Genomic DNA, 57,387 nt, shown 5'->3' on the forward strand with positions numbered 1-57,387 from the left:
CGCCCGCCTCACCCCGCGCACGCTCTACGTCGACCCGCACGGCCGCGGCGACACCACCTCCGTCCAGGAGGCGGTGGACGCGGCCACCGGCAGCGGACGGACCCTGGTCCTGGCGCCCGGCGTCTACCGGGAGACGGTCGCCGTGGACGCCTCCCGCACGGACATGACCTGGCTCGGCGCCACCGGCGACCCCCGGGACGTGGTGATCGTCTACGACAACGCGGCCGGCACGCCCAAGCCCGGCGGCGGCACCTACGGCACCGGCGGCTCGGCCACCGTCACCGTCCAGGCCGCCGGCTTCAGCGCGGACGCGGTCACCTTCGCCAACGACTGGCTGCGCGCCGACCACCCGCAGATCACCGACACCCAGGCCGTGGCGCTGCGGGTCACCGGCGACCGCTCCGCCTTCTGGCGGTGCCGCTTCCTCGGCCACCAGGACACCCTGTACGCCGACACCACGGACCTGTCCGCCTTCGACCGCCAGTACTTCGCGCAGTGCTACGCCGAGGGCGACGTGGACTTCGTCTTCGGCCGGGCCACGGCGGTGTTCGAGGACTGCCGCTTCCACACCCTGACCCGCACCGACCTGACGTCCGCCCCCTACGGCTTCGTCTTCGCGCCCTCCACGGCCCGCGCGAACCCGCGCGGCTACCTGGTCACCCGGGGCCGCGTCACCAGCGAGGCCCCCGACGGGTACTACAAGCTGGCCCGCCCCTGGGTGCCCACCTCCGACCCCACCGCCCACCCGATGCTCACCGTCCGGGACACCTGGCTCGGCCCCGGCATCGACGCCACGGCGCCCTACGCGAACATGCGGGACGCCTACCCCTGGCAGGAGATGCGGTTCGCCGAGTACCGCAACACCGGCCCGGGCGCGGCGGTCGTCGTCCCGGACAACCGCCCCCAGCTGACCGCCGCCCAGGCCGCCTCGGTGACCCGTGAGGCCTACCTGGGCGACTGGACGCCGTGGCGGTCGACGCCGTGGCGGTCCCGGTAGCCGTGTGTGCCGTGCGTGACACCCCATCAGGTATCGATCGGGCAACGGGCCTCGCGCAGGCGGGACGACGCGCGTAGAAACCCTCTCATGAACAAGCCACTTCGGGTCGCCGCGATCGGCGCCGCCTGCGCCGTGGCCTCCGCCACCCTGTACGGCGCCGGTGTCGCCGGCGCCGTACAGTCCACCGCGAACTCCACCCACGAGCCCTACAACATCGGGCTGCTCACCCGGGACATCGACACCTACTACGGCACCACCCAGGACGCCGACGGCGTCTACCAGGCGTCCCCGGACAGCCCCTACGCCAAGGACCTGGCGCGCATCGACGCCGACGCCAAGCGGTACATCGACCAGGTGGCCCGCAAGGCGCGGCACGGCAAGCACGGCAAGAAGCCCGCGGTCGTCTTCGACATCGACGACACCCTGCTGCTCAGCCTGGACTACGAGAAGAAGAACAACTACGGCTACGACAGCGCCACCTGGGCCGCCTACGTCGACAAGGCCGATCGCCCGGAGGTCTTCGGCAGCCCCGAGCTGGTCCGGTACGCGGCGAAGAAGGGCGTGACCGTCTTCTACAACTCCGGTCTGAGCGAGGCCCAGCGCGCGGCCGCCGTGGCCAACCTGAAGAAGGTCGGCGCCGACGTGAACCTGGACGCCGAGCACATGTTCCTCAAGGACACGGCGAATCCGCCGTCCTACCTGAGCCACTGCGCGACCCCGGGTGCCTGGAAGTGCACCACGGTGCAGTTCAAGTCCGCGACCCGCAAGCACATCGAGGACCTCGGGTACGACATCGTCGCCAACGTCGGCGACCAGTACTCCGACCTCGACGGCGGGTACGCCGACCGCACCTACAAGCTGCCGAACCCGACGTACTTCGTCGACTGACCAGCGGCTGAGCGGCGACCGAGCGGCGGCTGAGCGGCGACCGAGCTGCCGCCGCCGTGACGCCCGGCCGCCCACGACGATGTTCCCCAGCGGCTGCGCATAGGTGGCGATCGCCGGCCGCCGGTTGTCCTTGTCGTCCGCGAGCGCCTTGGCGTCGTAGAACTGCACCCAGGTCGCCCGCACCAGCAGGGCGATCACGAGCAGCAGCGTGAAGACGGACGCCCGCCCGATCGTCTTGTCCATGACGGTTCCGATGACGGGCGGCACGGGTGGATCGTTCCCGTCCGTCCGGTTTCTCGTCGGATGTTCATGAGGCGGGCGGTGCGGGGTGTCCGCCGTGCTGCCCGCCCTGCCCCGCTGACCTCACAGCCGACGGGTGGCGAGGGTGAGGCGGTCGCGGGCGTCGAAGAGGGCGTCCTTGACCAGCTGCTCGTGGGCCGGTGTGAGCCGGGCCACCGGGATGGAGCAGCTGATCGCGTCCCGGGCCGGGGTGCGGTAGGGGATGGCCACGCCGAAGCAGCGCAGGCCGAGGGTGTTCTCCTCGCGGTCCACGGCGTAGCCCTGCTCGCGGATCTGGTGCAGCTCGGCGATGAGCTTCTCGCGGTCGGTGATGGTGTTCTCGGTCAGCGCGGGCAGGGTCTCCGGGAGCATCTTGCGCACCTGCTCGTCGCTGTAGGTGGCGAGGATGGCCTTGCCCAGGGACGTGGAGTGGGCGGGCAGCCGGCGGCCGACGCGGGTGAAGGGGCGCAGGTAGTGCTGGGACTGCCGGGTGGCCAGGTAGACGACGTTGGTGCCGTCCAGGCGCGCGAGGTGGATGGTCTCGGTGGTGTCGTCGGAGAGCCGGTCCAGGGTGGGCCGGGCCGCGGCGACGACCTCGTCGCCGTCGATGTAGGAGGTGCCGACGAGCAGGGCCCGCACGCCGATGCCGTAGCGGGTGCCGGTCGCGTCGGTCTCCACCCAGCCCAGGTCCACCAGCGTGCGCAGCAGCATGTACAGGCTGGACTTGGGGTAGCCGAGGGCCTCCTGCACCGCGGCGAGGGAGTGCATGCCGGGCCGGCCGGCGAAGTACTCCAGCAACTCCACGGTCCTGACCGCGGACTTGACCTGCGTTCCGCCGCTGCCTGTCTCACCTGCCGGCATCGCCCTGGCCCCCTTCGTTCGACGAGAAGCTGACGTTATAGTCTCCAGGACACATTCATCATCCGAGACAGCGTTCAGTATATCGAACGCCGTCGAGGGTGACGCACCGACCGGCCGACGTAACCCACGCACGCGCGGCGCGCGTACGGGCCGCACCCGTACGGCGCGGCTGAAGCGGCACGACTTCTGGAGGGACCCGCGGTGGCAGCAGCACCAGTCTGGAGTGTCGACCCCCGCACCGGGAAGCAGCGGGAGCAGGTTGCGGCCGAGGCCACAGCACAGGACGTGGACGCCGCCGTCCGCGCCGCGCACGATGCCCGCGGCGCGCTGGCCGACCGCACCGTCCGGGCGGCGTTCCTGCGCACCGCCGCCGACCGTCTGCAGGAGGCCGCGGACCGGCTCGTGGCGACCGCCGACGCCGAGAGCGCGCTCGGGCAGCCCCGGCTCACCGGCGAACTGGCCCGCACCTGCTACCAGCTGCGGGCCTTCGCGGACATCGTCGACGAGGGCGCCTTCCTCGGCGTGATCATCAACCACCCCGACGACACCGCCACCCCGCCGATCCCGGACCTGCGCCGCTACAAGGTGCCGCTCGGCGTGGTCGCCGTCTACTCCGCCTCCAACTTCCCCTTCGCCTTCTCCGTCGCCGGCGGCGACACCGCCAGCGCGCTGGCCGCCGGGTGCCCGGTCGTGGTCAAGGCCCACCCCGACCACCCGGCGCTGTCCGAGCAGGTCGCCGCGGTGCTGCGCGAGGCCGCCGCCGAGCACGGCATCCCCGCCGGCGTCCTCGGACTGGTCCACGGCTTCGACGCGGGCATCGAGCTGATCAAGCACCCGCTGATCGCCGCCGCCGGGTTCACCGGCTCGGTGCGGGGCGGCCGGGCCCTGTTCGACGCCGCCGCCGCCCGCCCGGTGCCCATCCCCTTCCACGGCGAGCTGGGCTCCCTGAACCCGGTGCTCGTCACCGAGGCCGCGGCCGCCGAGCGGGCGGAGGAGATCGGCACCGGGCTCGCCGGCTCGATGACGCTCGGTGTGGGCCAGTTCTGCGTCAAGCCCGGACTGGTCCTCGTCCCGGCCGGCGCGGCCGGCGACGGCCTGGTCAAGGCCCTGGCCGACGCCGTCGGCGGCACCGCACCGGGCGTCCTGCTCGACCACCGCATCCGCGACACCTTCCTCGCCGGCGTCGCCGAGCGCACCGCACTGCCGGACGTCGACGCACCCGTCGCCCCCGGCGCGGGCGACGAGCACACCGTCACCGCGGGCTTCCTCACCGTCCCCGCCGCCCGGCTGACCCGCGAGGGCGGCGACCACGACCTGCTGCTTGAGGAATGCTTCGGGCCGGTCACGGTCGTGGCCCGCTACACCGACGAGAACGAGGCCCTGGCGGTCCTCTCCCGCCTGCCCGGCAACCTCACCGCCACCGTCCACCTGTCCTCCGAGGAGGCGGCCGGACAGGGCCGCGGCCCCGGCCTCCTCGCCGAGCTGACCCCGCTCGCCGGGCGCGTCGTGGTCGACGCCTGGCCGACCGGCGTGGCGGTCGCCCCCGCTCAGCACCACGGCGGCCCCTACCCGGCGACCACCTCCACCTCCACCTCGGTGGGCGGCACCGCCGTCGAACGCTGGCTGCGGCCCGTCGCCTACCAGAACGCCCCCGAGGCCCTGCTCCCGCCCGAGCTGCGCGACGACAACCCCCTCGGCCTGCCCCGCCGCTTCAACGGCCGCCTGGAGGTGTGAGGGGACGGCCCTCGGTTCCGGCGGCCGCATCCGCGCATGCGGTGCGGCCGCCGAGATGGCGCCGCTCCCACGGCCCACCTGTGACTGTGACGGCGACCGGTGGCTGCCACTGCACGGGGGAATGAGCTGCCTCGCCCGGATGTTCCCCGTCCTCGGGGAGCATCCGCTCCCCGCAGCCCTGCGAGCGGAAGAGAAGCACGAGCATGCGCGTCGAGATCTGGTCGGACATCGCCTGCCCTTGGTGCTACGTCGGAAAGGCGCGTTTCGACAAGGCGCTCGCAGGCTTCGCGCACCGTGATCAGGTCGAGGTGGTGCACCGTTCCTTCGAACTCGACCCGCACCGGCCCAAGGACGACGTCGAGCCCGTGCTCGCCCTGCTCACCCGCAAGTACGGGATGAGCCAGGCACAGGCCGAGGCCGGTGAGGACCATCTCGGCGCGCAGGCCGCCGCAGAGGGGCTGGAGTACCGCACCCGGGGCCGCGACCACGGCAACACCTTCGACATGCACCGGCTGCTGCACTTCGCCAAGACCCGTGGCCTGCAGGCCGCACTGCTGGACGTGCTGTACCGGGCGAACTTCGCCGAAGAGCGCTCCGTCTTCACCGAAGGTCCCGAGCGGCTGGTGGAGCTGGCTGCAAAGGCCGGCCTGGACGCGGAGGACGCTCGCGCGGTGCTCGCCGACCCGGCGGCGTACGCCGACGAGGTCCGCGCCGACGAGGAGGAGGCCGCGCGGCTCGGCGCCACTGGCGTGCCGTTCTTCGTCCTCGACCGGAAATACGGTGTTTCCGGTGCCCAGCCCGTCGAGGTCTTCACCCAGGCCCTCACTCAGGCATGGGCCGAGCACACGCCCCTGCGCCTGATCGACCAGGGACAGCAGGCGCAGGCGTGCGGCCCGGACGGCTGCGCCGTGCCCCGCGGCTGAGGGCGCCGGCGCGGTCGCTACCGCATTGCGGTCACGCGCCTGCCCCGTGCGGGTGACGTCTGATCGTCCGCGCCGCCTCGAACCGGTCCCACGCCCTGCCGGCGCGCTTGGCCGCCCGCAGCGCCTCCGCGGCTGTCTCGCACGTGGCGCAGCCGGCCACCGGCCGCGCCTCGTAGAGCCAGTCGTCCAGCGGGAGGACGACGGTGGGTCCGGGATACCGCACAGGCTCGGTCACTGGACACCCCGCACCGGGAGAGAACCGGCGGCCCTGTGCGGATGCTCGGCGATCTGCCGGTCGCAGTGGGCCACGGCATCCAGAGCGTCGACTTCTCTGGCGAGCTGTCGGGATGTCATGAGCAATACGCATGTCGGGCACCCTTGTACTCCGGCAGGTTCCGGCATCGCGTCGTTCGGTGCAGCCCTCATGTCCTCCCTCGCCTTCGGCATTCCGGAGTCCACTCTCCGGGCGGAATGGATCCGTGGCGAGCGGCCACGTGTCGGCCGGCTGTCGGCCAGACTGGCCGTACGGCGAGTGCGATCGGGGCCGACATCAGACGGGAGCGGGAACGGCGCGGGTGGAGCCAGTCACGGCTGGCACGGGAGGTCTGCCGGGCGGCCGGCGTGGTCGGTGAGCCGGTCGGACGTCAGGAAGTCAGCCGATGGGAGAACGGGAAGCGCACCCCGCGTGACTGGCTGCCCTTTCTGGCTGCCGCACTGTCCGTCCCCGTGGACGTGCTCGCGACGCCACGAGCGGAGGAACCGCCGCTGCCGCCCCTGGCCGATTTCCTGCCCGCCGACGACCCACTGGAGCCTGTGGGCGTGCGCAGCGGCGGCCGTATCGGCATGACCCAGGTCGCCGACCTGGCACAACGGGTGCACGGTCTGCGGCTCGCGGACGACTGCCTCGCCGGCGGGGATCTCCTGCGGCCCGCACTGCGGGAACTCCGAAAAGCCGTTCGCCTGTACCGGGATCACGCATACGCCGAGTCGACGGGGTGCCAGTTGCTCGTCCAGATCGGGGAACTCGCCCAGCTCGCGGGGTGGATCGCCAGTGACGCCGGCCGGTACCAGGACGCCGAGCGGATCTACCGGCTCGGTCTCAGCGCGGCCGCACAGGCCGAGGACCACACCCTGGCCGGCCATCTCGCCGGATCGCTCGCCTACCAGTTCAGCAACACCGGCCGGGAACCGGAAGGCCTCGACCTCGCCCGCGCCGCTCTGGAGGAGGCCGGGCCGGACGCCCCGCCGAAGGCCCGTGCCCTGTACCTCGACCGTGTGGCGTGGGCGGCCACGAAAGCGGGCGGCCCGGACAACGCGCAGGCGGCCTTGCGCGCCCTCGGACAAGCAGCGGAAGCACTCGACGACGACCGTGCCGGTATCGAGTCACCTGCGTATCTGTACTGGGTGGACGCGGGCGAACTCCGTGTCATGGAATCCCGCGTCTACACCGAACTGCGTCGGCCGCTCAGAGCTGTGCCGCTGCTACGGGACGTTCTCGCGCACTACGACGCGACCCACACCCGTGAACTGGCGCTGTACCTCTCGTGGCTGGCCGTCGCCTATGCCGACGCCAACGAACCCGAAGAGGCGGCGGCCACGGCGGAACGGATGCTCGCGTTGTCGGCGGGCATCGCCAGTGAGCGCACTGCGGAACGGGGCCGGGTGGTGCTGGCCCGGCTTGTCGACTACGCCGACGTTCCTCAGGTGAGGGCAGTACTGGAGGCGCAGGCCAGCTGAGCGGCGGGGCGGTGGGCGTCCCCGGCGCCCTGGGACGAGCGCGCCGCACCCCGCGCCTGAGGACCCCGGCGCTCGCGGACGCCGGGGCGGCGTGAGACCCCGTGGCACGCCGCCGGCGTCGCGGTCTCCGCCCGCGCGGGCCATCTGCGCGCGGCCTTCCACCTGTACACCACGGAGGCGGACGTGGACCGGCTGCTGGACCTGCTGGCCGGGCAGCGGGAAGGGCCGGGGCGACGGCGGGTCCGCGCGTTCCGCACGGCTCCCCGTCGCCCGGAGGCCGGCGGCATCGCCCGGAGGTGCGCGGTTGCGGTGCCTCCGGGCTTTTTCCATGATGCGTGTAAGACTTCTGACCTCTTACAGGCGTCATGCCTGTACGACCCTGACCCCTTACGCGATCTCCTCGCGCCGACGGGAGCGACCATGCCTCAGCCTCTGACCGAGCCGGATTCCCTCACCGCACCCGCACACCCGGCCCGGCGGTTCTCCGCCCACCACCGCTGGGTGATCCTCGGTATCGGCATCGCCGCGCAGGCGGCGTTCTCCGCGGCCTTCCAGGGCATCCCCACCACCTCCACCGTGCTGCGCGGCGCCTACCACCTCACCGACCGCACGCTGGGGCTCGTGCTCTCCGCGGTCTCTCTCGGCATCGCCGTCTCCGAGGTGGCCTGGGGCATCTGGACGGACCGGTTCGGCGAGCGGCGCGTGCTGCTCACCGGGCTGCTGTCCACCGGTGCCGTGCTCGCGTTGATGGCCGCCGCGGTGGTGCCCCACGACGGCCGGGTCCCCGCCGTCGGGGTGCTCGCCGCCGGGCTGTTACTGGTCGGCGTCCTGGGCGGCTCCGTCAACGGGTCGTCGGGACGCGCCGTGATGGCCTGGTTCCGCGACGGCCGGCGCGGACTGGCCATGAGCCTCAGGCAGACCGCCGTCCCGGCCGGCGGCGCCGTCGGGTCCGCGCTGCTGCCCTGGCTGGCCGTCGGTTTCGGGTTCCGCGCGGTCTACGGCGTGCTGGCGCTGTTCTGCTTCGCCGCCGCGGCCGCCGCCCACCGCTGGATGCACGCGCCCGACACCACCGGCCCTGCCGCCGGCACGTCCTCCCGCGGTGACGGTCCCGGCCGCCGGTCGCCGCTGCGGGACGGCACCGTGTGGCGGCTGGCCCTGGCCTCGGGCCTGCTGACGTTGCCCCAGTTCGCCGTCCTCGCCTTCGTCGGCGTGTTCCTGCACGACGTGCACCACGCCGCCCTCGCGGTGGGCGCCACCGCCGTGGTCGTGGTGCAGGTCGGCGGCGCCGTCGCCCGCGTGCTGTCCGGTCACTGGACCGACCGGCACCCCGGCAGCCGCCGGCCGTACGTCCGCTTCACCGGGCTCGCCGCCACCGCCGCCCTGGCCGCCGCCGCCCTGCTCACCCACGCCCCGACGGCCGCGGTGGTGCCCGCCCTGGTGATCGCCGGCATCCTGGCCAACGCCTGGCACGGCGTGGCCTACACGGAGATCGCGCAGATGGCGGGCGCCGAGCGGGCCGGTACGGCACTGGGCCTGGAGAACACCACCGTGTTCGCGGCCGCCTTCCTGGCCCCGGTGCTGGTGCCGCTGCTGGCCGGGATCTCCTGGCCGCTGGTGTGGGCCGCCTGCGCTGCCGCCACACTGGTAGCGGTACCGCTCGCCCCCGCGAAGGAGTGACCCGCCGTGCCCGCCAGCACCGACCTGCGGTTCGACACCGGCCGGATCTGCCTGGATCTGCTCGCCACCGAGGGCGCGCGGCTCTCGGCCGCCCCCGTGGAGCGGCTGGACGGCACCGCCCGGCTCGACCAGTGGCTGCACCGCACCGGAGTGCTGCCCGAGCGGGAACCGCTGACGGGTGACACGGACACACTGCTCGCCGAGTTCCACGCGCTGCGCGCGCTGCTGCACCGGATCGTGCACACGGAGCTGGACGGCGGCCGGGCCTCGGCGGCGGACCTGGAGCGGCTCAACCGGTTCGCCGAGCCCGGGCCGCCGGCGCTGCGGCTGGAGCGGGCCGACGACGGACGGCTGCACCGCCGCCTGGCCGGTCCCGTGCGACCGGAGCAGCTGCTGGCGGCCGTCGCGGACGACGCGGTGCGGCTGCTCGGCTCGGCGGAGCGGGAGCTGATGCGGGAATGCGAGGGGCCGACCTGCGACATGGTCTACCTCGACACCTCCCGCGGCCGGCGGCGGCGCTGGTGCTCGGCCGCGGTGTGCGGCAACCGCCACCACGTCGCCGCCCACCGGGCACGCAAGGCCGGGCAGACCTGACCGGGCGCCGGCCGGTCCGCGCCCGGCCCGCCGTCCCGCAGGACGCCGGGGCCGGCGCGGCGCCGGGTCCGGGCTCCGGCGGCTCGCTCGCAGGACCGCCGGGACGTTCCGGACCCGGCCGGGATCACCGCACGGGGGTGAAGTCCCGCGCCCCGATGAACTCCGGCCGGCGCACCGGTGCCGCGAACGGCTCCACCGCCGCGTTCTCCACGCTGTTGAACACGATGAAGACGTTGCTGCGCGGATACGGCGTGATGTTGTCGCCGCTGCCGTGCATGCAGTTGCAGTCGAACCAGGTCGCCGACCCCGGCTTGCCGGTGAACAGCCGGATGCCGTACTCGCTCGCCAGCCGCGTCAGCGCCTCGTCCGACGGCGTGCCCGCGTCCTGCATCTGCAGCGACTTCCTGTAGTTGTCCTCCGGGGTGGCGCCCGCGCAGCCCAGGAAGGTCTTGTGCGACCCCGGCATGATCATCAGGCCGCCGTTGGTGTCGTGGTTCTCGGTCAGCGCGATCGAGACGGACACCGTGCGCATGCGCGGCAGACCGTCCTCGGCGTGCCAGGTCTCGAAGTCCGAGTGCCAGTAGAACCCGCTGGCGCCGAAGCCGGGCTTGACGTTGATCCGCGACTGGTGGACGTACACGTCCGAGCCGAGGATCTGCCGGGCCCGGCCCACGACGCGCTCGTCGCGCACCAGGTTCGCGAACACCTCGCTGATCCGGTGCACCTCGAAGACCGAGCGGATCTCGTCGGACTTGGGCTCGACGATGGAACGCTCGTCGGCGCGCACCGCCGGGTCGCTGACCAGACGGTCCAGCTCCTGCTTGCAGACGGCGACCTCGTCCGGGGTGATGAGATGGTCGATGGCGAGGAAGCCGTCGCGCTCGTAGGCCTTCAGGTCTGCCGGGCCGATCGGGCCGGGGGTGTCCGGTGTTCCCCAGACCACCGGGTCCTGCCGGGGCACCGTCACTTCGGTGGTGCCGCGGGTGGGGTACAGGTCGGTGACGGTCGTGGTCGTCATGGGGTCACACCTCCTCGGGCTCGGTGAGCAGGGGGTAGACGCCGTTCTCGTCGTGGTCCTCGCGCCCGGTCACCGGCGGGTTGAACACGCAGATGCAGTGGAAGTCCTCGTTGACCTTGACCGTGTGGCGCTCGTGGCCGTCGAGGAGGTACATCGTGCCGGGCGTGATGTGGTACGTCGTGCCGGTCTCCCGGTCGGTCAGCTCCGCGTCGCCCTTCGTGCAGACGACGGCCTCGATGTGGTTGGCGTACCACATGTCGGTCTCCGTGCCCGCGTGCATGATCGTCTCGTGCAGGGAGAAGCCGACCTTCTCCTTGGCGAGGACGATGCGCTTGCTCTCCCAGGTGCCGCCCGCTGCTTTCACATGCCGGTCGGTGCCCTCGATCTCCTTGAACGAACGGACGATCACGGTGGAACGTGCCTCCTTGTGCGGGTGTGCGTACGGGTGGTGCGGTGGCCGCCCGCGTGCGGGCGGCCGCGCGGGGCCCGAGCAGGACCTCGCGGTCTCAGGCGGTCTCGCGGACTGCGCGGGCGAGGACACGCATGCCCTCGTCCAGCTCCTGGGGGGTGGTGGTCAGGGCCGGCAGCAGCTTGACGACCTCGCTGGCCGGACCGGAGGTCTCCACCAGCAGCCCGAGGCCGAAGGCGCGCCGCGCGACGCGGGCGGCGCGGGAGGTGTCGTGGAACTCCAGCCCCCACACCAGGCCGCGGCCCCGGTACTCCTTGACGTCGGCGAGGTTCTCCTCGGTGATGGAGATCAGCCACTGCTCGACCTGCTCGCCGCGGGTGCGGGTCTGCTTCTCCATCGCCGCGGCGTCCGTCCAGTACGTCTCCAGGGCGGCGGTGGCGGTGACGAAGGCGGGGTTGTTGCCGCGGAAGGTGCCGTTGTGCTCGCCCGGCTCCCAGATGTCCAGCTCCGGCTTGAACAGGCACAGCGACATCGGCAGCCCGTAACCGCTGATCGACTTCGACACGGTCACGATGTCGGGCACGATCCCGGCCTCCTCGAACGAGAAGAAGGCGCCGGTACGGCCGCAGCCCATCTGGATGTCGTCGACGATCAGCAGCATGTCCTGGCGGTCGCACAGGTCCCTCAGGGCGCGCAGCCACTCGGGCCGGGCGACGTTGATGCCGCCCTCGCCCTGCACCGTCTCCACGATGACGGCCGCCGGGTGGTCGAGGCCGGAGCCCTGGTCCCGCAGCAGCCGCTCGAACCACAGGAAGTCCGGGACCTTGCCGTCCAGGTAGTGGTCGAAGGGCATCGGGGTGCCGTGCACCAGCGGAATGCCGGCGCCGGCCCGTTTGAAGGCGTTGCCGGTGACCGCCAGCGAGCCCAGCGACATGCCGTGGAAGGCGTTGGTGAACGACACGACGGACTCGCGGCCCTTGGCCTTCCGGGCCAGTTTCAGCGCCGTCTCCACGGCGTTGGTGCCCGTCGGGCCCGGGAACATCACCTTGTACGGCAGGTCCCGCGGGCGCAGCACCAGGTCGTGGAAGGTCTGCAGGAAGGTGCGTTTGGCGACCGTGGACATGTCCAGGCCGTGCGTGATGCCGTCCCGCGCCAGGTAGTCGAGCAACGCCCGTTTCAGCACAGGGTTGTTGTGGCCGTAGTTGAGCGAGCCGGCCCCGGCGAAGAAGTCGAGGTACTCGTGGCCGTCCTCGTCGTGCAGACGGCTGCCGCGGGCGTGGTCGAAGACGGCGGGCCAGCCGCGGCAGTAGCTGCGCACCTCGGACTCCAGGGTCTCGAAGACGCTCAGGTCCGGCTGGGTGATGGTCACGACGAATCGCTCCTCGGTGGAGGGATGGGAAGGAAGGCGGGCGGGACGGCTCGGGGCCCGTGCGGCCGCGGGGCGGTGCCGGCCGTCCCGGAAGAACGCGGGGCGGCCGCGGCTCAGCGGGCGAGCGGGCCGATGCGGTGCAGCACCTCGGGGTCGTGCGGGCCGTCCGTGAACTGCTCGGCCGCGAACAGGACCTCGCGCTCGACCCCGGCGCCGTGCCGGGCGGCGAAGGAGGCGAACAGCCGCTCTGAGGCGGTGTTGCCCGGGGTGATGGTGGTCTCCAGCGTCGTCAGGCCCCGCTCGCCGGCGACCCGGGCGGCCAGGGCGTCCAGCATGCGCGAGGCCAGGCCCCGGCCGCGGTGGGAGGCGGCGACCGCGACCTGCCACACCAGCAGGGTGCGGGGGCGGTCGGGCCGCACATAGCCGGTGACGAACCCGACGACCTCGCCGCCGGCGTCCCGGGCGACGACGGAGGTCGCGGCGAAGTCGCGGCACCAGAGCAGATAGCTGTACGACGAGTTCACGTCCAGCGTCCCGGAGACCTTCGCCAGCCGCCACAGCGCGGCACCGTCGGCGACGGCGGGGCGGTCGACGGACACGTCATCCGGGATTTCCGAAAGATCGGTTCGCAGGTCTGCTTGTGCGGCAGTCATGCGAATTGAACTTACCGAGATGAATTCGAGATTGCATCGCCTCGCGGTCTTGGGTGAATCCGCGGAATGTGTTATCGCGCGGGCGCACGGACGCGCGAGGGGGCGGAGGAACGTGCAGGTGTGTCCGGTAATTACCGGGCGAATCGGGCATGTTTGTGGTATGCGTCACAGTGATGTGCGCCACTTGACATCACCTGGAATTGCTCGCCGATTGTTTGCTGAATCTCTGCGTTTAGGGTCGGGGAAACCGGGCAGAAGAAGGCGGGAAGCTACCCTGAGAAGCCGCAGGAATTGAATTCTCGAATTGTCATGCTTTTGCTGTCCGGGCCGTCCCGCCGGCCTGCTGGCACAGACGCGGTCGTGCCGGCGTGCCGGTGCGGCGGCCGCGTAGGTGCGGGCGCCCGGAGGGGTGCCGTCCCTGCCGGCGGCACCGGACGCGGGGCCGTGCCGGCACCGGGGCACCGACAGGCCCCCGCGCACCGGCAAGTCCCCGGGCAGCGACAGGCCCCCGGGTGCCGGTGGGCACCCGGGGGCCGCCAGAACCGTGCGCCGGGAGCGAGCCGTGCGGCCCGTCCGGCTACTTCTGCCAGGCCTCGGCGACGGCCCGGCGCGCGGACTCCACGTCCGGCGTCGCGCCGTACTCCGCCAGAGCCGTGCCCAGGGCGGTCAGGGACGCCTCGACCACCTCCCGGGTCGCGTCCTGGCCGTAGTGGTTGACCCGGATCATCTCCTTGGCCAGCGCGCCGCCGCCCGCCGCCAGCGGAAGGCCGGCGTCCGTCTCCAGGGCGCGGGCCACCAGGTCCGAGGCGGCGATGCCCTCGGGCGCGCGCAGCGTGGTCGCCACCGGGGCGGCCGCCGCGTCCTCGCGCACGTACGGCTCCAGGCCGCCGCCCAGCGCCCGCACACCCGCCCGGGCCGCCGCGGCCGCCTTCCGGTGACGGGCCATCACCGTCTCCAGGCCGTCCGCCTCGATCCGTTCGACGCAGGCCTCCAGGGCGAGCATCTCCAGCTGGGCCGGAGCGTGCAGCAGCGCGGTGCGGCCGCCGTCGATCCAGCGTTCCTTCCAGTCCAGCAGGGACAGGTAGGAGCGGCGCGGGGCGTGCGGGTTGGCCGCCATCCGCGCCCAGGCGCGTTCGCTGACCGACACCGCCGACACCCCGGCCGGCCCGCCCATGGCCTTCTGCGCGCCGATCACGCACAGGTCCACGCCCCACGCGTCCGGCAGCACCGGCTCCGCGCCGATCGCCGCGACCGCGTCCAGGTAGAACAGGGCGCCCTGCTCCCGCACCACCTCGCCGATCTCCGCGACCGGGTTGGTGTTGCCGGTCGCCGCCTCGGCGTGCACCAGCGACACGAAGTCGATCTCCGGGTGCTTCGCGAAGACCGCGCGGACCTGGTCCGCGGTGACCGCCGTGTGGTACGGCACCGACAGGTCGTACACCGTCGCGCCGCAGTCCCGCAGCCAGTTGCCGAAGGTCTGCCCGTACGGGCCGGTGATCACGTTCAGCGCGGTCGTGCCCGGACCGGCCGCCGCACGGATCGCGCCCTCCAGCGGCAGCAGCGCCTCACCTTGCATGATCACGACGTCCTGCTCGGTGCCGAGCAGCCGCGCCACCCGGTCCTCGATCGAGGCGAAGCGGGCGGCGCTCAGCGGGGCGAGGTCCAGAAAGGGGTGCGTCACGACGGTGCTCTCTTCTCGTTCGGGCCGGCTCGTCTCCCGCCGGCGCGAGGCCGACGGCATCGAGCGTATCCGGCGCCCTCCGCCCGCCCGGCACCGGAGCACCACGGGGCCCCTGGCCGCACCGGCCACCCGCTGTCTAGGGTGCGGTACATGAGCGATCAAGCGGTGCTGCACGTGAAGGGGCGGGTGCTCGCCGGCCCGCGGGACGACCAGGTCCACGACGAGCTGTGGGTCGTCGGCGGCCGGATCACCTACGACCGCCCGGCCGGCGCCGGGGACGTGACGACCGTCGAGGGCTGGGTGCTGCCCGGCCTGGTCGACGCGCACTGCCACGTCGGCCTGGACGCGCACGGTGCGGTCCCCGACGACGTCTCCGAGAAGCAGGCGCTGACCGACCGCGACGCCGGCGCCCTGCTGCTCCGCGATGCGGGCTCGCCCTCCGACACCCGCTGGATCGACGACCGCGACGACCTGCCGAAGATCATCCGGGCCGGCCGGCACATCGCCCGCACCCGCCGCTACATCCGCAACTACGCCCACGAGATCGAACCCGAGGACCTGGTGGCCCACGTCACCCGGGAGGCCCGGCGCGGCGACGGCTGGGTCAAGCTCGTCGGCGACTGGATCGACCGCGGCCTGGGCGACCTGGCGCCCTGCTGGCCGCGCGAGGCGGCCGAGGCGGCGATCGCCGAGGCCCACCGCCTCGGCGCCCGCGTCACCGCGCACTGCTTCGCCGAGGACTCGCTGCGCGACCTGGTCGAGGCGGGCATCGACTGCATCGAGCACGCCACCGGCCTGACCGAGGACCTGATCCCGCTGTTCGCCGAACGCGGCGTCGCGATCGTGCCCACCCTGATCAACATCGCCACCTTCCCCGGCCTCGCGGCCGGCGGCGAGGAGAAGTACCCGCGCTGGTCGGCACACATGCGCCGGCTGTACGAGCGCCGCTACGACACCGTACGCGCCGCCCATGACGCCGGGGTGCCGGTGTACGTGGGCACCGACGCGGGCGGCGGCCTCGCGCACGGCCTGGTCGCCGCCGAGGTCGCGGAACTGGTCACCGCGGGCATCCCGCCCGTCGAGGCACTGGCGGCCACCGCCTGGGCGGCCCGCAGCTGGCTCGGGCGTCCCGGACTCGAGGAGGGCGCCCCTGCGGACCTCGTCGTCTACGAGGCCGACCCGCGCGCCGACGTACGGGTACTGGCCGCGCCGCACCGGGTGGTGCTCAACGGGCGGGTCGTCTCGTAGCGCCCCGGGGGCGCGCGATGCGGCGTGCGCCCCGGGTGCGCTCACCCGTCGGCGGGACCGGCGGGGGACTGCCGCGAACGAACGTTCCGAACGACATCGAAATGCGACCTGGAAACCCCTCGAAGGGGTGAAGTGCCGTCGGTTCGCTGACAGTTCACTCCCGGATGTCGTCACTCTTGCGGAGTCCCGAGCACTCGTTCCTGGGGGTCCCACACCGTGAACCGCCGTACGTCCCGCCTGCCCGCACGCCGTCTCGCGGCCGTCGCCGCGGCCACCGGCCTCGCCGCCGGGCCCGTGGCCCTGGCCGGCGCGGGCACCGCCCACGCCACCGAGGACCACGGCAGGGCGACCGCCTCCGTGCTGCACACCGGCCTCGACGTGTCCCTGCTCGACAGGACGGCCGACGTCCCGCTCACCGTGTCCCTCGACGAGGTCCGGGCGCCGGAGAGCGCCGACCGCACGGCCCTGACCGCCCGCCTCGACGGCGTCGACGGCGGCAGGCCGTTCAGCGTGCTGCGCGCCGACGTGGCCCGGTCGGCCGCGACGACCTCGGCGGACAAGGCCGAGGGCAGCGTGGAGCTGGCCCACGCCCGCGTCCACGTCCCCGGTCTGCCCGGGCTGTCCCTCATCGAACTCGGCCAGGTCACCTCCCGCGCGACCTGCGAGGCGGGCAGGACACCGGTGGCGACGAGCAACGTCCTGGGCGCGGTGACCGTCCTCGGCAAGAAGGTCACGCTCACCGCCGGCGGCACGACCGACGTCACCGTCCCCGGCGTCGGTGAGGTCCGCCTGGACCTTTCGCACCGCGCGACCACTTCCCGCACGGCCGCGGCCACGGCCCTCGAACTGACCGTGTCCGTCGACCCGTCGAAGCTCGGCGTCGCCAAGGTCGAGGGCACCGTCACCCTGGCGAAGGCGACCTGCGCGTCCCCGGCCGCCCCGGCCCAGGACGGACAGCCCGCAGCGAACCCCGCTCCCACGGCCACGCCCACGGGCGCCTCCGCCCGGGCCGCCGACGCCACGACCCAGGGCGGCCATGTCAGGCCCCAAGGTGCCCGCGCCGCCGAGCCCGACCTGGCGGCGACCGGCGGCAGCTCCCTGACCCCGTACCTGGCGGGAGGCGCGGCCGTCCTGCTGGCAGCGGGCGGCGGCGCGCTCGTGGTGGCGCGCAGGCGCGGGAACTGACCGGTCGGCGTACAGGGCCGGGCGGGCGCGTTCCTCGTCTCCGACGAGGAACGCGACGCGGCGCTCGCACGGATCCGCCGGGCCGGCATCACCTGCTACGCCGGCCATCAGTGCACACAGCCCGGACAGATCAACCACCACCACGGTGGGCGCGGACCGTACTTCATGGATCCCGCCGGACACGGCATGGTGATCATCACGCGGCCCTATGGCAGCGACCTGCAGGAAGCGGCCACGTCCTAGGGAGCGGCGGCCGGGGGGGGCGGACCGGGGATCCCCGGCCCGCGCCCGCGTCGTCATCCGCGGCCCGGTACCGTCTCTCGCCCGGGAGCCGAGCCCAGCGCACTCCCCAGCGCCTGAAGGAACCCGTCCACCGTCTCCCGGTCCCGAACCGCGATCCGCAGCCAGTCGGGGCCCAGGCCGGGGAAGGTGTCCCCGCGGCGGACCGCGTACCCCAGGTCGCGCAGGCGGCGGCGCACCTCAGCCCCGTCGGGCACCTCGGCCAGGACGAACGGGCCCTCGGGCGGCTCGACGACGCGTACCCCGTGGGCGGCGAGCCCGGTCACCAGGTGGGCGCGGTCCGCCGTGATGCGGTCGGCTGCCTGCTCCGCCTCGGCCAGGGCACGCGGGCTCATGCACGCCTCCGCCGCCGTCAGGGCCGGTGCGGACACCGGCCACAGGGGCTGTGCCCGCTGAAGGGCGGCGACGGTGCCGGGGGAGGACAGGACGTAGCCGATGCGCAGACCGGCCAGGCCCCAGGTCTTCGTCAGGCTGCGCAGCACCACCAGGCCGGGCACGTCCGTCCGCCCGGCCAGGGACTCCCGCTCGCCCGGGACCGCGTCCATGAAGGCCTCGTCGACCACCAGGGCCCGGCCCGGCCGGGCGAGCTGGGCCACCGTCTCCGCCGGGTGCAGCACCGACGTCGGGTTCGTCGGGTTGCCGATCACCACCAGGTCCGCGTCCTCAGGGACGGCCGCCGGGTCGAGCCGGAAACCGTCCTCGGGGCGCAGCAGCACCCGGTCCACCGTGTGGCCCGCGTCCCGCAGCGCCGCCTCCGGCTCGGTGAACTGCGGGTGCACCACGACCGGCCGGCGCACCTTCAGCGCCCGCGCCAGCAGGACGAACGCCTCCGCCGCACCCGCCGTCAGCAGCACCCGCTCCGCCGGCAGCCCGTGCCGCGCCGCCACCGCCGCCCGCGCGGCCCGCCCGTCCGGGTAGGCCGCGAGGGACGCCAGCGAGGCCGCGATCTCCTCCCGCAGCCAGCCGGGCGGCGTGTGGGCGCGGACGTTGACGGCGAGGTCGACCAGCGCCGCCCCGTCGTCGCGCACCTCCGCGTCCCCGTGGTGCCGCAGATCCGGCCCCGGGTCCTCGGTGCGCAGGGCCGACTCCTCAGTGCGCATGGCTGTGCGAGTGCTCCCCGTGGTGGTGATGCCCGTGACCGTGGCCGTGACCGTGGTGGCCGTCGTCGTCCGGGTGGAAGTGCGGCTGCTGCGGCAGCCCCACCTTGTCCTCGAAGCCGGGCAGCGCGATGCGGTACACGCACGCGTCGCAGTTCATCCGCAGATCGCCCTTGACCGCCTCCTCGTACCGCTCCAGCACCAGGTCCAGCAGCTCCGGCTCCGGGCCGATGACGTCCGCCGTCCGCACGTCCAGGCCGTGGTGCGCGGCGGCCCAGTCCCGCGCCTGCTGCGTGACCCGGTCCGGCAGGACGCCGGTGAACAGGAAGTAGGGCAGCACGACGATCCGGCGGCCGCCCAGCCGTGCGCACCGGTCCAGGCCGCTGGGCACATCGGGCGCGGCCAGCGACACGAACGCCGTCTCCACGCCTGCGTATCCGCGCCCCTCCCACAGCAGGCGGGCCGCCTTGAAGACCTCCGCGTTGGCGTCCGGATCGGTCGAGCCGCGCCCGACCAGCAGCACGGTCACGTCCGAGCGGTCCTCGTCCGTGCCGGCCAGCGCCTCCTCCAGGCGCCGCTCGAGCACCCGCAGCAGGGCGGGGTGCGGGCCGAGCGGACGGCCGTAGGTGTAGGAGATCCCCGGGTGCCGTGCCTTCTCGCGGGCCAGCGCCGCCGGGATGTCGCCCTTGGCGTGACCGGCGGACACCAGCATCAGCGGCACGGCCGCGAACCGGCGCACACCCCGCTCGACCAGCTCGGCGACGGCCTCGCCCAGCGGCGGCGGGGACAGCTCGATGAAGCCGCCCGCGACGGCCAGGTCCGGCCGGTGCTGCCCCAGCCGCCGCACGAAGTCGCGGAACGCCTCGGCTCCGGTCTCGTCCCGGGTGCCGTGGCCGGCGATGAGCAGGGCGGGCGGCGTCGGGGTGGTCACAGGGTCTCCTCGGGCGTATCGGCGGGAACAGGGTGGTACAGCAGGGCGTTCAGCGCGGCCGCGGCGACCGCGGAACCGCCCTTCTCGGACACGTTGCTCACGGCGGGCAGCCCGCTCGCGCGCAGCGCGGACTTGGACTCGGCCGCCCCGACGAAACCGACGGGCAGGCCGATGACGAGTGCGGGGGAGGCGTCGAGGGTCAGCAGCTCCTCCAAGGCGGTCGGCGCGCAGCCGATCACCCACAGCGCGCCGGGGCCGACCTGCTCGTAGGCGAGGCGGACCGCGTGCGCCGAACGGGTCAGGCCCGGCCGTGACCGGGCGTCCTTGAGACGGCACACCGTCTCGCGGCGGGTGATGCCGGCCGCGACCATCTCCACGTCCACGACGACCGGCGCCCCCGCGTGCAGCGCCGTGTGGGCCGCGACGAGCTCGTCCTCGTCCATGACGAGGTCGTCGGCGTAGGCGAGGTCGGCGGAGGAGTGGACGACCCGCTCGACCACGGCCCGGGTCAGCGGCGGCAGGTGCGTGGTGTCCAGGCGGGCGCGCAGCCGCCGGTAGGACTCCTGCTCGATGGGGTGGATCACGCGGTTCACTCGGCCTCCTCGGGGCGGGTGTCCTGCCAGCGGTAGCCGCGCGGGGTCACCATGCGGCCCGCGATCTTGCGGGTCGCGGTGTTGCCCACCGTCACGACCGTCATCATGTCGACCGTCGCCGGGTCCAGCTCCGCCAGCGTCGTGATCCGGCTGGACTCGCCGGGACGGGAGGCGTTGCGCACCACACCGACCGGGGTGGCCGGCGCCCGGTGCCCGGCGAGGATCGCCAGCGCCTTGGGCAGCTGCCAGTCCCGGCCCCGCGACCGCGGGTTGTAGAACGTGACCACGAGGTCCGCCTCGGCCGCCGCCCGCACCCGGCGTTCGATGACCTCCCACGGCGTGTGCAGGTCGGACAGGCTGATCGACACATGGTCGTGGCCCAGCGGCGCCCCGAGGATCGCCCCGGCCGCGAGCGCCGCCGTCACCCCGGGCACCCCGACCACGTCGATGTCGTCGCCGGCCTCGGCGAGTGCGGGGGAGGCCATCGCGTACACGCCGGCGTCGCCGCTGCCGATCAGCGCGACCGCGTGCCCGCGCCGGGCCTCGGCCACCGCGGTGCGGGCCCGTTCCTCCTCCGCGCCGAGCCCGGACTCCAGCACCCGGGTGCCCGGCCGCAGCAGGTCGCGGATCTGGTCGACGTACTGGTCCAGGCCCACCAGGACCGAGGCACGCCGCAGTTCGGCCTTGGCGCGCGGGGTCAGCAGGTCCCGGGCGCCCGGCCCCAGCCCGATCACCGCGAGCCGCCCCCGCGAGGGCCGGCGCACCACCGCGCAGGTCGCCATCGCCGGACAGCCGTCGGCCCGTCGTGACTTCCGCTTCGGCACGAGGAGTTCGCCCCCGCCGGCCAGCGCGGCGGCCTCCGCGACCGACGGGGTGCCGACGGCGTCCAGCGGCGCCCGCGACGGATGAGGCACCGGCACCGCGGCCAGCTGCTGCGCGGGGTACGTCAGCAGCGGCACCCCCAGCTGCTCGGCCGCCGCGACCACGCCGGGCTCGTCCGCCTTGGCGTCCACCGTGGCCAGCGCGGCCACGGACCGCACGGACAGGCCCGCCTCCCGCAGCGCCTCCTCCACCAGGCCCCGCACCTCCTCGGCGGGCACGCCCCGGGAGGCGCCGACCCCGGCCACCAGGGTCGGCGGACGCAGCACCACCTCGCCTTCGCCGGGCGCCACCGACCGGTCCGTCACCCGCACCGTGTACGCCGCCGCCGTCCCGGGTTCCGCGACAGGCAGCGGCGGCAGCGGCCAGACCACCTCGGCCGCCAGCGCCACCGGCTCCCCGTCCAGCAGGGCCCGGGACACCCCGGCCACGTCGCCCTCCACCGGCAGCCCCAGCGTGTCCAGGCCGGCCATCCCCACGGCGTCCGTCGCCGTGGTCACCACCGGCTGGGCGCCCAGCAGCTCACCGACCTCGCGGGCGAGTGCGTTGGCACCGCCGGCGTGCCCGCCGGTCAGCGCCACCGCGAACCGGCCGGCCTCGTCGACGCACACCACGCCCGGGTCGGCCCGCTTGTCGCCGAGCAGCGGCGCGAGCAGCCGGACGGCCGCCCCGGTCGCCAGGAAGCACACCAGCTGCGTGCACTCGGCGAACGCGGCACGCACCGCCTCTCCCACGGGCCCGTCGTACACCCGGGTGCGGTCCGGCCACGCGGCCGCCACCCGGTCCCGCGCAGCCGCGCCCGCCGCGGTCGCGGAAATCAGGCCGATCACTGAACTACTCCTTCGCTGGACGCCGCGGGACGCTCGCCCCACAGCAGGAACACGGGATTGGCCGCCGCCAGCCGGGTCACGTCCCCCGGCAGCGGCGCGAGCCGGGAGGAGTGCAGCAGCACCCCGTCGCAGACGAACCCGGCCTCGGTGAGCGCGGCCCGGGCCACCGGCACCCGGTCCAGGGCGGCCAGCGCGACCACCACGGTGCGCCGGGCGCGCCGCGCGCACGCGGCGACCACGGTGGGCAGCTCCCGCCCCCCGCCGCCGACGAACACCGCGTCCGGGTCGTCCCGCAGACCGGCCAGCGCCTCGGGCGCCCGGCCGTGCACCACCGCCACGTCCACGCCGTGCGCGGCCGCGTTGGCCCGTACCCGGGCGACGCCGTCCGCGTCCTTCTCCACGGCGACCACGGCCGCACCCAGCCGCGCGCACTCCACGGCCACCGACCCCGACCCGGCGCCCACGTCCCAGACCAGGTCGCCCAGGCGCGGGCCGAGCCGGGCCAGCGCCAGCGCCCGCACCTCGAACTTGGTGATCATCGAGTCGCGGTGCGCGAAGGCTTCCTCCGGCAGCGCCCAGCCCGCCGGAGGCGGCGCCGCACCGGCCACCGTCCGCGCGCCGCTGAGGGCGCGCGCCGGGTCCAGGCACAGCACCACGTTCACCGCGCCGCCCCAGTCACGAGCGGCGGCCTCGGCGGGCGTGACCCGCTCGACACGCTCCCCGCCCGGCTCGCCCAGAGCGGACGCCACCACCAGGATCCGCTCCCCGCACACCGGATCGGCCAGGGCGGCACCCAGCTCGGCGGGACCGGCCCCCGGCCCGGTCAGCACGGCCGCCTTCGGCCGGGCCCGGCACACGTTGACCGCCCACCGCAGGTCGCGCCCGTGCGCGCTGACCACCACCGCGTCGTCCCACGGCAGCGCGATCCGGGCGAACGCCGCGGCCACCGAGGACACCCCCGGCCGCACATCCAGCCGCTTTGGCCCGAACCGCTCGGCCAGCGCCCGCACGATCCCGAAGAACCCCGGATCCCCCGAGGCCAGCACCACCACCCGCCGCCGCGCGGCAAGGTGCTCCGCGACGACGTCGAGGGCCGGCGCCAGCGGACCGAGCACCACCCGCTCGGCCGCCTCGGGCAGCGGCGCGGCGTCCAGATGACGCCGGGCGCCCACGACCAGCCCGGCACCGGACAGCACCCCGGTGTCGTACGCGCCGCCGGTCCCGGTGCCGACGACGGTGATCAGCGCGGTCACGGCCGCGCACCCCGGGAGCGCAGGGCCTTGCGGGCCTCGGGGTCGGCCTTGCGGTAGCCGTGGAAGTGACCCGGGTGGTACAGGTGCGAGCGCGTGCCGTGCGCGTCGAGCGCCGGACCGACCAGGAACAGGGTGTGCTTCCAGAGCTTGTGCTCCTTGACGGTCTGCTCCAGCGTGCCGATCGTGCACCTGACGATCAGCTCCTCCGGCCAGGTCGCCTGGTAGGCCACCACGACCGGGGTGTCCTCGCCGTAGCCGCCCTCCAGCAGCTCGCGCACCAGCTGGCCGCTGCGCGCCGCCGACAGGAAGACCGCCATCGTGGTGCCGTGCCGGGCGAACGCGCGGACCTCCTCGCCGGGCGGCATCGGCGTCTTGCCGCCGCCCAGCCGGGTCAGGATCACCGACTGCGCCACCTCGGGAATCGTCAGCTCGCGCCGCGCCAGCGCGGCCACCGCCGAGAACGACGACACCCCCGGCACCACCTCGGTGGCGATCCCGATGCGGGCGCACTGGTCCAGCTGCTCCTGGGTGCCGCCCCACAGGGCCGGGTCACCGGAGTGGATACGGGCCACCTTCAGGCCCTCGGCGTGCGCCCGCTCGTACACGGCGACGACGTCCTCCAGGGACATGGCCGCCGAGTCCAGGATCTCCGCGTCCTCACGGGCGTGCGTGAGCACCTCGGCCTGGACCAGGCTCGCCGCCCAGATCACCACGTCGGCCTCGGTGATCGCGCGGGCGGCGCGGAACGTCAGCAGGTCGGCGGCGCCGGGCCCGGCACCGACGAAGGTCACCTTGCCGGCGGGGGCAGCGGGCATGGGTCGGATCCTCTCAGCAGAATGTCGGTGAATGTCATGGTCTGGGATGGCCGGGCGAGGGCCGGATGTGCGCGAAGCGGCGTTCATCGGATAGCAAGAGCACATGGCTGTCTTCGTCGCGCTCGGCGCGTTCCTGATGACGCTGGCCGGCGGATGGACGGCACAGCGGGTGACCGACCGCCGCCACCTGGTCCTCGGACTGGCCGGCGGGCTCATGCTCGGCGTGGTCGGACTCGACCTGCTGCCGGAGGCCCTGGAAGCGGCCGGCCGGGAGGTCTTCGGCGTACCGGCCGCCCTGCTGCTGTTCGTGACCGGCTTCCTCATGGCACACCTGGTGGAGCGCCTGCTCGCGGCCCGGCAGGCCGCACACGGCGGCGACGAGCACGCCCACCACCGCGCCCCCGAGGTGGGACTGACGGCGGCCGCCGCGATGGTCGGGCACAGCGCCATGGACGGCGTGGCCATGGGCGCCGCCTTCCAGGTGGGCGGCGGCATGGGCGCCGCCGTCGCCCTCGCGGTCATCGCCCACGACTTCGCCGACGGCTTCAACACCTTCACCCTGACCCGGCTCTACGGCAACGCACGCCGCAAAGCCCTGGCCATGCTGGGCGCCGACGCCCTCGCCCCGGTGGCCGGCGCGGCCAGCACGTCGTTCGTGTCGATCCCCGAGTGGTTCCTCGGCGGCTACCTCGGCCTGTTCGGCGGCGCACTGCTCTACCTCGCCGCGGCCGAGATCCTGCCCGAGGCCCACCACGCGCACGCGGCCCGCTCGACCCTGCTGTGCACCATCGCCGGCGCGGCGTTCGTCTGGCTGGTGGTGGGCCTGGCGGCCTGACCCCGCCCGCCGGGCCGGGCATGCCGACCGCACCCGCCGCAGGGCCGCAGCACCGCCGCTCACAGCTTGCCGCCCCGCCCGCCGTCCCGCCGCGGCGGCGCGATCAGCGTCGACAGATACGGCAGGGGAGAGCCGTCCAGCTCGGCTGCCGGACGGATCGACTCCCCCGGCAGCCCCAGCGCCGACCCCCACACGGCATCCTCCAGCCGGCCGCTCGCCCGCAGCGCCTCGGCCACCTCGCCCGCCTGACGCCCGAACTTGTACGCCACCACCGTCCCCGGCCCGCGCAGCGCCTCCTTCAGCACGCCCGCACCGGCGGTCACCGGTACCAGCGTCAGCGGCTCGGTGCCCTCGGTCAGCACCGCACCCGACCGCGCCGCCAGATCCTGCATCGCGGTGATGCCGGGCACCGTCTCCACGACCGTCCCCGGCACCAGGCCTGTGACCGTCTGCGCGAGATAGGTGAACGTCGAGTACACATTGGGGTCGCCGATCGTCGCGAACGCGACCGTGCCGTGCTCCCGCAGCAGCGCCGCGACCCGCTCCCCGGCCGCGTCCCAGGCCGACTCCCGGCGCGCCCGGTCCGTGCGCTCGTTCAGCGCGAACACCACCCGGACGATCTTCTCCGGCCCCACATGGTGCAGCACGGTCGCCTCGGCACGCCCCCGCTCCCCGGTGTCCATCACCGGCACCACGACGACCGCGGCGGCCCGCAGCGCCTTCACGCCCTTGACCGTCACCAGGTCCGGGTCGCCGGGACCGACGCCCACTCCGATCAGCCTGCAGGTCATGGCGTGAGACACCTCTCGACGAACCGACGGGCGACACCGGGCCGCGCGGCCCAGTGGGTGTGCAGATAGCTCGCGTGCACACCGCCCTGAACGAAACCTTCCACCCGCCGCACCGGAGCCCTGACCCCCCAGGCGGCAGCCGCACCGGCACCGGGCTCGACGACCGTGCGATGGAACTCGTGCCCCCGCATCCGCGTCCCCGCCTCGGCGAGAACACTGCCGGTGACGGCCACCGCGTCCCGGTAGCCCAGCGTGAGCCGCCCGGTCATCCGCGCCTGGGCGTCCAGCACCCCGCACATCGGCCGGCCGTCCAGCTCCCGGCACAGATACAGCAGCCCCGCACACTCCGCGGCCACCGGAGCACCACCGAGCGCGAGATCCGCGATCTCTGTGCGCAGCGGCTCGTTGCCGGACAGCTCCGCGGCGTACACCTCCGGGAACCCGCCCCCGACGACCAGCCCGCGCGTCCCCTCCGGCAACCGCTCGTCCCGCAGTGGGTCGAACGGGACGACCTCCGCACCCGCGGCCCGCAGCAGCTCGGCGTGCTCCGCGTACGAGAACGTGAACGCCGCACCCCCGGCGACCGCGACCACCGGCCGGCGTGCCACCGGCACCTCAGGCACCTCGGGCGCCTCCCACGGCTCGCCCGGCAGCGCCCCGGCACTGCGCGCCAGCGCCAGCAGCGCCGGCAGATCACAGCCGTCCGCGACCCGCTCCGCCATCGCCGCCACGGCCTCCACCGCGGCCGCACGCCGCTCGGCGACCGGCACCAGCCCCAGATGCCGCGACGGCGTGGCCACCTGCTCCGCCCGCCGCAGCACACCCAGCACCGGAACCCCCACGGACTCCAGCGCCTGTCGCAGCAACGCCTCGTGCCGCTCGGAGGCCACCTTGTTCAGGATCACGCCCCCGATACGCACCTCCGGGTCGAAGGTGACGAACCCGTGCACCAGCGCCGCCACCGACCGGGACTGCGCGGACGCGTCCACCACCATCACCACCGGCGCCCGCAGCAGCTTCGCCACCTGCGCCGTGGACGCCAGCTCACCCTCGCCCGCCGCACCGTCGAACAGGCCCATCACACCCTCCACGACGGCGACGTCGCACCCGCGCGCCCCGTGCAGGAACAGCGGCGCGATCAGCTCCGGCCCGCACAGATACGCGTCCAGATTGCGCCCCGTGCGCCCGGTGGCCAGCGCGTGATACCCGGGATCGATGTAGTCCGGGCCCACCTTGTGCGGGGACACCGACAGCCCCCGCCGGGCCAGCGCGGCCATCAGCCCCGTCGCGACCGTGGTCTTGCCGCTGCCCGACGACGGCGCGGCCACCACGAGCCGGGGAACGGACCTCACCACTCGATGCCCTTCTGGCCCTTCTGACCCACGTCCATCGGATGCTTCACCTTGGACATGTCGGTCACCAGGTCCGCGAAGTCCACCAGCTGCCGCGGCGCGTTCCGCCCGGTGATCACCACATGCTGGATGCCCGGCCGGCCGCGCAGCACCTCGATCACCTCGTCGGTGTCCACCCAGCCCCAGTGCAGCGGATACGCGAACTCGTCCAGCACGTACAACCGGTAGGTCTCGGCCGCCAAGTCCCGCTTGACCTGCTCCCAGCCCTCCCGGGCCTTGGCCTCGTTGTCCGTCTGCTGATCGCGCTGCACCCACGACCAGCCCTCGCCCATCTTGTGCCAGGCCACGGTGCCGCCCTCACCGGAGTCACCGAGCACCCGCAGCGCCCGCTCCTCGCCGACCCGCCACTTGGCCGACTTCACGAACTGGAACACCCCGATCGGCCAGCCCTGATTCCAGGCACGCAGCGCCAGCCCGAAGGCGGCCGTCGACTTGCCCTTCCCGATGCCCGTGTGCACGATCACCAACGGCCGATGACGCCGCTGACGCGTCGTCAGCCCGTCCTCCGGCACCACACTCGGTTGTCCCTGCGGCACTACGCGGCCCTCCTGCTCGCACCCTGAACGTCCCTGACCAGCCCGGCGATCGCGTCGGCACGCAGCTCGTCCAGCGTGACCGCCTCACCGCCCAGATCCGCGGCCAGCCGCCCGGCCAGCCCCAGCCGCACCGGCCCCGACTCGCAGTCCACGACCACCGACGCCACACCCTCGGCCGCGAACAGCCGCGCCGCACGCGAGGCCAGAGCCACCGGCTGCGGACCACCGGTGGCCCGCCCGTCCGTCACCACCACGACCAGCGGCCGCCGCGTCGCATCCCGCAGCCGCTCCACCCGCAGCACCTCGTGCGCCTTGAGCAGGCCCGCAGCCAGCGGCGTCCGCCCGCCCGTCGGCAACGACTCCAGCCGCGCCGCGGCCGCGTCCACCGACGACGTCGGCGGCAGCGCCACCTCGGCGGAGGAGCCCCGGAACGTCACCAGCCCCACCTTGTCGCGCCGCTGATACGCGTCCAGCAGCAGCGACAGCACGGCACCCTTCACCGCGCTCATCCGCTGCCGCGCGGCCATCGACCCGGAGGCGTCCACCACGAACAGCACGAGGTTGCCCTCACGCCCCTCGCGCACCGCCTGCCGCAGATCGTCCCGGCGGATCACCAACCCCGGCCCCGACCGGCCCCGCGCCCGCTGATACGGCGCCGCGGCCCGCACCGTCGCCGCCAGATGCAGCTTGGTCAGCGCCCCCTGCGGGCGCCGGGCACCGGTGGTCCGCCCGTGCTCGGTCCGGGCACGGGACCGCCGCCCGGCGGCACCCTCACCGACACCGAGCACGCTCAGCACCCGCGTACGGAACGGCTCGCCGGCCCGTGCAGCGGACTGCTCCCCGGCCCCGGCCGGCTGCGGCTGCCCGCCCTCGCCCTCCTCGGGGCGCGCGCCGGCGTCCCCGCCCTGCGGTCCGGCATCGGGCGCGGGCTGACCACCGCCACCATCGGGACCACCACCGCCGTCACCGTCGGGGTCCGGATCGGTGTCGGGATTCTCGGGATCCTCGCCGGAGAACTGCTCCAGCGTCTCGTCCAGCTTGTCCTCGTCCAACCCGGGCGCGTCGAAGGGATTGCGCCGCCGACGGTGCGGCAGCGCGAGCAGCGCGGCCTGCCGCACGTCCTCGGCCAGCACCTCCGTCCGCCCGGCCCACGCGGCCAGCGCGGTCGCCGTACGCGCCATGACGATGTCGGCACGCATGCCGTCCACCTCGAAGGCCGCGCAGGTCGCCGCGATCTGCTTCAGCGCCCGGTCGCTCAGCCGCACCTGCGGCAGCAACTCCCGCGCCGCCGCGATTCGCTGTCGTACGGCTGCCTCCTCCTCCGCCCAGCGCGCGGCGAAGGCCGCCGGGTCGGCGTCGTAGGCGAGCCGCCGCTTGACGACCTCCACGCGCGTGTCGGGATCGCGGGAGGCGGCCACCTCGACGGTCAGGCCGAAGCGGTCGAGCAGCTGAGGGCGCAATTCCCCTTCCTCGGGATTCATGGTCCCGACCAGCAGGAACCGCGCGGCATGCCGTACGGAGACACCTTCGCGCTCGACGTACGAGGCGCCCATTGCGGCGGCGTCCAACAGGACGTCGATCAAGTGGTCATGCAGCAGATTGACTTCGTCGACGTACAGGATGCCCCGGTTCGCCTCGGCCAGCAGACCCGGCTCGAAAGCCTTCACACCCTCCGCGAGGGCCCGTTCGATGTCGAGGGCGCCCACCAGCCGGTCCTCGGAGGCTCCGACGGGCAGCTCAACGATCCGCGCGGGCCGCATTGTGGCCTTGCCCGCCTCGTGCGGCCCGTCCGGGCACGCGGGGTCGGGCGCGGCGGGATCGCAGGAGAACCGGCACCCGGGCACGACGGCCACCTCGGGCAACAGCGCCGACAGGGCACGCACGGCGGTGCTCTTCGCGGTCCCTTTCTCACCCCGGACCAGAACTCCGCCCACTGCCGGGCTCACCGCATTCAGGAGCAGGGCCAGACGCAGGTCGTCCTGTCCGACGACAGCGGTGAAGGGATAGGGCGTGCTCACGCGGTGATCACTCCTTCGGGTGATTCAGGGTGGAGTGGGCCCTGGCCAGGCCGGTGGCCGGTCAGGGTGGTGGCGTGTCGCCCGCTGATGCGGGGGTGGTCCGGTGGACACGAGCGAGCACGACCTGGTCGATGCCTCCTCCCCGCGCCAGCGGGGGTTCCGAGGGGGATCACGCGTCTCCCTCCAGATCTCCCTCGAGTTCGAGGTAGGTCGCCCGGAGCCGGTCCAGGGTTTCCTGGTCCGGCTCCGCCCACAGCCCGCGCTCGGCGGCCTCCAGCAGGCGCTCCGTGATGCCCCTCAGTGCCCAGGGATTCGAGCGCTTCATGAACTCGCGGTTCTCGGCATCGAAGACATACGCCGCCGACAGCTTCTCGTACATCCAGTCGTCGACGACCCCGGCCGTGGCGTCGTACCCGAACAGGTAGTCCACGGTCGCGGCCATCTCGAAAGCACCCTTGTATCCGTGCCTTCTCATCGCCGCCATCCAGCGCGGGTTGACCACCCGGGCCCGGAAGACCCGGTGCGTCTCCTCGCCCAGCGTCCGCGTCTTCACCTGATCCGGCATGGCCGAATCGCCCACGTACGCCTCGGGGTTGGCGCCGGTCAGGTGGCGGACCATGGCGACCATGCCGCCGTGGTACTGGAAGTAGTCGTCGGCGTCCACAATGTCGTGCTCGCGGGTGTCGGTGTTTTTCGCCGCCACCGCGATCCGCCGGAACGCCGTCTCCATGTCCCCGCGCGCCGGCCGCCCGTCGAGCCCGCGCCCGTAGGCGTAGCCGCCCCACACCGCGTACACCTCGGCGAGGTCGGCGTCGGAGCGCCAGTTGCGGGCGTCGATCAGCGGCAGCAGGCCGGCGCCGTACGCGCCGGGCTTGGAGCCGAAGATGCGGGACGTGGCGCGCCGCCGGTCGCCGTGCCCGGCCACGTCCTCCTCCACGTGCGCCCGCACATAGTTGGACTCGGCCGGCTCGTCGAGGTCGGCGACGGCCCGTACGGCGTCGTCGATCAGGCCCACCACGTGCGGGAACGCGTCCCGGAAGAAGCCGGAGATGCGGACGGTGACGTCGATGCGGGGCCGGCCCAGCTCCTCCAGCGGGACGATCTCGAAGCCGGTGACGCGCCGGGAGGCGTCGTCCCACACGGGACGGCAGCCCAGCAGCGCGAGGATCTCGGCGATGTCGTCGCCCTGGGTGCGCATCGCGGAGGTGCCCCACACCGTCAGGCCGACGGACTTCGGATACGCGCCGGTGTCCGCGAGGTACCGCCGCACCAGCGAGTCCGCGAGGGACTGGCCGACCTCCCAGCTGAGCCGGGACGGGATGGCCTTGGGGTCGACGGAGTAGAAGTTGCGGCCGGTCGGCAGGACGTTGACCAGGCCGCGGGTCGGCGAGCCGGAGGGACCCGCCGGGACGTAGCCGCCGTCCAGGGCGCGCAGGATGTGCCCGATCTCGTCCTCGGTGCGGGCCAGGCGGGGTACGACCTCCTCGCAGGCGAACCGCAGCACGGCCACGGCGTCCGGCATGTCGGCGCCCAGCACCTCGCGCACCAGGCCCGGCGCCGCGTCCGTCGCCCAGTTCCGTTCCTCCATGCCCTCGGCGACCCGCCGGCACAGCTGCTCCAGCAGGTCGATGGCGTCGGAGGCGGTGCGGGCGGGGCCGTCGACCAGGTCGGTCAGCTCCGCCGGGACCTTGACCGGGGCGCCGGGCTCGGCCAGCAGCTCCTTCTCGTCCAGCCCGAAGTGCGCGGCCAGCGAGGCCCGCAGACCCGGCAGGGCGTTCGCCTGACCGCCCCACACCTGGGAGGCCCGCAGCACCGCAAGCACCAGGTTCACGCGGGGTGCGCCGACCGGGCCGCCGCCGAGGATGTGCAGGCCGTCGCGGATCTGCACGTCCTTGATCTCGCACAGGTAGCCGTCGATGTGCAGGACGAACTCGTCGAACTCGTCGTCGTCCGGCTGCTGGTCCACGTGCAGGTCGTGGTGGAGTTCGGCGGCCTTCACCAGCGTCCAGATCTGGGCGCGCACGGCCGGGGCCTTCGCCGGGTCCAGGTCGCTGACCAGCGCGTACTCGTCCAGCAGCTGTTCGAGCTTGGCGAGGTCGCCGTAGGTGTCGGCGCGGGCCATCGGCGGCACCAGGTGGTCGACGACCGTGGCGTGGCCGCGCCGCTTGGCCTGGGTGCCCTCGCCGGGGTCGTTGACGATGAAGGGGTAGACCAGGGGCAGGTCGCCGAGCACGGCGTCCGGGGCGCAGCCGCGGGACAGGCCCAGCCCCTTGCCGGGCAGCCACTCCATGGTGCCGTGCTTGCCCATGTGGACGATCGCGTCGGCGCCGAAGCTGTGCTCCAGCCAGCGGTAGGCCGCCAGGTAGTGGTGCGAGGGCGGCATGTCGGGGTCGTGGTAGATCGCGACGGGGTTCTCGCCGAAGCCGCGCGGCGGCTGGATCATCACCACGACGTTCCCGAACTGCAGCGAGGCGAGCACGATGTCGTCGCCGTCGACGTACAGCGAGCCCGGCGGTTCGCCCCATGCCTCGGTCATCGCCTCCCGCAGCCCGGCGTCGAGCGTGTCGAACCAGGCGCGGTAGTCGGCCAGCGGCACCCGGGCCGGTGCGGCGCGCAGCTGTTCCTCCGTCAGCCACTCCACGTCGTGGCCGCCGGCCTCGATGAGCCGGTGGATCAGCTCGTCGCCGGTGGCGGGGTAGTCGGTCAGGGTGTAGCCCGCGTCGCGCAGCGCGTCCAGCACCCGGACCGCCGAGGCCGGGGTGTCCAGGCCGACGGCGTTGCCGACCCGGGAGTGCTTGGTGGGGTAGGCGGTGAAGATCAGCGCGATCTTCTTCTGGGCGTCGGGGGTGTGCCGCAGCCGGGCGTGCCGGACGGCGATCCCGGCGACCCGGGCGGCCCGCTCGGGGTCGGCGACGTACACGGGGACGCCGTCGGGGCCCTCCTCCTTGAAGGAGAACGGGACGGTGATCAGGCGTCCGTCGAACTCGGGGATGGCGACCTGCATCGCCGCGTCCATGGGGGACAGCGCCGCGTCGGACTCCTCCCACGCGGCGCGCGGGGTGGTCAGGCACAGGCCCTGCAGGACGGGCACGTTCAGCTCGGCCAGCGCTCCGACGTCCCAGGACTCCTCGTCGCCGCCGGCGGAGGCCTGCGAGGCGTGGGTGCCGCCGGCCGCGAGCACGGTGGTGACCAGGGCGTCGGCGCGGCCGAGGAGCTCGTACAGCCCGGCTTCCGCGCCGCGCAGCGAACCGCAGTACACGGGCAGCGCGTTGGCGCCCCGCTCCTCGATCGCCTGGCACAGGGTGTCGACGAAGTCGGTGTTGCCGCTGAGTTCGTGGGCGCGGTAGAAGAGCACGCCGACCGTCGGGCGGTCGTGGCGGATCTCGTAGGCGCCGTGCACGCCGTACGCGGGCATGGGGCGGGGCGGTTCGAAGCCCTCGCCGGTGAGCAGGACGGTGTCCGACAGGAACCGGGCGAGTTCGGCGAGATTGGCGGGGCCGCCCTCGACGAGGTACTTCAGCGCCTCGGCGACGACTCCGGCGGGCACGCTGGACTCGGCCATCAGTTCCGCGTCCGGCACCGTCTCGCCGCCGAGCAGCACGGCCGGGACGCCGGACGCCTTGAGCGCGGCCAGCCCGTCCTCCCAGGCGCGTTTGCCGCCCAGCAGCCGGACGACGGCGATGTCCGCACCGTTCAGCAGGGCCGGCAGGTCCTCGGCGACGTCCACGCGGGTGGGGTTGGCGATGCGGTAGCCGGCGCCGGAGGCCCGGGCCGCCAGCAGGTCGGTGTCGGCGGTCGACAACAGCAGCACTGTGCTCATGCGGGAGCTCCCGGGGGGATGAAGGGCAGTCCTTGCGGCGCGCCGGACTCGATGAGCCGCCACAGCGCGTCGGTGTCCGCGTGCTGTTCGATCAGGTCGCCGAGCCGGTCGAGCTGCTCCTCGCGCAGCGCGGCGAACGAGGTGTCCGGTGCCGGCACGAAACGGCGGCCCGCGGCGGCCGCCACCTCGCGCAGGAAGGCCCGCCGGAAGCCGTCCGACTCCAGCGCTCCGTGCCAGTGGGTGCCCCAGGTGGTACCGAGGCGGCAGCCGTCCAGGAACGGCTCGTCACCACCGTGGACGTCGGCGACCCCGTGGTGGATCTCGTAGCCCTCGACGGGCTCGCCCAGGGCCCGCCCGGACGGCCGGGCCAGGGTCTTCTCGCGGGCGAACCGCACCCGCACGGGCAGCAGGCCGAGCCCGGCCACGTGCCCGGCACGGCTCTCCACCTCGTCCTCGATGTGCTCGCCGAGCACCTGGAAACCGCCGCAGATGCCGAGGACCGGCCGGGACTGTGCGGCGCGGAGTGCCAGCGCGTCGGCGAGTCCGCGCTCGCGCAGCCACTCAAGGGCACGGACCGTGCCCCGGGTGCCGGGGACGACGACGAGATCGGCGTCCGCCAGTTCCTCCGGCCGGTCCACGAACCGCACCACGACCCCGGGTTCGGCGGCCAGCGCGTCGACGTCGGTGAAGTTGGACATCAGCGGCACGGCGCACACGGCCACCCGCAGCACGTCCTCGCCGACCGGGGGCTTGACCGCCGACTCGCGGGCCGCGCCGCGCAGCGACACCGCCATGCCGTCCTCCTCGTCGATGCCGAGGCCGTGCCGGTAGGGCAGCACACCGAAGGTGCGCCGGCCGGTGAGGTCGTGGAGCATGTCGAGGCCCGGCTGGAGCAGGGACACATCACCTCGGAACTTGTTGACGAGGAATCCGGCCACCAGCCGCTGGTCCTCGGGGGCGAGCAGGGCGACGGTGCCGAAGAAGGACGCGAACACCCCGCCGCGGTCGATGTCGCCGACGACCAGCACGGGCAGCCGGGCGGCGCGGGCGAGGCCCATGTTGACGATGTCGGTGCGGCGCAGGTTGATCTCCGCCGGGCTGCCCGCCCCCTCGCAGATCACCACGTCGTGGCTGCGGCGCAGTTCGGCGAGGCAGTCCAGCACGGTGCCGAGCAGCCGCTCCTGCCGCCCGCCGTGGTAGCCGCGGGCGCTCAGCTCGCCCATCGGCTTGCCCAGCACCACGACCTGGCTGCTCTGCTCGCCGCCCGGCTTGAGCAGCACCGGGTTCATCAGCGCGGTCGGCTCGATGCGGCACGCCTGGGCCTGCATGGCCTGGGCGCGCCCGATCTCGGCGCCCTCGCGGGTGACGAAGGAGTTGAGGGACATGTTCTGCGCCTTGAACGGCGCCACCTTCACGCCCCGGCGCACCAGCCACCGGCAGATCCCGGCGGTCACCACGCTCTTGCCGGCGTCGGAGGTGGTGCCGGCCACGAGCAGGCCCCCGCTCATGCCGCACCGCCCTTCACCTGGCGGCTTGTCACCCGGCGGACGGCACGCGGGGCGCCCCGCCCGCGACGGCCGCACAGCAGCTTCGCGCCGGCGCAGGTGGCGAGCGCGAGCCAGCTCACGCGCCGCGAGAGCCGCACGGCACGGTCGATGTCCGCCACCTGGACGGTGCGCCCGGTGGAGTTGAGCACCGGCCGGTGCTCCACGCGCCCGGCGTACGACAGGGTGCCGCCCAGCCGCACCCCGAGCGCCCCGGCGAACGAGGCCTCGACCGCACCGGCGTTGGGGCTGGGATGCGTCGCGGCGTCGGCCCGCCAGGCCCGTACTGCACCTCGCGGGTCGCCGCCGGCGAGGGCGGCGAGGGCGGCGGTCAGCCGGGCCCCCGGCCACCCGGCCAGGTCGTCGAGGCGGGCCGAGGCCCAGCCGTAGCGGCGGTAGCGGGGCGAGCGGTGACCGACCATGGCGTCCAGGGTGTTGACGGCCCGGAAGCCGGCGAGTCCCGGCACGCCCGCGACCGCGCCCCACACCAGGGCGCCCACCACCGCGTCGGAGGTGTTCTCGGCGACCGACTCCACCACGGCCCGGGCGATGCCGTCGGCGTCCAGGGCGTGCGGGTCGCGTCCGCACAGATGCGGCAGCCGCGCCCGCGCGGCCGCCACGTCGCCCGCCTCCAGCGCGCGGGCGATGACGCGGGCTTCGCGGGCGAGGGAGGTTCCGCCGACCACCGTCCAGGTGGCGGCGCCGGTCAGCAGGACGGAGGCGGTGGGGGAGCGGCGGACGGCGCGTGCGGCGAGAGCCGACACCGCTACGGCGCCACCGGCGCACAGCGCGGTGTGCAATGCGCCCCAGCCGCGGTGGTCCTTCCACAGCACACGTTCGACGGCGCCGGCGGCCCGCCCGAACACGGCGACCGGATGCCCGCGGCGCGGATCGCCGAGGAGCAGGTCACCGAGGAGGCCGGCGGTGGCGCCGTACGCGTAGACGCGAGCGGCACCCATGGGGTCAGCCGATCGCGGGGGCTTTACGGGAGACGTCGTTGATGAGCCTGAACCGGCAGCCGCGCATGGGATGTGTCCTCACTCAGGGTGTCCACGCCCTGGTTCGACGAAAACCGGCGGTGAGAGTTCCTGGCTCCCGGGGAGGTCTCCCCGGTCACAGTGGCGGGACCGCGCCGGATTCGCACCGGGCTTCCTCTCGTGCCGCCGTAACTGGCCACGGAAGTCCACCACGCCCCGCGAACACCCGTCAACTCCGCCCTGACCTGCGACGCCCTGGTGTGCTGAGGCCCACACCGGCGCCGGGTGACCCGGGGGTGTGCGACGGTCGCCCGGGTCTTGTGTGCGGCGAGAGAACGACAGGACTCCCCGGGGCACGGGTGGCCCCGGCAAGTCGCCGGACGCTGTGGGCCGCTTCAGCCCACGATGAGGTCTTCAGCCCACGATGAGGTAGATCCCGTAGGCCACGGCCGCCGCGCACAGTGCGAAGCACGTGTACGCCCCGGCCGTGGCGGCCACGGCGCGCTCGCCGCGGGTCGCGGCGGCCTCGCGCCGGGACAGCCCGGCGATACCGAGGGTGAACAGGGTCACCAGGGCGACGGTGACCACGAGGCTGACGCCGAACACGGAGCCGAGTGCTGCCCAGTCGATCTTCATGCTGTAGCTGCTTTCCTGCGACCGGCGCGGTGAGCCGGTGCGATGCGGTGGGTCAGACGGCCGCAGCCGGCGGGGTCGCCGCGGGCGCGGGGGCGGGGGAGACCGACTCGGCGGCCGGGGACACGGGCGCGGGGGCCGTGGGCTGGGCCGGGACGGTCGCCGTCGGTCCGTCGGCGGGCGCCGGCGCCGGGGCGGTGTCCTCGGCGGCGGGGGCGGGCTGGCCGGCGGCCGGCGGGGCCACGGCGGCCAGGGCCTGGGTCACCACACCGGCCGGCTCCTCGGCCGTCGCCGCAGGCCCGGCGACGTTGGTGTGGTCGACGACCTGGCGACGGGAGATCAGCCAGATCGCGGCGCTGGAGGCCACCAGGAACACCGCGACGAGCGCGGTGCCCCAGTCGCCGAGCCCGGTCACGGCCTCGGCGCCCGCGCCGACCAGGGCGGCCGCAGGAAGGGTGAGCACCCAGGCCACGGTCATGCGCCCGGCGGTGGACCAGCGCACCACGCCGCCCCTGCGGCCCAGGCCGGCGCCCATCACCGCGCCGGACACCACATGCGTGGTGGACAGCGAGAAGCCCAGGTGCGAGGAGGCGAGGATGGCGGTGGCCGCGCTGGTCTGGGCAGCGAAGCCCTGCTGCGGCTGAAGGTCGGTCAGGCCCGTGCCCATGGTGCGGATGATGCGCCAGCCGCCGATGTAGGTGCCGAGCGCGATCGCCAGGCCGGCGGAGAGGATCACCCAGGTGGGAGGGTTGGAGCCGGGGGCCAGGGCACCGCCGGCGATCAGGGCCAGGGTGATGACGCCCATCGTCTTCTGCGCGTCGTTGGTGCCGTGGGCCAGGGAGACCAGGCCGGCGGAGGCGATCTGTCCGGCGCGGTGGCCCTTCTCGGCCGCCTTGCCGTCCTTCCCGCCGATCGTGTACGACAGCCGGGTCGCGACCGCCGCGGCGATACCCGCGACGACCGGGGCGGCCACCGCCGGCAGCACGACCTTGGTGATCAGTGCCCCGCCGTGCACCGCGTCGGGGCCGGCCGAGGCGAGGGTGGCGCCGACCAGACCACCCATCAGGGCGTGCGAGGAGCTGGAGGGGAGCCCGACCAGCCAGGTCAGCAGGTTCCAGAGAATGGCGCCGACCAGAGCGGCGAAAATGACCTCGGGACGAATGCCGGACTCGTCGACGAGACCCTTGGAGATCGTGTTGGCGACCTCGACGGAGAGGAAAGCGCCCACGAGGTTGAGCGCGGCGGACATGGTCACCGCGACCTTGGGCTTGAGCGCGCCGGTGGAGATGGTGGTGGCCATCGCGTTGGCGGTGTCGTGGAAACCGTTCGTGAAATCGAACGCGAGTGCGGTTATCACCACAATCGCGAGGATCAGCGAGAAGCCTTCCATTTACCCAGGCAATCGTTCGAGCGTCATTGGCCGGTTGAAGGTAGGTAACGATGGTGAACAGAAGATGAACTGGGGCGGTCGGGGCGGTGTCCGGTTGCGTCGCCACCCATTCCGTTTGTGTCCGTTTGCCGCACGACCGAAAGGATCACGCCATGGCTGACCGGCCGCGGGACGAGCACCGGGCCGCGCGGCCACGGAAGGCGACCGGCGAGGAGGCGGACGCCTGGCGGGACCTGGTGGCCACGGCCCGGCGCACCGCGGCGGACGGCCTGGTCGTCGGCACCTCCGGCAACGTGTCGGTGCGGGTGGGCGACACCGTGCTGGTCACGCCGTCCGGCGTACCTTACGACCGGCTCACGCCCGACGACGTCACCGGGGTGGACCTCGACGGACGGCAGGTGCTCGGGACGCTGGTGCCCACCAGCGAGCTGCCCCTGCACCTGGCGGTCTACCGCACCACCGACGCCGGTGCCGTCGTCCACACCCACGCCGTGCACGCCACGGCCGTCTCCACGCTGGTGCCCGAGCTGCCCCTGGTCCATTACATGGCCGCCGCGCTCGGCGGCCCGGTGCGCGTCGCGCCGTACGCCGCCTACGGCACCGAGGAACTGGCCGAGAACATGCTGCGCGCCCTGGCCGGCCGCTCCGGGTGCCTGCTGCAGAACCACGGCACCGTCACCTGCGGCGCCACCCTCGACCAGGCCTTCGACCGCACCGCCCAGCTGGAGTGGATGTGCCGGCTGTGGCTGACCGCCTCGTCCGTGCCCGGGCTGACCCCCAGCCTGCTCACTTGCGGGCAGCTCGCCGAGGTCCAGGAACGGATGCGCGGCTACGGCCAGCGGCGCTGACGGACCGGGAACGCGCGGGCGCGGCAGGCGGCGGGCCGAGCGCCTGGAGACGCGGTCCCGGGGGCGGGGAGGCGTCCCCGCGCCGGGGACAGGGCCGGGAACGCGGGCCGCCGCCCCCGCGCGTCGCGGGAGCATGTCACCCCGGCCGCTTCTCCCGCTGGCCGGTGCGGCGGTCCGCCCGGACACTGGTTGCGTGCGGACAGTCACAGCGACGGCCACGGCCGTCACCGCGGTTCTGGCGGCCGGCGCGGCGGGCGTCGCCGCCGGGCGGCTCGCCAGCGACGCGGCGCTCAAGGCGCCCGCGGGCCGGCCCCTGCCCACCGAACCCCGGCTCACCGTGCACGGCACGGCCGCTGGACAGATCACCCTCACCCGGGACCTCGCCTCGTTGCGGCCCGGCACCTACGGCCTGGCCGGCAACGGCTCGCACGCGGTCGTCGGCCCGGTGCTGGCCGACGCCCCGCACCAGCCCGACACCGTCGTACGCCGCCTGGAGCGCGTCACGCACGGCGTGCTGAACCCCGGCGACAAGGTGTGGCTCACCCCGAACCTGCACGTCGGCACCCCCCGCACCGCCCTCGGTCTGCACCACCGGGACGTCGAGGTGCCGGGCGAACTGGGCCCGCTGCCCGCCTGGTACCTGCCGGGTGTCCGTGCGACCTGGGTGATCACCGTGCACGGACTGGGCACCACCCGGGAGCTGCCCATGAACGTCATGGGTTTCCTGCACCACCGGCACTTCCCGGTCCTGGACGTCACCTGCCGCGGCGACCCCGGCGCCCCGCGCTCCCCGGACGGCCTGAACCATCTCGGCCAGAGCGAGTGGCGGGACCTGGACGCCGCGCTCCGCTACGCCGTGCGGCAGGGCGCGGACCGGGTCGTGCTGTACGGCTGGTCCACCGGGGCGACCATGGCGCTGTGCACGGCGTTGCGATCGGACCTGCGTGACCGGGTCTCCGGGCTGATCCTGGACTCGCCGGTGCTCGACTGGGAGACGACGCTGCGGGCCCTGGCCAGGGCACGGCACATGCCGGGCGCCCTGCTGCCGCTCGCGGTACGCGCCGCGCAGGGCCGCACCGGGCTGCACCGCGACGGGCTCGCCGGCATCGCCGACCCCGCGGGGCTCGCCGTGCCGACCCTCGTCGTCCACGGCCCCGGCGACGAAGTGGCCCCCTGGCACCTGTCGAGACGGCTCGCCTCCGGCCGCCCCAACCTGATCGCCCTGCACATCGTGCCCGACGCGCCGCACGGAGCCATGTGGAACGCCGACCCCGCGTCCTACGAAGAGGCACTGCGTCGTTTCCTCACGCCTTTGATGTGAGGCGACTGATGTGAGGCGACGCACGTGGTGCGGGGCCATGGCCTCGGCATCGATGTGAGACGACGCATCCGGCGCGGGGCCATGGCCGCGATGTGAGGCGACGTATCCGGTGCGGGCGATGCCGCTTGCGTGGAGCGACGCTCCTGGTGCGACGCCCGGGGCGACGCGGTCGGCACGCGGCGGGCCGCGTCACCCCGCGGACAGCGGGGCCATCACCCCATCGGGGCGGATTCCGCTTGTCGCCGGCGGCGGGCCCGGGCGGGGCCCGCCGCTGCCCGGTCCGTGCCCGGTCCCGTGCCGCGCCGCCCCGCCGGCCGTGCGCACGTCAAAGGCGTCCCCGACCCGGTACGGGCCGCCGCCGGACCGCTCGTCCACCGCCGCCCCAACTCGCGTGCACTACCTTTCGTCTGGCCCGTCGAGGCGTTCCGTTTGGGTTTTCGCAGCGGCAGCAGGAAGACTGCACCCGTGACGTCCCGTACCCCACGCGACTCCAGGCTTCGACTCGTCCGCCCGCGGCCCCTGGCCGCCGCCCCACGAGCCGTGAACCAGCGGCGCCCGCGCCGCACCGTGCCCCGCCCGCCGGAGGGCACCCCCGCACCATCGGAGCTGGCCCGCATGGCGCGTGCCCGCCTGGCCGGGGCGGTCCGCATCGCCCGGTGGGCCGACGCCTGTCTCGGGCCCGGCCGGGACGAGGCGGGCGTCGACGGCAAGGCCACCCTCTCCGACCGGACCGCCGCCCGGGCCGCCCACGATCTGGACCTGACCGTGGCCCAGGCCCGCGCCGACTGGGACACCGCCCGCCTCACCGGCCTCGTCGAGGTGCACGGCGACAGCGCGCGCCCCGGATGGCGGCTGCGGGCCTGGGACCACGACGACAGTGCCGTGCTGCGCGGCTGGGTCGCGCTGTTCGACGCCTGGCCGCTCGTCTGCCCGGAACCCGAGGGGCACGAGTCGGCCGCCGTCGCCGAGGTCGTCTCGGCCATGCCGCAGGTGCTGTCCTTCCTCCAGCTCTCCGCCGGGCCCGTACCCGTCGACCAGCTCCTCGACCTGCTGCGGCAGCGCGTGACCGAGCTGCGCACCGAACGCTGCGAGGTTCCCTACGACCCCGCCTCGGGCCCCGCGCCGGTGCGCGCCCCGAGCATCGTCCAGCAGCCGGTGTCCGGCCCCGACGACACCCGGACGGCGGGGGCGGCCCCGGACGCGGAGGCACCTCGGCAGCCCCGCCCCGCGTCACGGCTCGCGCTCGCCTCCGTGGCCTCCGGCACGGAAGTCGGGCCCGCCGCGGCGGCCGCAGCGCGGCCCGGCGACCGCACGGCGGACGGCGACGGCCGCGTCGCGGCGCCGGCCGGGCCCCCCGCGGAGGTCGAGGCGGCCGCGCTGGTGCCGCTGCTCGACTGGGCGCTCGGGGCCCTCGCCTCCGTCGGGGCGCTCACCTACGGCGACGGGCAGGCCACCCTCACCCCGCTCGGCAGCTGGGCGGTGTGGGTCAAGCTGGAGCAGATCTGCGTCGCCGCGCAGAGCCCGGCCGGCAACATCGAGCAGTCGGCGGAGCACATGCTCCGCGGCTGTGCCCAGCTGCGGCCGAACGCGGCCCGCGCCGAGTACCGGGCCTGGCTCGCCGCCCGCCCGGTGGGCAGTGCCGTCGCCGAGCTGCTCGCCGCCGCCCGCGGCGACGACGCCCTGCTGCGCGGGCTCGCCTTCGAGGCGCTGCGGGTCGTCGGCGCACCCGCCGAAGCCGACGTCAGGGCCGTGCTCGACGAGCCCACGCTGCGGCCCTACGCCCTGCTGTGGCTGGCCGAGCACGACGGCGTCGATCCGGAGGACGCCCACGAGGTCCTCACCCGCGAGGAGGCCACCTGGCTGTGGGTGGACACCGCCGCGGCCGTCGCCGACCACGGGGAGGCCGAGATGCTGGTGCGGCATCTGGAGACCGCGGTGCAGCCGACGGTGCCCGCCCTGCTCGACGAGGTGCGGGCCGTGGGGCACCCCCGCACGGTGCAGGTGCTGGTCGCGCTCGCGGCCGCGCACCCCGACCCGGCCCTGGCCAAGCTCGTCCGCCGGGCCGCCTTCCAGGTCCACACCGGCGCGAGCTGACGGCGGCCGGCCCCGCCCGCGCCCCGGACGGTGCGGGGCGCCGACAACATCCGTGCCCGGCCGTGCGCGCGTCCCCGCGCGGGCGCCCCGGCGCACGACGGTGCCGTCGGCGCCCCGCGCGCCCGGGTCCCGTCCGGCCGGGCGCTCCAGGCCGTGCGGACGGACCGCGAGGCTCCGCCGTCCGGGCCCCTCGACGGTCCGCCGTCCGCTCCCGAAGGCCCGCCGCCCGCATACGGAGGGGTGCCGTCTGCACCTGGGAAAAGCGCTTGCGGCACCCCGTTAGACTGTCCCGCATGGCCATTCTCCTCGCGCATTAGACGGCGGGATCACCTCAGCCGACCGTCCCGCCCTCATCACCCGCCCAGGAGTGTGCCCGTGATCTCCGCTTCCGGCATCGAGCTGCGCGCCGGTGCCCGCGTCCTCCTCGAGAACGCCACCTTCCGTGTCGCCAAGGGCGACCGCATCGGTCTGGTCGGCCGCAACGGCGCCGGCAAGACCACCCTCACCAAGGTCCTGGCCGGCGAGGGCATCCCCGCCGCCGGCACCGTCACCCGCAGCGGAGAGGTCGGCTACCTTCCGCAGGACCCCCGCACCGGCGACCTCGACGTGCTCGCCCGCGACCGCATCCTGTCCGCGCGCGGCCTGGACGTGCTGATCCGCAAGATGCGCGAGAACGAGCAGCGCATCGCCACCGGCAAGGGCGCCACCCGGGAGAAGGCCCTCAAGCAGTACGAGCGGCAGGAGACGGAGTTCCTCACCAAGGGCGGGTACGCCGCCGAGGCCGAGGCCGCCACCATCGCCGCCGCGCTCAACCTGCCCGACCGCGTGCTCGGCCAGCCCCTGCGCACCCTCTCCGGCGGTCAGCGCCGCCGGATCGAGCTGGCCCGGATCCTGTTCTCCGACGCGGACACCCTGCTGCTGGACGAGCCGACCAACCACCTGGACGCGGACTCGATCATCTGGCTCCGTGACTACCTGAAGACCTACCGCGGCGGCTTCATCGTCATCAGCCACGACGTCGACCTGGTGGAGACGGTCGTCAACAAGGTGTTCTACCTGGACGCCAACCGCGCCACGATCGACATCTACAACATGGGCTGGAAGCTGTACCAGCAGCAGCGCGAGGCCGACGAGAAGCGCCGCAAGCGCGAGCGGGCCAACGCCGAGAAGAAGGCCGCCGCGCTGAACGCCCAGGCCGACAAGATGCGCGCCAAGGCCACCAAGACGGTCGCCGCGCAGAACATGGCGCGGCGTGCCGAGCGGCTGCTGGCGGGCCTGGAGGAGGTCCGCCGGCAGGACAAGGTGGCCAAGCTGCGCTTCCCCGAGCCGGCGCCCTGCGGCAAGACCCCGCTGATGGCCGAGGGCCTGTCGAAGTCGTACGGCTCCCTGGAGATCTTCACGGACGTCTCGCTGGCCGTGGACCGCGGCTCCCGGGTCGTCATCCTCGGCCTGAACGGCGCGGGCAAGACCACGCTGCTGCGGCTGCTCGCGGGCATCGAGCAGCCCGACACCGGCTCGGTCGTCCCCGGCCACGGACTCAAGCTGGGCTACTACGCCCAGGAGCACGAGACGCTCGACTCCGACCGCACGGTCCTGGAGAACATGCGCTCCGCCGCGCCCGACATGGACCTCGTGGAGGTCCGCAAGGTGCTCGGCTCCTTCCTGTTCTCCGGCGACGACGTCGACAAGCCGGCGGGCGTCCTCTCCGGCGGCGAGAAGACCCGCCTCGCCCTGGCGACCCTGGTGGTGTCCTCGGCGAACGTCCTGCTGCTCGACGAGCCCACCAACAACCTCGACCCGGCAAGCCGCGAGGAGATCCTCGGCGCGCTGCGCACCTACAAGGGAGCGGTCGTGCTGGTCACCCACGACGAGGGCGCGGTCGAGGCGCTGCAGCCGGAGCGGATCATCCTGCTGCCCGACGGGGTCGAGGACCTGTGGGGCGCCGAGTACGCGGACCTGGTCGCGCTCGCCTGACCGGCCGGGAGGCACCGGGGCCCCGAGGCCTCGCCCGGCACCCGGCGAGGGGGCGTCCGGTCATGCGCCGTATGGATCATTCGGCCTATTCGGTGTCCGTCATTCGTGTGAGATCTCCTCATCGCCCGGTGTGTCATGGACCGATTTCGCGGCCGAACCCTTATGAACCGAGGGTTCGGCCGCATCGCTGCTCTGACCTGGTAGTTCTCCGCACGGATCGTGCGCCGGTGCGCGCCGAGCCGCTTGGAATATGCAATTCCGCTTGTGGGGATGTGCTCCTGTCGTCACAACCCTGTCTCACAGACCTTGCCGAATGGGTGGCCATCGGGCCCCGGAGGGGTGATCATGAGGGGACCAGAGCGCACTTCCCATGAGGAGGCACGGGTGGCCGAGACTCTGAAGAAGGGCAGCCGGGTGACCGGCGCCGCGCGCGACAAGCTCGCGGCAGACCTGAAGAAGAAGTACGACGCCGGTGCGAGCATTCGAGCGTTGGCCGAGGAGACCGGCCGCTCGTACGGCTTTGTGCACCGCATGCTCAGCGAGTCGGGTGTCCAGCTCCGCGGGCGTGGCGGAGCCACGCGCGGCAAGAAGACCCAGCAGTCCTCCTGACCGCGGGCGGTCCCTCGGCTCCGATGGAAACCGCGCGGCAGGCTCTTCCGGGCCTTGTGCCACGGGGCCCGGAGGAGACCTCACGGCGCCGGGTGGTTACTGTGCAGTCGCTTAGGACTGCCCGCGCAGGGCAGCCGTGTCGACCGCACCCATCGGAGGCGCACCATGGCTTCGCTCGAGCACGACCTCGATCCGCGACGCGAAGGACGTGACCTGGCAGACGACAACTCCCCTGCTCCCGCCGTCCTCGACAAGGACGGGGTACGGCTCGCCGTCGACGGCGCGGTCGCGACGGTGACACTGACCAACCCGGCCAAGCGCAACGTGCAGAGTCCTGCCTTCTGGCGGGCACTCACCGAAGCGGGGCGGCTGCTGCCGGGCTCGGTCCGCGTCGTGCTGCTGCGCGCCGAGGGCCCGTCGTTCTCCGCCGGCCTGAACCGGCAGGCGTTCACGCCGGAAGGGATCGACGGCGAGCTGTCGTTCTTCGACCTGGCGCGCAGCGACGACGCCGAGCTGGACGCGACCATCGCCGCCTACCAGGAGGCCTTCACCTGGTGGCGGCGCAGCGACCTCGTGTCCATCGCGGTGGTGCAGGGGCACGCCATCGGGGCGGGCTTCCAGCTCGCCCTCGCCTGCGATCTGCGTGTCGTGGCCGACGACGTGCAGTTCGCCATGCGTGAGACCGGTCTCGGACTGGTGCCGGACCTCACCGGAACCCATCCGCTGGTGAGCCTGGTCGGCTACGGCCGCGCGCTGGAGATCTGCCTGACCGGCCGGTTCGTGTCCGCCGAGGAGGCGGTGGCCGGCGGGCTGGCGAACATCGCCGTGCCCCGCGACCAGCTGGACGCCGCGGCCCAGGACCTCGCCTCGGCGATCCTGGCGGCGCCCCGCGACGCGGTGATCGAGACCAAGGCGCTGCTCCAGGGCGCCCAGGGCCGCACCTACGACGAGCAGCGCGCCGCGGAGCGCCAGGCCCAGGCCCGCCGCCTGCGCGACCTGGCGGGCCTGGGCGACTGAGCGGTCGGCACCGGCCCACGGGCCGCGCGACGGTGCGGGGCGTTTCCTGCGGGCGTCCCGCACCGCACCCGTGCGCGGCCCCGCCCGCCCGGAGGCGATGCGGGGCCAGGTGTGCGGGGATGCGGGACGGGTGTACGGGCGGGTCTCAGAACCCGTGCCGGAAGCCGCCGTCCACCGGGACCATGATGCCCGTGAGGTAGGACGCCGCGGGGGAGAGCAGGAACGCCGCCGTGCGGCCGAACTCCTCCGGTGTGCCGTAGCGGCGCAGCGGGATCCGGGACTCGGCGGCGGCGCGGGTCGCCTCCGGATCGGCCGACCGGGCGTCCAGCTCGCGCACGCGGTCGGTGTCGATCCGGCCCGGCAGCAGGCCCACGACCCGGATGCCGCGCGGCCCCAGCTCGTCGGCGAGGGACTTGGCGAAACCGGCCAGGCCCGGGCGCAGCCCGTTGGAGATGGTCAGGCCGGGGATCGGCTCGTGAACCGAGCCGGACAGCACGAAACCGATGACGCCGCCCGCCTCCAGCTCGGCCGCCGCGGTGCGGGCCAGCCGCACCGCCCCCAGGAACACCGACTCGAACGCCGCCCGCCACTGCTCGTCGGTGTTGTCCGCGACGAAGCCCGGCGGCGGTCCGCCGACGCTGACGAGGATGCCGTGGAAGCCGCCGAAGCGCTCCCGCGCGGTCGCGACGAGCCGGGCCGGGGCCTCGGGGTCGCCGTTGTCCACGGCCACCCCGACGGCGCCGGGACCCAGCTCGGCCGCCGCGTCGGCGGCCCGCTGCTCGTCGCGCCCGGTGACGACCACCTTCGCGCCGTCGGCGACCAGCTGGCGCGCGGCGGCGTTGCCCAGGCCGCGTGTCGCGCCGGTGACGACGTACACCCGGTCCTTCAGTCCAAGATCCATGCCCCTTATCCTGCCCGCTCGCCCCGGTCGCGGGCGAGGGCGGGGAGGTGTCCGCGGTCTACACCGCGGCGGGCTCGTTCTCCTGTCCGGCCGTCGTCCGCTCCGCCGCCCGGCGGTCGCGCACCTCGCGGCGGGCCAGGATCAGCCAGCCGACCGGGACACAGGCCGCGAACAGCCACCACTGGATGGCGTACGGCAGGTTGATGTCGTCCACGCCGATCCAGCTGCTGTCCCCCTTGGGGGAGGGCAGCAGCTGGGGGCTGCCGTTCTCGGGCGCGGGGGAGGTCAGCTCGATGTAGCCGCCGAGCACGTTCTGCGCGGAGGTGTCGCCCGAGTTCCGCAGCAGGGCACCGACCTTCTTGCTGTTGATCAGCATGATCTGCCGGTCCGGCAGGCCCTTGACGTCCTTGATGCCGCTCTCGGCCGTCGTCTCGTCCGGCATCAGCCGGCCGGTGACCGTGATCTCGCCCTCGGCCGGGGCGGGGATGGCCGGGAAGGCGGTCTGCGAGGTGGGGGAGGGGATCCACCCACGGTTGACCAGCAGCATCCTGCCGTCGTCCAGCACGAACGGGGTCAGGACGTGGTAGCCGACCCGGTCGTCGGCGTTGGTGCGCCGGCGCACCACCAGCTCATGAGCCGTGTCGAAGTGACCGTGCGCGGTCACCCGCCGGTACAGATGATCGTGCGCGACCGAACCGCCGACCGAGGTGAGCGTCTCCACGGGCACCGGCTCCGCCGCGAGCGAGGTGCTGATCAGCTTGTTCAGCGCCTGCCGGTGGTCGTGCCGGTGCAACTGCCAGAAGCCCAGCCAGATCATCGTCGGGATCAGCGCGATCGCGACGACGGTGATGATCACCCACTGGCGGGTCAACAGGAAGCGGTACACCCCACGACGGTACCGAACGCCCGTGGGGTGTCTCCGCCAGGGGTGTCCCTCAGACACGGTCGACGATCCCGGCCCTGCCCTCCGCGCGGGCGCAGTGGGCGCCGCAGTACCAGTGGCCGTCCGCCTCCACGCCCTGCCCGATGATCTGCACACGACAGTGCTCGCAGATCGGTGCCATGCGGTGGATCGCACAGGCGAAGCAGTCGAAGATGTGTACCGCTCCCTGGGCGTGGACCTCGAAGGTCATACCGTACTCATTGCCGCATACTTCGCATCTCGCCATGCGCCCCAGCGTCGGCCGCCGCCGACGGCTCGGCGAGCGGGCGCCGGGCGCGTCGCACGGCAATCACCCGGACGCCGTCAGCGGGCCGCCCGGCCCGGCCGCGCGCTCACGCGCCGTCGGCCGGCTCCACGTCCTGCAGCAGCTGTCCGAACGCCGCCTCGTCCACCACCGGCGTGCCGTACTGACGGGCCTTCAGCACCTTGGTGGTGCCCGAGTCCGGATCGTTGGTCACCAGCAGGCTGGTCAGCCGCGACAGGCTGGTGGCCACATGCAGCCCGGCCTGCGTCGCCCGGTCCTCCAGCAGCTCCCGGTCCAGGGAGGTGTCGCCGGAGAACGCCACCCGCATGCCCTGCTTGAGGCGTTTGCCCTCCTCGTACCGGCCCGGGTTGGGGTAGGGACAGGCCGGGCGCTTGCGGGACGGACGCCAGCCGCTGCGCCGGTAGCCCCCGGATCCCCCCGGATGCTGGCGGGGCACGGGCCGGTCCGACCACTCCGTCAGCGGCCGGCACTCCAGCAGCGGCAGCCGGATGCCGCGCTCCGCCGCCGCCCTCAGGCTCGGCCGGAACGCCTCCGCCAGCACCCGCGCGTCGTCCAGGGCGTGGTGTGCGTGCCGCTGCACCACGCCGAAGTGCGCCGCCAGCGACTCCAGCTTGTGATTGGGCAGCGGCAGCCCCAGCGCCTTGGAGAGCGCGATGGTGCACAGCCGCCGGCGCACCGGTGCCTCGCGCCGCGCGCGGGCGTACTCCCGCGCGATCATCTGCCAGTCGAACACCGCGTTGTGCGCCACGAGCACCCGCCCCTGCAGCCGGGCGGCGAACTCGTCGGCGATGTCCGCGAAGACCGGCGCGCTGTCGAGGACTTCACTGGTCAGCCCGTGGATCCACACCGGACCCGGGTCGCGTTCGGGGTTGACCAGCGTGTACCAGTGGTCCTCGATCTCGCCGCGCGCGTCCAGCCGGTAGACCGCCGCGGAGATGATGCGGTCGTCGCGGGCCAGGCCGGTGGTCTCCACGTCAACGACCGCGTATCCCTGGGGATACGCGGCCGGCCATGGCGCGGGCGCGGAGCCTGCGAGCGTGCGGTCTTCGAGCATGGTCACTGAGGATAAGGGCCGCCGCCGACAGCCCGGCCCGCCGGGGCCGCGGTGCGCCCGGCCGTCCCCGCCCGCCGGGCCGGGCGCACCCCACCGGCCGTGTCCCGCTGAGGACTTCGGCCGACACCGCGTCGCACGGCCCGTCCGGTGCGGTGCGCGTGCGATGCTCCCTGCTGTGATCCAACCGACACCCGACGAGCCGCAGTCGGCATCCGACGAGGCGCACGGCGGAGCGCTCGGATCCCGGCTCAACTGGCTGCGGGCCGCCGTCCTCGGCGCCAACGACGGCATCGTCTCCACCGCCGGTCTCGTCGTCGGCGTGGCCGGTGCCACCAACTCCCGCTCGGCCCTGCTCACCGCCGGACTGGCCGGTCTGCTGGCCGGCTCGATGTCGATGGCGGCGGGGGAGTACGTCTCGGTGTCGACCCAGAGGGACTCGGAGGAGGCCGCGCTGGACGTGGAGAAGCGGTGGCTGCGCGAGCGGCCCGAGGCCGAGCTGGAGGAGCTGACCGCGATGCTGCGGGACCGCGGCCTGTCCCAGAAGGTGGCCCGGGAGGCCGCCCAGCAGCTGACCGAGCGGGACGCGCTCACGGCTCATGCACGCGTGCAACTCGGCATCGACCCCGACGAGCTGACCAACCCCTGGCACGCCGCCTGGGCGAGCTTCCTGGCGTTCACGGTCGGCGCGCTGCTGCCGCTGCTGGCGATCGTGCTGCCGCCGGCGCACCTGCGGCTGACGGTCACCGTCGTCTCCGTGCTCGCCGCGCTCGTCCTCACCGGCTGCAGCAGCGCCCGGCTGGGAGCGGCCCGGCCGGGGCGTGCGGTGGTGCGCAATGTCGCCGGCGGGACGCTCGCCATGGCCGTGACCTACGGCGTGGGAAGCCTGCTCGGCGCGTCCGCGGTCTGAGCCGCCAGGCCCTGTCCCGCTGCGGTTTCACCTGGTCACGGGGGTATCGGCGCGCGGAACGCGGGAGCCGCGGCGTACCGTGAAGGAGTCCGGCCGCCGACCGGTGCGCGGTCGCGCGGCGGACCGACGAACCGTTCATCCGACAGCCGACAAGGATCCACGTCATGCGCGCCACCACCATCCACGCTCCGTACGACATGAGGGTGGAGGACGTTCCCGATCCCTCGGTGCGGCAGCCCACCGACGCCGTGGTGCGCGTGCTGCGCGCCTGCGTCTGCGGCAGCGACCTGTGGGCCTACCGCGGGCAGGCGGAGCGGGAGCCGGGGCAGCGCATCGGGCACGAGTTCCTGGGCGTGGTCGAGGAGACCGGCAGCGAGGTGACCGGCGTCGGCACCGGCGACCTCGTGGTGGCGCCGTTCATGTGGTCCGACGGCGTGTGCGACTACTGCCGCGAGGGCCTGACCACCTCCTGCGAGCACGGCGGCTTCTGGGGCAGCCCGGGCTCCGACGGCGGCCAGGGCGAGGCGGTCCGCGTGCCTCACGCGGACGGCACCCTGGTCAAGCTCCCCAAGGACGCCGCCTCTGACGACCGTCTGCTGGCCGCGCTGCTGACCCTGTCCGACGTCCTCGGCACCGGCCACCACGCCGCCCTCGGCGCGGGCGTGCGGCCCGGCGCCACGGTCGCGGTCGTCGGGGACGGGGCCGTCGGGCTGTGCGCGGTGCTCGCCGCCAAGCGGCTGGGCGCCGAGCGGATCATCACCCTCGGCCGCCACCAGGCCCGCACCGACATCGCACGCCGCTTCGGCGCCACCGACATCGTGCCCGAGCGCGGCGACGCCGCCGTGGAGGCGGTGCGCGAGCTCACCCGCGGCCAGGGCGCCCACTCCGTGATCGAGGCGGTCGGCACCGAGCAGTCCATGCACACCGCGGTCCACCTCACCCGCGACGGAGGCGCCATCGGCTTCGTCGGCGTGCCGCACGGCAGCCAGACCGGCCTGGACCTCGGTGTGATGTTCGACCGGAACATAGCCCTGCGCGGCGGCGTGGCCCCGGTCAGGGCCTACATCCCCGAGCTGCTGCCGGACGTCCTCGACGGCACCATCGACCCCTCGCCGGTGTTCGACATGACGGTCGGTCTGGAGGGCGTGCCCGACGGCTACAAGGCCATGGACGAGCGCGTGGCGCTCAAGGTGCTCGTCACGAACTGACCGGACGGCCACGCCCTGCCGGTCCGCACCGCCCGGATCACCAGCGGATCGGCAGCGGCAGCGCCGTCAGCAGCCCGGACACCGCGATCACCAGGCCCAGCAGGGCGACCTCCGTGCGCGCCGGGACCAGGGCGCTCAGCGGGTCGGTGGCCCGGCGCAGCCGCAGCCGGGCCCACGCGGCGAGCGCGCCCACCCCGGCCACGAGGATCACCTTGGCCAGCAGGGCACGGCCGTAGGCGGTCGTGGTCAGCTGGTCGAGCACCGTGTCCGCAGGCATCCGGCGCAGCGTGCTGCACACGCCCGTGGCGGTGATCGCGGCGAGCAGCAGCGCCGCCGCACGGGCGAACCGGCCCAGCAGGGCGGCGCCCTCGTGCCCGCGCCGCACCCGCAAGGTGCGCACCACGTGCAGCAGACCGCCCGCCCACAGGGCCGCACAGGTCAGGTGCACCAGGGTCAGGGCGGAGCCGGCGAGCGCGCTGCTCTCGGTCACCGGGTGGGCGCGCAGGGCCTCGGCCAGGATCACCACGGCCAGCGGCCACACCTGGATGGACGGACGGCGGGAGAACGCGCACAGCCCGGCGGCCAGGAAGCCGTTGACCTCCAGCAGCGCCAGCACGCCGTCCCGGGTCCGGTACAGGCCGCCCACGTCGATCTGGCCCAGGCCGTGCGGGAGCAGATTGCCGGTGGCCACGACCGCGGCGAGCCCGGCGGAGGCCAGCCAGCCGGCGGCGGCCGTGTACCCGGACCAGCTGCGCGGCGGCGGCACCGGGGCGCCGGGCAGACGGGCGGCCAGCCGGTTCACGAACGCCTCGCCCACCGGCACGCAGACCGCCGCGAACAGCACCGTCCGCAGCAGACCGGTCCAGCGGACGCCGGGGGCGGCCGCCTCCCCCGTGCCGTGCAGTGCGCCGGACGGGCCGAGCAGCGGGATCAGCGCGGCCAGCATCACCAGCCCGAGGGCCGCCGCGGCCCGCGCCGTCGCGGCACGCCGGCCCGTGTCGCGGGCACCGGTCCCCCGAGCGACCTGACGTAACAGCGTCATCCCAGGATCTTCGCCAGACCGGACGAAGGCAGGCAAGAGCGCCCAGGGAAGTGGGAGATGGACATTCCGCCGTGCGCCGTCCGGTGCGCCTGTGCACCCTGGTGCGAAGGCCACGGCCCGGTCGCCGGTGCGCCCGTGCGTCCGGGTGCGAAGGCCACGGCCCGGTCGCCGGTGCGCCCGTGCCTCGGCGCCCGCGTCCGCGTCACCCGCCCGCGCCGCTCCCGTATCCGCGGCGTGCGTCCCCGGCCGGAACGCGCCCCCGGCGGAAGCCCGGTCCGTCACCGGCCGGGAAGGCGCGCACCGAGCGCGCCTTCCCGCTCCACCACGGTGATCCTCCGCAGGGCGGGATCGCCGCCCAGCGCGGACCAGCCCGGCGCGGACCATGCGCACGCGATAACGGTCATGACCGCACTATGCGGTACCTGCGCGGTCCGGACCGGCTCGATGCGTGGGTGGCTCCGGTCGGCCCGGTCTACCTGGTCACCGCGGCCAGGGCGTCCGCGATGCCCTGGCCGTAGAAGCTGTTGCGGTTCTTCGGGCCCTCGCACACCGCGTCGATCGTGCCGTCGCCGTCGATGTCGTACGGGTCGGTGCACGCGGTGGGGGTCGCTTCGGCGTGCAGCAGCGCCTTGACCTGGGCGGCCGAGGCGTGCGGGTGCGTCGACCTGATCAGCGCGGCGACGCCGACGACGTGCGGGGTGGCCATCGAGGTGCCGGACATGTACCCCCAGGTGCCGCCCGGCAGCGGGCCGAGGATCGAACCGCTGGTCGCCGGGGCCGGCGGCTTCTGGTAGGCCGTGGAGTCGCCGCCGGGCGCGGCGATGTCGATCACCGACCGGCCGTAGTTGGAGTAGGACGACTTGATGCCCTCGGCGCCGGTCGCCGCCACCGTGACCACACCGGGCAGCTGGGTCGGGATGTCGAAGCAGGAGCGGGTGTCGACCACCCGGTCACCGGGGGTGGAGTCGTTCGGGGAGGAGGGGTCGGTGATGGTGCGGGCGGCGAGGTCGTAGTTCTCGTTGCCGGCCGCGGCGACGTTGACGGTGCCCTTCTTCTCCGCGTACTGCGCGGCCCGCCGGACGGCCTCCACGAGTGCCTTCTGGTCCGGGTCGGTCACGCAGTTGAAGTACCAGGGGTCGGTGTAATAGCTGTTGTTGGTCACGTCGATGCCGTGGTCGGCCGCCCACACGAGGCCGCACACCACGGCCTCGGTGTAGAAGAATCCCTCCGGGGTGGAGACCTTGATGCCGGCCACCTTCACACCCGGCGCGACACCCGTGATGCCCACGCCGTTCTTCGCGCCCGCTATCTCACCGGCGACGTGTGTGCCGTGCGGGCTCTCCGAGGCGCTGGGCCGCCAGGCGCCGTCGGTGCGGTCCGGCTTGCCCGACACGCAGTTGACGGACGCCCGGCGGTCGAAGTTCGGGGCGATGTCGGGGTGCGTGTCGTCGACGCCGGTGTCGATGACGCCGACGGTCACCTTGGCGCTGCCCAGGGTCTTGCGGTGCGCCTTGTCCGCCTTGATGGCGGGCAGGTCCCACTGCAGCGGCTCCAGCGGGTCCTGCCCGTCGGCCGCCTCGCCCTGAGCGTTCGTCAGCTGCGCGGCGGTCAGCGGCTGCGGGACGGCCGTGTCGGTGGTCGACTGGGCGGGCAGCGGGGCGGTGCGGGTGGCGCCCGCCGAGTCGACTCCGCGCACCGTCCGGACCGTCCTGGCGAAGTCCGGGTTCGCGGAGTGGACGACGATGACGCCTATCTGGTCGTACGACGTCACCACGGTGCCGCCGGCCTTCGCTATCGCCGTGCGCACCTGCGCCGTGACCCCGTGTCCCGGGCGGACGTTGACGACGTAGCTGAGCGCGTCCGAGGCCGGGGCGGCGGCGGTGGTGTCCGCCGGGGCGGCCGACGCCGTGACGTCCGGCAGGAAGGCCACCGCGGTGGCCATGGCCATACCGAGCGGAAGGGCGAGCGCGCGGCGCAGGCGCGGCTGAGACGCTGTCATCGGTGTGTGTCTCCCGTGGGTTCGCGGTGGCGGCAGACCGGGGGCGCGCCGGTGCCCGGCCGGGGCCGGCGACCGCACAGGCCCCGGCTCGCGTGGGCGCACGGCCTGCCCGAGTGAGATGCCACGTGTGCCGATTGATCAGTACATGACGGTCGTGCTGGGCTGAAGCTATCCCGTGGCCCCGCCGGCCAGCAATGAGCCGGCCGTCACTCGTTCCGGCGACCCGCGAAGGATCCGGCCGGAGATGAACCCGTTCCCGAGCGGCGCCGTGGACGTTGGACAGGGGGACCGGCCGCCGACGTGCCCCCTGCCGCATCCACAGCCGGCCCGACGACGCGGACGTGCGCGCGTCCCGGTCCGCAACCGACCCGCACCACGAGGAGAGAAGACGTGGCCACCGAAACACCGCCACCCTCGAAGACCCAGGTCCCGCTCCCCTCCCGCGAGGAGTTCGTCCGGGTCCAGGACAGCGAGGAGTTCGTCCGACTGCGCCGCTCCTACCGCTCCTTCGCCTTTCCGCTGACCGTCGCCTTCGTCGTCTGGTACCTGCTGTACGTGCTGCTGTCCAACTACGCGGGCGGCTTCATGGGCACCCGGCTGTTCGGCAACGTCAACGTCGCCCTGGTCCTGGGCCTCGCCCAGTTCCTGACCACGTTCCTCATCGCCTGGTGGTACGCACGGCACGCAGCGGCCAAGCTCGACCCCGCGGCGAAGGCCATCAAGTCCCGGATGGAGGGCGACGCATGAGCCCGGCACTCACCCTGGCCGCCGGCGAGGCCAGTGAGCACCGCACCCTGATCGTCAGCCTGTTCGCACTCTTCGTCGTCGCCACGCTCGTCATCACCGTCTGGGCGGGGCGGCAGACCCGCGACGCCGCCGACTTCTACGCCGGCGGACGGCAGTTCAGCGGCTTCCAGAACGGCCTGGCGGTCTCCGGCGACTACATGTCCGCCGCGTCCTTCCTCGGCATCGCCGGCGCCATCGCCCTGTTCGGCTACGACGGCTTCCTGTACTCCATCGGCTTCCTCGTCGCCTGGCTGGTCGCGCTGCTGCTGGTCGCCGAACCGCTGCGCAACTCCGGCCGCTACACCATGGGCGACGTCCTGGCATACCGCATGCGCCAGCGCCCGGTGCGCACCGCCGCCGGCGTGTCCACCATCGTCGTGTCGATCTTCTACCTGCTGGCGCAGATGGCGGGCGCGGGCGTGCTGGTCTCGCTGCTGCTCGGCATCACCAGCGACGGCGGCAAAATCGGCATCGTCGCCCTGGTCGGCGTCCTGATGATCGTCTATGTCACCATCGGCGGCATGAAGGGCACCACCTGGGTGCAGATGGTCAAGGCGGTGCTGCTGATGGCCGGCGCGCTGCTGCTGACCTTCCTGGTGCTGCTGAAGTTCGACTTCGACGTCTCCGAACTGCTCGGCAGGGCCGCCGACAACAGCGGCAAGGGCGCGGCCTTCCTGGAGCCCGGCCTGAAGTACGGCGTCACCGGCACCACCAAGCTGGACTTCCTCTCGCTCGGCATCGCCCTGGTGCTCGGCACCGCCGGACTGCCGCACATCCTGATCCGCTTCTACACGGTGCCGACGGCCAAGGCGGCCCGTACGTCGGTCATCTGGGCCATCGGCCTGATCGGCGTGTTCTACCTGATGACCCTCGCCCTCGGCTTCGGCGCCGCCGCGCTGATCACACCCGACGAGATCACCTCCTCCAACAAGGCGGGCAACACCGCGGCACCGCTGCTGGCCCTGCACCTGGGCGGGGTGGACTCCACCTGGGGCGCGGTGCTGCTGGCCACCATCTCCGCGGTCGCCTTCGCCACCATCCTGGCCGTCGTCGCCGGCCTCACCCTCGCCTCGTCGTCGTCCTTCGCCCACGACATCTACGCCAACGTCATCAAGAAGGGCACCGCCACCGAGAAGCAGGAGGTCCGCGCCGCCCGCTGGGCGACCGTCGGCATCGGCGCGGTCTCCATCGTGCTGGGCGCCCTGGCCCGCGACCTGAACGTCGCCGGTCTCGTCGCCCTCGCCTTCGCGGTGGCAGCCTCCGCCAACCTGCCCACCATCCTCTACAGCCTGTTCTGGAAACGGTTCACCACCACCGGCGCCCTGTGGTCGATCTACGGCGGCCTGGTCTGCGCGGTCGGCCTGGTGCTGTTCTCGCCGGTGGTCTCCGGCAAGCCCACCTCGATGTTCCCGGACGCCGACTTCGACTTCTTCCCGCTGGAGAACCCCGGGCTGATCTCCATCCCGGCCGGCTTCCTGCTGGGCGTCGTCGGCACCCTGCTGTCCAAGGAGAAGCCGGACACCGGCGCCTACGCGGAACTGGAGGTGCGCTCCCTGACCGGCACCGGCGCCCACTGAGCGGCGCCCCCGCCCCCGCACGCACGGGACACCCATGCGGGGGCGGGGACACGGCCGCACCGAGGTGCTCCGTCCCGCGACCGAGCCGGTGTCACCGGCGGTGCGGTCGCGTAGGCTCACCAGTGAGGGAACCTCAGTGACCTACGCGGGAGGGGGCCACGTGCTCATCGACACCTTCGGCCGAGTGGCCACCGACCTGCGGGTCTCGCTCACCGACCGATGCAATCTGCGCTGCACGTACTGCATGCCCGAGGAGGGCCTGCAGTGGCTGGCCAAACCCAGCCTGCTCACGGACGACGAGATCGTCCGCCTCATCCGCATCGCGGTCACCACCCTGGGCATCACCGAGGTCCGCTTCACCGGCGGCGAGCCCCTGCTGCGCCCCGGGCTCGTCGGCATCGTGGAGCGCGTGGCGGCCCTCGACCCGCGCCCCCAGATGTCTCTGACCACCAACGGCATCGGCCTGAGGCGCACCGCGCACGCACTGAAGGCGGCGGGCCTTGACCGGGTGAACGTCTCCCTGGACACCCTCCGCCCCGAGGTGTTCAAGGCCATGACCCGCCGCGACCGGCACCGGGACGTCCTCGACGGCCTGCAGGCCGCCCGCGAGGCCGGACTGAACCCGGTCAAGGTCAACACCGTGCTGATGCCCGGGCTGAACGACGACGAGGCTTGCGACCTGCTGGCCTGGGCGATGGAGCACGACTACGAACTGCGCTTCATCGAGCAGATGCCGCTGGACGCCCAGCACGGCTGGAAGCGGGAGGGCATGGTGACGGCGGGCGACATCCTCGCCTCGCTGCGCACCCGTTTCGAGCTGATCCCGGAGGGCGCCGGGGAACGCGGCTCGGCCCCGGCCGAGCGCTGGATCGTCGACGGCGGCCCGCACCGCGTCGGGGTGATCGCCTCCGTCACCCGGCCGTTCTGCGCGGCCT

50 protein-coding genes, 2 pseudogenes and 1 riboswitch (2 of these 53 running past the window's edge) are annotated in these 57,387 nt (G+C 73.8%); of the genes and pseudogenes, 22 read left to right on the plus strand and 30 right to left on the minus strand.

From position 1 onward, the window contains the following. Both IE286_RS04895 and IE286_RS04900 read left to right on the plus strand, forming a co-directional pair. Positions 1-997, plus strand: partial view of a pectinesterase family protein gene (locus tag IE286_RS04895; RefSeq protein ID WP_189795351.1) — the 3' portion only. 125 nt of this gene lie to the left of the window's left edge; 997 of the gene's 1,122 nt are visible here — the last part of the coding sequence; its start codon lies beyond the left edge, outside the window; it ends in the stop codon at positions 995-997. A gap of 87 nt (positions 998-1,084) precedes the next feature. Then, entirely contained in the window at positions 1,085-1,885 is an 801-nt protein-coding gene (locus IE286_RS04900; RefSeq protein ID WP_189795352.1) for an HAD family acid phosphatase, read from the plus strand. Positions 1,886-1,945: 60 nt separating this feature from the next. Here the strand turns inward: IE286_RS04900 and IE286_RS27035 are convergent. Beyond that, positions 1,946-2,128, minus strand: a pseudogene (locus IE286_RS27035) (penicillin-binding protein 2); the annotation flags it as partial. A gap of 120 nt (positions 2,129-2,248) precedes the next feature. After that, positions 2,249-3,025, minus strand: a complete 777-nt coding sequence (locus IE286_RS04905) for an IclR family transcriptional regulator (RefSeq protein WP_189795353.1) — start codon at positions 3,023-3,025, stop codon at positions 2,249-2,251. Positions 3,026-3,226: 201 nt separating this feature from the next. Here IE286_RS04905 and IE286_RS04910 point away from each other — a divergent pair, with 201 nt between their 5' ends. After that, complete coding sequence (locus IE286_RS04910; RefSeq protein ID WP_189795354.1) at positions 3,227-4,759, plus strand: aldehyde dehydrogenase (NADP(+)); 1,533 nt, start codon at positions 3,227-3,229, stop codon at positions 4,757-4,759. Between the two features lie 203 nt (positions 4,760-4,962). Then, positions 4,963-5,682, plus strand: a complete 720-nt coding sequence (locus tag IE286_RS04915) for a DsbA family oxidoreductase (protein WP_189795355.1) — start codon at positions 4,963-4,965, stop codon at positions 5,680-5,682. 31 nt (positions 5,683-5,713) lie between these two features. On the opposite strand, the gene IE286_RS04920 is transcribed toward IE286_RS04915, so the two are convergent. After that, positions 5,714-5,917: a hypothetical protein gene (locus tag IE286_RS04920; RefSeq protein WP_189795356.1), complete on the minus strand. Its 204-nt coding sequence runs from the start codon at positions 5,915-5,917 to the stop codon at positions 5,714-5,716. 236 nt (positions 5,918-6,153) lie between these two features. On the opposite strand from IE286_RS04920, the gene IE286_RS04925 reads away from it, so the two are divergent. The 3 genes from IE286_RS04925 (at position 6,154) to IE286_RS04935 (ending at position 9,690) form a co-directional block, all read left to right on the plus strand. Beyond that, entirely contained in the window at positions 6,154-7,419 is a 1,266-nt protein-coding gene (locus IE286_RS04925; RefSeq protein WP_189795357.1) for a helix-turn-helix domain-containing protein, read from the plus strand. Positions 7,420-7,839: 420 nt separating this feature from the next. Further along, positions 7,840-9,096 carry an MFS transporter gene (locus tag IE286_RS04930; protein ID WP_189795358.1) on the plus strand — a complete coding sequence of 419 codons (1,257 nt, stop codon included), beginning with the start codon at positions 7,840-7,842 and terminating at the stop codon, positions 9,094-9,096. Between the two features lie 6 nt (positions 9,097-9,102). Then, positions 9,103-9,690 carry a CGNR zinc finger domain-containing protein gene (locus IE286_RS04935; protein WP_189795359.1) on the plus strand — a complete coding sequence of 196 codons (588 nt, stop codon included), beginning with the start codon at positions 9,103-9,105 and terminating at the stop codon, positions 9,688-9,690. 124 nt (positions 9,691-9,814) lie between these two features. Here the strand turns inward: IE286_RS04935 and thpD are convergent, their stop codons facing one another. From thpD to IE286_RS04960, 5 genes are all read right to left on the minus strand, one after another. Then, entirely contained in the window at positions 9,815-10,708 is an 894-nt protein-coding gene (gene thpD / locus IE286_RS04940) for an ectoine hydroxylase (RefSeq protein ID WP_189795360.1), read from the minus strand. A 4-nt stretch (positions 10,709-10,712) separates the two neighbouring features. After that, positions 10,713-11,117: an ectoine synthase gene (locus IE286_RS04945; RefSeq protein ID WP_189795361.1), complete on the minus strand. Its 405-nt coding sequence runs from the start codon at positions 11,115-11,117 to the stop codon at positions 10,713-10,715. A 97-nt stretch (positions 11,118-11,214) separates the two neighbouring features. Beyond that, complete coding sequence (ectB, locus tag IE286_RS04950; RefSeq protein WP_189795362.1) at positions 11,215-12,486, minus strand: diaminobutyrate--2-oxoglutarate transaminase; 1,272 nt, start codon at positions 12,484-12,486, stop codon at positions 11,215-11,217. A 113-nt stretch (positions 12,487-12,599) separates the two neighbouring features. Further along, a complete protein-coding gene (gene ectA / locus IE286_RS04955) occupies positions 12,600-13,139 on the minus strand; it encodes a diaminobutyrate acetyltransferase (protein WP_189795363.1) in 540 nt (179 codons plus the stop codon). Between the two features lie 577 nt (positions 13,140-13,716). Then, complete coding sequence (locus tag IE286_RS04960; protein WP_189795364.1) at positions 13,717-14,820, minus strand: pyridoxal-phosphate-dependent aminotransferase family protein; 1,104 nt, start codon at positions 14,818-14,820, stop codon at positions 13,717-13,719. Between the two features lie 150 nt (positions 14,821-14,970). On the opposite strand from IE286_RS04960, the gene IE286_RS04965 reads away from it, so the two are divergent. From IE286_RS04965 to IE286_RS27040, 3 genes and pseudogenes are all read left to right on the plus strand, one after another. After that, positions 14,971-16,068 carry an amidohydrolase family protein gene (locus IE286_RS04965; RefSeq protein WP_189795365.1) on the plus strand — a complete coding sequence of 366 codons (1,098 nt, stop codon included), beginning with the start codon at positions 14,971-14,973 and terminating at the stop codon, positions 16,066-16,068. Positions 16,069-16,284: 216 nt separating this feature from the next. Further along, complete coding sequence (locus IE286_RS04970) at positions 16,285-17,253, plus strand: SCO1860 family LAETG-anchored protein (protein WP_189795366.1); 969 nt, start codon at positions 16,285-16,287, stop codon at positions 17,251-17,253. 27 nt (positions 17,254-17,280) lie between these two features. Continuing rightward, a pseudogene (locus tag IE286_RS27040) lies at positions 17,281-17,496 on the plus strand (VOC family protein); the annotation flags it as partial. A gap of 53 nt (positions 17,497-17,549) precedes the next feature. Here the strand turns inward: IE286_RS27040 and cobC are convergent. From cobC to cobM, 6 genes are read right to left on the minus strand one after another with little or no spacing between them, the layout of a single operon-like run. After that, positions 17,550-18,653: an Rv2231c family histidinol phosphate aminotransferase CobC gene (gene cobC / locus IE286_RS04975; RefSeq protein WP_189795367.1), complete on the minus strand. Its 1,104-nt coding sequence runs from the start codon at positions 18,651-18,653 to the stop codon at positions 17,550-17,552. After that, positions 18,643-19,581: a sirohydrochlorin chelatase gene (locus IE286_RS04980; RefSeq protein WP_189795368.1), complete on the minus strand. Its 939-nt coding sequence runs from the start codon at positions 19,579-19,581 to the stop codon at positions 18,643-18,645. The genes cobC and IE286_RS04980 overlap by 11 nt, the downstream gene beginning before the upstream one ends. Then, complete coding sequence (locus IE286_RS04985; RefSeq protein WP_189795369.1) at positions 19,578-20,174, minus strand: precorrin-8X methylmutase; 597 nt, start codon at positions 20,172-20,174, stop codon at positions 19,578-19,580. The genes IE286_RS04980 and IE286_RS04985 overlap by 4 nt, the downstream gene beginning before the upstream one ends. Continuing rightward, a complete protein-coding gene (gene cobJ, locus IE286_RS04990) occupies positions 20,171-21,883 on the minus strand; it encodes a precorrin-3B C(17)-methyltransferase (RefSeq protein WP_189795370.1) in 1,713 nt (570 codons plus the stop codon). The genes IE286_RS04985 and cobJ overlap by 4 nt, the downstream gene beginning before the upstream one ends. After that, positions 21,880-23,127, minus strand: coding sequence for a precorrin-6y C5,15-methyltransferase (decarboxylating) subunit CbiE (gene cbiE / locus IE286_RS04995; RefSeq protein ID WP_189795441.1), 1,248 nt, complete (start codon positions 23,125-23,127; stop codon positions 21,880-21,882). The genes cobJ and cbiE overlap by 4 nt, the downstream gene beginning before the upstream one ends. A gap of 5 nt (positions 23,128-23,132) precedes the next feature. After that, on the minus strand, positions 23,133-23,951 hold the full coding sequence (cobM, locus tag IE286_RS05000; protein WP_189795371.1) for a precorrin-4 C(11)-methyltransferase: 819 nt from the start codon (positions 23,949-23,951) through the stop codon (positions 23,133-23,135). Between the two features lie 103 nt (positions 23,952-24,054). Between cobM and IE286_RS05005 the strand changes: the two genes are divergently transcribed. Further along, positions 24,055-24,786: a ZIP family metal transporter gene (locus IE286_RS05005; protein WP_189795372.1), complete on the plus strand. Its 732-nt coding sequence runs from the start codon at positions 24,055-24,057 to the stop codon at positions 24,784-24,786. A gap of 59 nt (positions 24,787-24,845) precedes the next feature. Here the strand turns inward: IE286_RS05005 and cobI are convergent, their stop codons facing one another. The 9 genes from cobI to IE286_RS05050 form a co-directional block, all read right to left on the minus strand. Then, entirely contained in the window at positions 24,846-25,577 is a 732-nt protein-coding gene (cobI, locus tag IE286_RS05010) for a precorrin-2 C(20)-methyltransferase (RefSeq protein ID WP_189795373.1), read from the minus strand. After that, positions 25,574-26,932 (minus strand): cobyrinic acid a,c-diamide synthase CobB, encoded by a 1,359-nt coding sequence (locus IE286_RS05015; protein WP_189795374.1) that lies wholly within the window; start codon positions 26,930-26,932, stop codon positions 25,574-25,576. The genes cobI and IE286_RS05015 overlap by 4 nt, the downstream gene beginning before the upstream one ends. After that, positions 26,926-27,525: a cob(I)yrinic acid a,c-diamide adenosyltransferase gene (cobO, locus tag IE286_RS05020; protein ID WP_189795375.1), complete on the minus strand. Its 600-nt coding sequence runs from the start codon at positions 27,523-27,525 to the stop codon at positions 26,926-26,928. Before cobO ends, IE286_RS05015 begins: the two co-directional genes overlap by 7 nt. Next, the gene (locus tag IE286_RS05025; RefSeq protein ID WP_189795376.1) at positions 27,525-29,543 is read right to left on the minus strand and encodes a putative cobaltochelatase; all 2,019 of its coding nucleotides are present in this window, start codon (positions 29,541-29,543) and stop codon (positions 27,525-27,527) included. Before IE286_RS05025 ends, cobO begins: the two co-directional genes overlap by 1 nt. Positions 29,544-29,712: 169 nt before the next feature. Beyond that, on the minus strand, positions 29,713-33,363 hold the full coding sequence (cobN, locus tag IE286_RS05030; RefSeq protein ID WP_189795377.1) for a cobaltochelatase subunit CobN: 3,651 nt from the start codon (positions 33,361-33,363) through the stop codon (positions 29,713-29,715). Next, complete coding sequence (locus IE286_RS05035) at positions 33,360-34,871, minus strand: cobyric acid synthase (protein ID WP_189795378.1); 1,512 nt, start codon at positions 34,869-34,871, stop codon at positions 33,360-33,362. Before IE286_RS05035 ends, cobN begins: the two co-directional genes overlap by 4 nt. Further along, positions 34,868-35,866 carry a cobalamin biosynthesis protein gene (locus IE286_RS05040; RefSeq protein WP_189795379.1) on the minus strand — a complete coding sequence of 333 codons (999 nt, stop codon included), beginning with the start codon at positions 35,864-35,866 and terminating at the stop codon, positions 34,868-34,870. Before IE286_RS05040 ends, IE286_RS05035 begins: the two co-directional genes overlap by 4 nt. Positions 35,867-35,967: 101 nt before the next feature. Then, positions 35,968-36,110, minus strand: a riboswitch (cobalamin riboswitch). Positions 36,111-36,298: 188 nt separating this feature from the next. Continuing rightward, complete coding sequence (locus IE286_RS05045; RefSeq protein WP_189795380.1) at positions 36,299-36,520, minus strand: hypothetical protein; 222 nt, start codon at positions 36,518-36,520, stop codon at positions 36,299-36,301. Positions 36,521-36,572: 52 nt separating this feature from the next. Beyond that, positions 36,573-37,907 (minus strand): inorganic phosphate transporter, encoded by a 1,335-nt coding sequence (locus IE286_RS05050; protein ID WP_189795381.1) that lies wholly within the window; start codon positions 37,905-37,907, stop codon positions 36,573-36,575. Positions 37,908-38,059: 152 nt separating this feature from the next. Between IE286_RS05050 and IE286_RS05055 the strand changes: the two genes are divergently transcribed. The 6 genes from IE286_RS05055 (at position 38,060) to IE286_RS05080 (ending at position 45,770) form a co-directional block, all read left to right on the plus strand. Continuing rightward, complete coding sequence (locus IE286_RS05055; RefSeq protein ID WP_189795382.1) at positions 38,060-38,755, plus strand: class II aldolase/adducin family protein; 696 nt, start codon at positions 38,060-38,062, stop codon at positions 38,753-38,755. Positions 38,756-38,948: 193 nt separating this feature from the next. Continuing rightward, positions 38,949-40,076 carry an alpha/beta hydrolase family protein gene (locus tag IE286_RS05060; protein ID WP_189795383.1) on the plus strand — a complete coding sequence of 376 codons (1,128 nt, stop codon included), beginning with the start codon at positions 38,949-38,951 and terminating at the stop codon, positions 40,074-40,076. Between the two features lie 615 nt (positions 40,077-40,691). Then, positions 40,692-42,170, plus strand: a complete 1,479-nt coding sequence (locus tag IE286_RS05065; protein WP_229861955.1) for a hypothetical protein — start codon at positions 40,692-40,694, stop codon at positions 42,168-42,170. 375 nt (positions 42,171-42,545) lie between these two features. Then, positions 42,546-44,144: a ribosomal protection-like ABC-F family protein gene (gene abc-f / locus IE286_RS05070; protein ID WP_189795385.1), complete on the plus strand. Its 1,599-nt coding sequence runs from the start codon at positions 42,546-42,548 to the stop codon at positions 44,142-44,144. 384 nt (positions 44,145-44,528) lie between these two features. Beyond that, entirely contained in the window at positions 44,529-44,753 is a 225-nt protein-coding gene (locus IE286_RS05075; RefSeq protein ID WP_185867905.1) for a helix-turn-helix domain-containing protein, read from the plus strand. 165 nt (positions 44,754-44,918) lie between these two features. Beyond that, positions 44,919-45,770 carry an enoyl-CoA hydratase/isomerase family protein gene (locus IE286_RS05080; RefSeq protein ID WP_189795386.1) on the plus strand — a complete coding sequence of 284 codons (852 nt, stop codon included), beginning with the start codon at positions 44,919-44,921 and terminating at the stop codon, positions 45,768-45,770. A 145-nt stretch (positions 45,771-45,915) separates the two neighbouring features. Here the strand turns inward: IE286_RS05080 and IE286_RS05085 are convergent, their stop codons facing one another. The 4 genes from IE286_RS05085 to IE286_RS05100 all read right to left on the minus strand — a co-directional run bounded on the left by IE286_RS05085 (position 45,916) and on the right by IE286_RS05100 (position 48,933). Next, positions 45,916-46,671 (minus strand): SDR family oxidoreductase, encoded by a 756-nt coding sequence (locus IE286_RS05085; protein WP_189795387.1) that lies wholly within the window; start codon positions 46,669-46,671, stop codon positions 45,916-45,918. A 58-nt stretch (positions 46,672-46,729) separates the two neighbouring features. Further along, positions 46,730-47,557: an SURF1 family cytochrome oxidase biogenesis protein gene (locus IE286_RS05090; protein ID WP_189795388.1), complete on the minus strand. Its 828-nt coding sequence runs from the start codon at positions 47,555-47,557 to the stop codon at positions 46,730-46,732. Between the two features lie 49 nt (positions 47,558-47,606). After that, positions 47,607-47,840: a metallothionein gene (locus IE286_RS05095; RefSeq protein WP_189795389.1), complete on the minus strand. Its 234-nt coding sequence runs from the start codon at positions 47,838-47,840 to the stop codon at positions 47,607-47,609. Positions 47,841-47,946: 106 nt separating this feature from the next. Continuing rightward, on the minus strand, positions 47,947-48,933 hold the full coding sequence (locus tag IE286_RS05100) for a DEDDh family exonuclease (protein ID WP_189795390.1): 987 nt from the start codon (positions 48,931-48,933) through the stop codon (positions 47,947-47,949). A gap of 163 nt (positions 48,934-49,096) precedes the next feature. On the opposite strand from IE286_RS05100, the gene IE286_RS05105 reads away from it, so the two are divergent. Both IE286_RS05105 and IE286_RS05110 read left to right on the plus strand, forming a co-directional pair. Beyond that, a complete protein-coding gene (locus tag IE286_RS05105; protein WP_189795391.1) occupies positions 49,097-49,840 on the plus strand; it encodes a VIT1/CCC1 transporter family protein in 744 nt (247 codons plus the stop codon). 164 nt (positions 49,841-50,004) lie between these two features. Next, entirely contained in the window at positions 50,005-51,048 is a 1,044-nt protein-coding gene (locus IE286_RS05110) for a zinc-dependent alcohol dehydrogenase family protein (RefSeq protein WP_189795392.1), read from the plus strand. Between the two features lie 37 nt (positions 51,049-51,085). Here the strand turns inward: IE286_RS05110 and IE286_RS05115 are convergent, their stop codons facing one another. From IE286_RS05115 to IE286_RS05120, 3 genes are all read right to left on the minus strand, one after another. Next, positions 51,086-52,090, minus strand: coding sequence for a CopD family protein (locus IE286_RS05115; RefSeq protein ID WP_189795393.1), 1,005 nt, complete (start codon positions 52,088-52,090; stop codon positions 51,086-51,088). A 278-nt stretch (positions 52,091-52,368) separates the two neighbouring features. After that, on the minus strand, positions 52,369-52,494 hold the full coding sequence (locus tag IE286_RS27575; protein WP_267969728.1) for a hypothetical protein: 126 nt from the start codon (positions 52,492-52,494) through the stop codon (positions 52,369-52,371). A gap of 68 nt (positions 52,495-52,562) precedes the next feature. Beyond that, positions 52,563-54,089 carry a S8 family peptidase gene (locus IE286_RS05120; protein ID WP_189795394.1) on the minus strand — a complete coding sequence of 509 codons (1,527 nt, stop codon included), beginning with the start codon at positions 54,087-54,089 and terminating at the stop codon, positions 52,563-52,565. Positions 54,090-54,479: 390 nt separating this feature from the next. Between IE286_RS05120 and IE286_RS05125 the strand changes: the two genes are divergently transcribed. The 3 genes from IE286_RS05125 to moaA form a co-directional block, all read left to right on the plus strand. Next, complete coding sequence (locus IE286_RS05125; protein WP_189795395.1) at positions 54,480-54,836, plus strand: DUF485 domain-containing protein; 357 nt, start codon at positions 54,480-54,482, stop codon at positions 54,834-54,836. Further along, entirely contained in the window at positions 54,833-56,452 is a 1,620-nt protein-coding gene (locus tag IE286_RS05130; RefSeq protein WP_189795396.1) for a monocarboxylic acid transporter, read from the plus strand. The genes IE286_RS05125 and IE286_RS05130 overlap by 4 nt, the downstream gene beginning before the upstream one ends. A gap of 160 nt (positions 56,453-56,612) precedes the next feature. After that, positions 56,613-57,387, plus strand: the 5' portion of a protein-coding gene (gene moaA, locus IE286_RS05135; RefSeq protein ID WP_229861959.1) for a GTP 3',8-cyclase MoaA. Its footprint extends 215 nt past the window's final position; 775 of the gene's 990 nt are visible here — the first part of the coding sequence; it begins with the start codon at positions 56,613-56,615; its stop codon lies off the right edge, out of view.

The organism is Streptomyces thermodiastaticus, assembly GCF_014656135.1.
Taxonomy (GTDB): Bacteria; Actinomycetota; Actinomycetes; order Streptomycetales; family Streptomycetaceae; genus Streptomyces; species Streptomyces thermodiastaticus.

Coding starts and splice junctions, on each gene's coding strand:
- IE286_RS04900 (WP_189795352.1), top strand. CDS start 1,085: ATGAACAAGCCACTTCGGGTCGCCGCGATCGGCGCCGCCTGCGCCGTG.
- IE286_RS04905 (WP_189795353.1), bottom strand. CDS start 3,025: ATGCCGGCAGGTGAGACAGGCAGCGGCGGAACGCAGGTCAAGTCCGCG.
- IE286_RS04915 (WP_189795355.1), top strand. CDS start 4,963: ATGCGCGTCGAGATCTGGTCGGACATCGCCTGCCCTTGGTGCTACGTC.
- IE286_RS04925 (WP_189795357.1), top strand. CDS start 6,154: ATGGATCCGTGGCGAGCGGCCACGTGTCGGCCGGCTGTCGGCCAGACT.
- IE286_RS04930 (WP_189795358.1), top strand. CDS start 7,840: ATGCCTCAGCCTCTGACCGAGCCGGATTCCCTCACCGCACCCGCACAC.
- thpD (WP_189795360.1), bottom strand. CDS start 10,708: ATGACGACCACGACCGTCACCGACCTGTACCCCACCCGCGGCACCACC.
- ectA (WP_189795363.1), bottom strand. CDS start 13,139: ATGACTGCCGCACAAGCAGACCTGCGAACCGATCTTTCGGAAATCCCG.
- IE286_RS04965 (WP_189795365.1), top strand. CDS start 14,971: ATGAGCGATCAAGCGGTGCTGCACGTGAAGGGGCGGGTGCTCGCCGGC.
- cobC (WP_189795367.1), bottom strand. CDS start 18,653: ATGCGCACTGAGGAGTCGGCCCTGCGCACCGAGGACCCGGGGCCGGAT.
- cobM (WP_189795371.1), bottom strand. CDS start 23,951: ATGCCCGCTGCCCCCGCCGGCAAGGTGACCTTCGTCGGTGCCGGGCCC.
- IE286_RS05005 (WP_189795372.1), top strand. CDS start 24,055: ATGGCTGTCTTCGTCGCGCTCGGCGCGTTCCTGATGACGCTGGCCGGC.
- cobI (WP_189795373.1), bottom strand. CDS start 25,577: ATGACCTGCAGGCTGATCGGAGTGGGCGTCGGTCCCGGCGACCCGGAC.
- cobN (WP_189795377.1), bottom strand. CDS start 33,363: ATGAGCACAGTGCTGCTGTTGTCGACCGCCGACACCGACCTGCTGGCG.
- IE286_RS05035 (WP_189795378.1), bottom strand. CDS start 34,871: ATGAGCGGGGGCCTGCTCGTGGCCGGCACCACCTCCGACGCCGGCAAG.
- IE286_RS05040 (WP_189795379.1), bottom strand. CDS start 35,866: ATGGGTGCCGCTCGCGTCTACGCGTACGGCGCCACCGCCGGCCTCCTC.
- IE286_RS05045 (WP_189795380.1), bottom strand. CDS start 36,520: ATGAAGATCGACTGGGCAGCACTCGGCTCCGTGTTCGGCGTCAGCCTC.
- IE286_RS05050 (WP_189795381.1), bottom strand. CDS start 37,907: ATGGAAGGCTTCTCGCTGATCCTCGCGATTGTGGTGATAACCGCACTC.
- IE286_RS05055 (WP_189795382.1), top strand. CDS start 38,060: ATGGCTGACCGGCCGCGGGACGAGCACCGGGCCGCGCGGCCACGGAAG.
- IE286_RS05065 (WP_229861955.1), top strand. CDS start 40,692: ATGGCGCGTGCCCGCCTGGCCGGGGCGGTCCGCATCGCCCGGTGGGCC.
- IE286_RS05080 (WP_189795386.1), top strand. CDS start 44,919: ATGGCTTCGCTCGAGCACGACCTCGATCCGCGACGCGAAGGACGTGAC.
- IE286_RS05085 (WP_189795387.1), bottom strand. CDS start 46,671: ATGGATCTTGGACTGAAGGACCGGGTGTACGTCGTCACCGGCGCGACA.
- IE286_RS05095 (WP_189795389.1), bottom strand. CDS start 47,840: ATGGCGAGATGCGAAGTATGCGGCAATGAGTACGGTATGACCTTCGAG.
- IE286_RS05100 (WP_189795390.1), bottom strand. CDS start 48,933: ATGCTCGAAGACCGCACGCTCGCAGGCTCCGCGCCCGCGCCATGGCCG.
- IE286_RS05105 (WP_189795391.1), top strand. CDS start 49,097: ATGCTCCCTGCTGTGATCCAACCGACACCCGACGAGCCGCAGTCGGCA.
- IE286_RS05110 (WP_189795392.1), top strand. CDS start 50,005: ATGCGCGCCACCACCATCCACGCTCCGTACGACATGAGGGTGGAGGAC.
- IE286_RS05115 (WP_189795393.1), bottom strand. CDS start 52,090: ATGACGCTGTTACGTCAGGTCGCTCGGGGGACCGGTGCCCGCGACACG.
- IE286_RS27575 (WP_267969728.1), bottom strand. CDS start 52,494: ATGACCGTTATCGCGTGCGCATGGTCCGCGCCGGGCTGGTCCGCGCTG.
- IE286_RS05120 (WP_189795394.1), bottom strand. CDS start 54,089: ATGACAGCGTCTCAGCCGCGCCTGCGCCGCGCGCTCGCCCTTCCGCTC.
- IE286_RS05130 (WP_189795396.1), top strand. CDS start 54,833: ATGAGCCCGGCACTCACCCTGGCCGCCGGCGAGGCCAGTGAGCACCGC.